Origin of the sequence: Polaribacter porphyrae, assembly GCF_002954685.1 — a bacterium.
Lineage (GTDB): Bacteria > Bacteroidota > Bacteroidia > Flavobacteriales > Flavobacteriaceae > Polaribacter > Polaribacter porphyrae.
Genome location: NZ_MSCN01000001.1, coordinates 1,869,772 through 1,927,442, shown reverse-complemented (window position 1 = coordinate 1,927,442; position 57,671 = coordinate 1,869,772). Strand labels below are relative to the sequence as shown.

Here is a 57,671-nt window from a genome sequence, read left to right as displayed (position 1 = left end):
GTAGAAAAAGTGGTACAGAAGGTATAGAAAAGGCTGCAAAGTATATTGAAAATGAATTTAAAAGAATAGGTTTAACCACTTTTGAAGGTTTAGATTCTTACAGACAAACCTTTAATTTTACACCAAGAAGAAGTAAAGAAGAAATTACTAGTGCCAATATTATTGGTGTTTTAGAGGGTAAAAGTAAGAAAGAGGAGTATGTAATTATTTCTGCACATTATGATCATTTAGGAATGAAAAAGAGTGGGAGTGGAGACCTAATTTATAATGGTGCAAATGATGATGCTTCTGGAGTAACTGGTGTGTTAGCATTAGCAGAATACTTTAAAAAAGTAGGAAATGAAAGAACCATTGTTTTTGTTGCTTTTACTGCTGAAGAAATGGGTTTGATAGGCTCAACTCATTTTGGAAAAGGTATAGACGCTAATAAATTTGTAGCTGGTATAAATTTAGAAATGATTGGTAAAATTCCAAGTTTTGGACCAAATACAGCTTGGTTAACTGGTTTTGAACGTTCAGATTTTGGTAAGATTGTTCAACAAAATTTAAAAGGTTCTGGGTATCAGTTGTTTCCTGATCCATATAAAAATTTTAATTTATTTTTTAGATCTGATAATGCATCTTTGGCACGTTTAGGAGTGCCTTCTCATACATTTTCTACAACTGCAATAGATGTAGATAAAGACTATCATAAAGTTTCTGATGAGGCTGAAACTTTAAACATGACGATTATTACACAAACTATTCAAGCAGTTGCTAAAGGAACAAAAAGTATTATTGATGGTATAGATACACCTACTAGAGTGGTAATTAAAGAACGTAAAAAGTAAAAATATTGAAGTTTAGTAAATACATATTCTTATTGATTTTAATAGGTTGTGGAACCTCTAAAGTGATGACAGATTACGATTCTAAAATCAATTTTTCTGATTTTAAAACGTATCTTTTTTATGAAGATGTTGGAGAAGGATTAAACGATTAAGATAAAAAAAGAGTTACAAAAGCCATCGATTTTGAGTTACAACAACTAGGTTTTGCTACTGCTGAAAATCCTGATTTTTACGTTAATATGATTTCTAAAATATCTGAAAATCTAAACAACAATACTATTGGAATAGGAATTGGTTCTGGAGGAAATAATGGAGGTTTTGGCATTTCTGGAGGAATACCAATTGGAGGCAAAAAGCTAAATGAAGAGTTAATTATTGAGTTTGTAAATTCTAAAACCGATAAAGTTATTTGGGAAGGAATTTTAAATTCAAAAATAAAAGAGAAAAGAAAACCCGAAGAAAAAGAATTGCATTTTCAAGAAGTTATCAAAAAGATTTTAGAGAAATATCCGCCTAAAAAATAAACCTAAAATGCCTTATAGTCAATATTTAGCAGATAGAGTTTCACAATTTTTAAATGAAAAAAATGTGCAGTTTATCGCAAAAAAAATGATGGGTGGTTTATTATTTATGGTAGATGATAAAATGTACGTGGGTGTAAATAAAGATGAAATCATGGCACGTATCAACCCAAATATTTATGAAATGTCTCTTTTGAAAGAAGGTTGTAAAGAAATGAATTTTACAGGAAAACCTATGAAAGGCTTTGTGTTTTTAACAGATGAAGCTATCGATTTAGATGTGGATTTGTATTATTGGTTGCAATTGGCATTAGACTTTAATCCACTTGCAAAATCTAGTAAAAAAAGAAAATCCTCTAAAAAATAATTTAGAGGATTTTGTATTTGTAAAAGTTTTTTTAAAACTGATATCTAACAGATAAAGCAACATCAGAATTTAAACCATCTAAACCACCTGCAATACCAATTTCTGGTCTATAATCTATAGAAATTAAAACTGGTGCATTAAAATTATACTCAATACCAATAACACCTGCTCCATATATGCCTGTTCCGTTTGCGGAAACAATTCCACCACCAAAACCTGTATACCAATTAAATTTTTCTTCTAAATTCCAAACCCATTGATACAAACCTGTAGCTTTAAAGTTGGTAAATTCATTGGCTAAACCCAAATCAATTTCTAAACGATTGTTGCTTCCTAATGCTTTTTGGTAAGAAATTTCACCACCAACTCCATTTCCACCTCCAAAACGTAAACCAATGGCATTATCAGAAATGTCTTGAGCGTTCGCTGAAAGTAATGTTGTAAGTGATAAACCAATTGTAAAAAGAATTTTTTTCATAATGAATATTTTTAGTTTTTAATTAACGCTCCAAAATTAAAATTATTCTTTTGCTTTTTTTAACTCATATGAATAAGATTTTGTTAAAATAGATTTTTTAAATTAATTTATTTTTTTGAGAACGTTGAACAATTGTTTTATTACCAAATTCATCTTTTCTAAATCTAGAGTATCTAATTTATCATTAGAAGTGTGGTAGTTTTTATTGCGATAAAATGCAGTGTTAGTAATCATTACAGCGTCAAAATTATGTTTCCAATAATTTAAATGATCTGAAAAATCTACACCTGGAAGTCTTGAACTTCCTTTAAATGATTTGGTATTTATAAGTTGTTCAGATTTCATTAAATAATCAATTTGATTACTAAAAATCTCATTTTTATCATTTTGAACAACAGTAATAAAACTCCCAATATTACCGTAAATTTTTTCCATTCCCATAATTGGGAATCTTTGTGAACCTTTTTTATCACTAAAAAAACCAATAGTTTCAAGAGAAATCATTCCTTTTACAAGAATTTTTTTATCAACTAAATACTTTGCGTGAATATAACTACCCATTTGTTTGGTTCTAAAAAATGGTGGTTCTTCTAAACTATACCCAACAAAATCGATACGATATTTTAGATTTTCTTTTGACAATAAACGTGCTAATTCTAACAAACCAACTACACCACTTGCGTTATCATCTGCGCCTTCAGAATCTCCACAAACATCATAATGTGCTCCAATAATAATCCTTTCTTTGTTTTCAGTTCCTAAAGAGCCTATTGCATTTTTATAAATAGTGTTATCAACATTAAAATTTTGATAAGCTACAGAATCACAAACTTTGGTCAATTCTTTTTTAATATAGTTTGCAACAAAATTGAGTGTTTTTACATTTTTGTAATTTCTAGCTTTTTCTGTTTTTGTGATTGCAATAAAGTGCTTTTTGATTCTTTGTAAATCATTCTCATTTGTTTTTTGAGCGTTACAAGTGATACAAAAAATAAAGTATGCTATAGATGTGAAAAAAATCTTCATATTTAATCAACTTTAATTCTTACACCTTCAGAATGACTGCTAAACTCTGGTGCATACATAGATTGAATTGTTGAAATTCCGTTACTAAAATTACCAGCATTGTTGACTCTTACATCATATTCAAAAACATAAACCCCTTTTGGTAATCTGTCAAAAAAGAAATTGGTTGCAGCATCTTTTGTGCTTTCATAATAGCCTAAATTGTCTTGCCATTTGTATTTAGAAAGTACATTAATTGGCTCAACTCCAGAAGCTCTCATATCTTTTAGGTGGATGAATTCCATATCTCTATCTGAATGGATTTCTATTCTTACAGTTATTAAATCACCAATTTTTAAATCGGTTTCCTTTGTGATTTTTTGGAGTTCTTTTCCTGTATCAGAATTTATTTTTTTGAATAATTTTTTATTCAATTTTAAGGGAGTTTCTGCGGATGAAATTTTATCTAAATCCTCAAAATATTGCCAATATAAACCACCCCAAGCAATTCCTTTATCTTTTTTGGTGATGGTAACTTTTGCCATTTCTGATGTTATTTCACTGGTATTCCAAGACGTTTTAAAATAGCCTGTGCCAGCTTCTACTTTTATTTCTGGTATTTCTGATGGATTTATATTTTGATTCCCAACTTTAATATCTACCATTTCTGTTGATGAAATCCAATCACTTCCATTTAATAATAATGCATACACTGCTTCTGACGTGGCTTTTGTAGTTTTCCAACTATTGGTCTGTTTGTTTTTTAACAACCAGATTTTAAGGTTATCGATTGTGGAAACATCATTTTCAATTTCAGAAAAAACTTCTATCATTAATGCTTGGGTTTCTACAGGAGCTTGATAGTAATAATACCCAGCTGTATTGCTTTTCCAATACATTCCTAATTCATCTGAAGTAATGGAGTTTTCTTTTAATGATTTTAAAATATTATTCGTAGCTTGTTTTTTATCATTTCTAAAAAGCGACAACGCAATTTGTCCTTTAGCATACAAATTATAATCATTCCAATATTTTATAGATTGATTTTGATAATAATCAACAGCAGTTTTTAATTTATCGGCTTTAGCAATATCAATATAAAAACTACGCATGTATAAATACTGAATGGTAAAATAACCTAAATTATTTTTTGATAAATATTCTTTATATTTCTTATCTGCTTCTTTCTTCGTTTTTGAATTTTGCTTGATTTTTTCTGCTCTATCTAATAATTTTTCATATTGTTCTAACAATTCATCATCTAAAAATTTGACAGCTTTTTCAATCATTTTTTGGGTTGATTTGTCAAAATCGGGAACACCTAATTTTTGCAAATGCCCAAAACCAGTAGCAATATGTTGTGTGATAAAATTACTTGCATATCTACCACCTTTAAACCAAGAAAATCCTCCTGAATTCAGTTGCATATCTTTTAGCTTGTTGATGGCTTTTTGCTGCTGATTTTTCATCTTATTCAAATCGAACAATAAAGCAATACGTTTCTTTTGTTCAGTTTCAGATTTTGCATCTCTTAACCAAGGTGTTTCTTGAATAATCATCGATTTCAACTCTTGGTTTTTCTCTAAATTAGACAACAAAGCATCAGAATTTCTCCAACTATTAAAAACTTCTTGAATTTTAAGATTTGAATTCGCCACAAAACTCGCAAGCGTGTTTGCATAATATTTAGAAAACGTTTGCTCTGCGCATTCATAAGGATATTCCATTAAATAAGGCAAAGCTTGAATAGCATACCAAGCAGGATTTGATGTCATTTCTAAAGTCAACTTATGATTTTGTAAAGTTGATGAAGTATTATTCTGTAACTTATTTAAGGTAAATGTTTTGGTTCGATTAGAACCAACCCACATAGGTAGCGTTTCTGTAACCAACATTCTATTGCTTAAAACAGGCAATACATTTTGTTCTCCATCAGAAAAATCGCCAGCTTTTGCTACAATTTTATATTGAACAGCTTGGATGTTTTTAGAGATGGATAAATTCCAAGAAACATTTGTATTTCCATCTTTATCAACTGTAAAGTTTTTATTTGAGTTGCTATTTTGCAATTCTTGATTAATTTCTTTCCCAGAAATAGCATCTGTTAAAATCAATTTTGCAAAACCAGAAAGTGGGTTGTTGGTTAAATTGGTAATTTTTGCAGATAAGGTTATGGTATCTTTTTCTCTTAAAAAACGAGGTGCATTTGGCACAATCATCAATTCTTTTTGAGTTACAGTTTGCAAAGTTTTTGAAGCGGATTTTAAATCTTTTGTATGTGCTAACAATTGCAATTTCCATCTGGTTAAAGCTTCAGGCATTGTAAACGTAAAACTCACTTTTCCGTTTTTATCGGTTTTTAATTGTGGATAAAAGAAAGCAGTTTCTTTAAAGTTTTTACGTGCTTTTACTTTAGATAATTCTTTGTCTAATTTTTCTTGACCTGATTTTGTGGTGATAATCACAACTCCATTTGATCCTCTTGAACCATAGATTGCATTTGCTGAAGCGTCTTTAAGAATCGAAATGTCAACAATATTGCTTCTATTTTCATCAAACGAATCCACAATTACACCATCAACAATATATAAAGGTTTGTTATTTTCTTTAATAGAATTTACTCCTCTTAACCTAATTAAAGAATTTGCACCTGATTGACCAGAACTATTCACTATTGAAACTCCAGCAACTTGCCCATTCAAAATACTACTAAAATCTGCATTATACTCGGCTTGTGAAATTGTAGAAACTGCACTAGTAGCAAATTTAAATTTTTTAGTACCATAACCAGTTATTACAACTTCTTCCAAAAGATTAGGGTCTTCTTGTAATACAACATCAATATTTGTTTGATTATCAGTTAAAAATTCTTTTGTTTTAAAACCTAAATATCTAAAAACTAAAACATCTCCTTTTTTAATTTTTATAGAATAGTTGCCATCAAAATTGGTTTCTGTTCCAAAATTTGTTCCTTTAATTAGAATGGAAACTCCAGGTAAAACTCCAGATGAATCTCTAATGGTTCCAGTTATTATACCATCAAAATCTTTTCGAGTATTATTAATTTTCAGCCTAACATTTCTAACGTATTGTTGATTTTTCCATTTACTATTGTTCAAACTAAACCCAAACCAATTGTAAGCATCGTTCTGAATTTTTGGAAAACCAAAATAGTTTCTTCGCAGATTAAAAGTTCTAAAATTGATATTTCCAAAACTATTGTTAGCATTACTGGTTTTATAAGAATTGTAAACCCTTCTTGTTGTTATAGGATTAAAACTCCAAGAATGCGATTTAAATTCATCTAAAGACGCATCATACATAGACGCTAAAAGTTCTGAAGCCACAGCGTCATTTTTATCATCTTTAATAGTAAAACTCCAAGTTTCTTTTGCACCAGGTTGTAATTTATCTCTAAAAATATTTGTGGTGATATTGATGTCGTTTTTAGGTTGATGAGGAACATCAATAATTAAATTCCCACTTTTAAAGTAATTGTAGTTTACAAAATGATATTTAATAGCAAAACCACCCAAATCTTTTTTAGTTACAGGAATCTGAATCGTTTTTGTGTTGTTACTTAATCTAATGATTTTTGTATCAACTATTTTATGGTTCTTTTCAATTTGAACAACCACAGAAATGTCTTTGGAAGCAGAACCAATTTGTAGTTTTATGGTATCATCAATTTGATAAAATGTTTTATCGGTATTTATAGTAAACAATTTGCTATCTGCAATTTTAGTTTCTTTAGATGAAAATAATGTAACTCTTTTTTCATCTTTTACGGCTTGATTAAATTTGTCTTTGCTTTCTAAAATGATAACATATTTGCCTGAAATCCAGTTTTTTGTTTTTAGTAATTTAATTTCTTTGGATGTTTCTGTATCAAAGTTTTTACTAAAAACTAATTCGCCTTTTTTCCAGTTTTTTTCATCACTTTCATCATTTGTATAAGGATCATTTGGAAATAGTTTTCTGAACGTGTTTTCAGAAATATCTTGATAATCAGGAGCAGACCAAGGTCTTTTTCTTAACGGATTTTTTGGCGATTGTAACTTGTATATTTTAAGGTTTCCTTTTGCAGCAACAAATTCATCATTTAAGTTTTTGGTGTCAATAGAAATGATGGTTTCTTTATTGCTTTTGTCAATTTTATCTGGAACAGAAATAGAAGCAATTAAAGAATGATAACCCACTTTTACAATTGTTGTTGCACTTCTTGTCTCTCCATTAACGTCAGTTACATCAGCAGTAATTTCGTAATTAAAAACGGGTAAACTAGCTTTATCAACGCTTTCATCAGGAATGGCCTTAAACGTAATTTTGAATTCGCCTTTCTCATTAGTAGTAATTTCTCCTTGCGTAATCTCTTGTGAAGATGAGTTTGCATTTGGTATTCTCCAATAATACCAACTTGGGTATTGTACTTTTCTGTGGACTCTGTACACCACTTTTGCATCAGTAATATTTGCACCAGAAAAAGCTTTTGCAAAACCATTTACAGTAACAGAATCATTGATTTTATAGCTTTCTATAATCGGTTTGAATTCTGTTTCAAATTTTGATCTTTTGTATTCTTCAACTTGAATTCTGGTGGAACTATTATAATCAAAATCGAAATCTGCATCATCATAAAATTTACTATCATATTCGACACTTTCGTCAATTTTGATTTCAAATTCGCCAGTTAATCCATTATTTGGAATGATAAATTCGCCAGCAACAGAACCAAATTCATTTAATTTTAAATCAAGTTCTTTAACCTCTTGATTATTTACATCTGTAAGTGTAACAGAAACATATTCATTTGTAAACGCTTCAGATTTATCACCTTGTTTTTTTATGACAATCGCTTTAAAATACACAGTTTGTCCAGGTCTGTATATGCTTCTATCTGTGAAAATGAAGGGTTTAATTGTAATTTCTTCATCTTGATTATCTGTGTAACGTGTTCTACTGTATTCATAAAAATAATGATTTCCAAAAATTGCAAAATCATTTTTTATTTTTACAGCAATATCTACATTAGTGTACCTTTCATCACTTTTAAAAGATGCGAAACCATTTTTGTTTGTTACTAATTTTTTATTAATGTGATTCAGATTCTTAAAAACTTTATTTTTTAAATGAATTTTTGCTTTATGTATTGGCTTTCCAGTGTTTCTATCTACAACCTGATAATTATATTTATCATTGAACGTGTTTTCTACCAAAGTTAAATTGGTTGCTTGAAAAGTAGTTGTACCATAAATAGTATTTTCTTGTAAATCTTGAGTTTCTGAAGCTACAATTAAATACATTCCGTTTTCAAATTTAGGTACAATTACTTCTGTAGCATGTTGTAGATAATCGCCCTCATTTCTCAATTGATGTTTCCAAGTTTTAGAAATTTCTAATGCATTTATAAAATTTTTTTTATCTTCAAAATTATAACGTTCGTTAAATTGCTCAAACTCTTTTTGAGTGATATTATAAGCAGTAAAAAACAGTTTTTCTATATTTTTATAGGTTACTAAAACTCTTGAGTTTTTATTTATTGGGGTAAATTCTTCAGCTCTAATTGCTAATGTTTTGTGTTTAATTTGTGCTTTTAGAATTTTGCAGTTTTGAGCACCAAAACTATTCGGAAATTGTTTGATTATTGAGTTACAGATATCAAGCGCGTCCTTATTTTTAGATTCATTTTTATAAATTTTGGCAATTTCAAAAGCATACAATCCATTGGCACTTTGGTTGATGAATTTTTGTTCTGATTTTTTGAGAGTATTTAAAAAAATGGCATTCTTATCATCAAAAATAGCATTGTTTTTTACAAAAGTTAGTCGTTCAATATCAATGTGCACTAAAGCATCTGTATTATCTTTTGTAAGATGATGACAAATCAATTTCTGATAAATTTTTAACGCATTTAATTGTAATGAAATACTATCTTTTGAGGTGATTTTTAAATCAGAATACGCATTAAAATCCTTTAAATATTTTGAATCGTCAATATTAAATTTATACGATGGTCTTGTAATTGAAGTTTCAGACGATTTATAGAATTGCAAAGCGTTATTTGCTAAAAAATCGAATAAAGTAGGTCTGTACGTTTTGGTTTCTTTTTGAAGTAGTAAAATATCAGAGAATGCTTCAATATCAATATTTTTTAATGTTTCCTCATTTTCTAAAGAAGCATTAAAATACAAGTGAATTTCTTTGAATAATGTATTTAAATCCCAAGTTCTAAAGTCATTAGCATCAACTTTTTCGCTAGTTTTGGTTCTATTGTAAAATTTATATCTATTTTGATTAAAATATTGCCAATATAAATTGGCTAATACGTTTTGTAATACATTTTTAGTTGGTGATTTTTGAATATCAATGTGTTTTTTAAAATTATTAATTACTTTTAATTGTGCATTTTCTTCCAATATCAAACTAAATTTACTTTGATAAAAAAGTGATTTTATAATTTGTGATGAATTATTACTTTTATCTGCTTTTTCATAAATCTCATCAACAATTTTCAATGCAGATTTAGGTAAATTTTGAACTTCTAGTTTTTCAACTTTTGTCCAAAGCATCTCAAAATCATTTTGGGCATTTAGAGTTAAAGAGAATAGGATAATCATTAATGTTGTTGTAGTAATTTTTTTCATAATCAATAGATTTAGGTCTATAAAGTACTTGTAAATCGAGTTGTAAAACAAACTAAAATTAGTAAACATACCTTTTGAGTTCGTTAACCTTATTTTTAGTTGAGTTTTGTTTAAATATAATCAATATTGTAAGAAGCTTTTGTATTTTTACTTTTTAAATTTTTGTTAATGAACATACATTTTATAGCCATTGGAGGAAGTGCTATGCACAATTTGGCAATAGCTTTACACCAAAAAGGATACCAAGTTTTTGGAAGTGATGACACCATTCACAATCCATCAAAATCACGATTAGCAAAATATGGTTTGTTGCCAGAATCATTTGGTTGGTTTCCCGAAAAAATTTCTTCAGATTTAGATGTCATCATCCTAGGAATGCACGCAAAAAAGAACAATCCTGAACTGCTAAAAGCACAAGAATTAGGTTTAAAAATATATTCGTATCCAGAATTTTTATACGAACAATGTAAAAACAAAACACGAGTAGTTATTGGTGGTTCTCATGGTAAAACTACTATTACTTCTATGATTTTACACGTGTTGAATTATCACGAAAGGGAAGTAGATTATATGGTTGGTGCACAATTGGAAGGTTTTGAAACGATGGTGCATCTTACTGAAGAAAATGATTTTATGGTTTTAGAAGGTGATGAATATTTGAGTTCGCCTATTGATATGCGCCCTAAATTTCATTTATACAAACCAAATATCGCATTGTTAAGTGGTATTGCTTGGGATCATATTAATGTTTTTCCAACTTTTGAGAATTACAAAGAACAGTTTCAAATTTTTACTGATTCTATGATAAATGGAGGAAGTATGGTGTATAATATTGAAGATGAAAATGTAAAGGAGGTAGTAGAATCTTCAGAAAATCATATTAAAAAGTATCCTTATGAAACACCAACTTATTTTATTGATAATGGAACTACGTATTTAGAAACCCAAGAAGGTGATTTACCTTTGGAAATTTTTGGAAAGCACAATTTGCAAAACTTGGCAGGAGCAAAGTGGATTTGCCAACATATGGGTATTGACGAAGATGATTTTTATGAAGCCATAGCCAGTTTTTCTGGAGCAAGTAAACGTTTAGAGAAAATAGCTGAAAATTCATCAACTGTCATCTTTAAAGATTTTGCTCATTCGCCATCTAAAGTGGCTGCAACTACAAAAGCTGTAAAGGAACAATATTCTGAAAGGACAGTATTGGCTTGTTTAGAATTGCACACGTATTCTAGTTTAAATGCCGAATTTTTATCAGAATACAGAGGTGCTTTAGATTTTGCAGATAAAGCTGTAGTTTTTTATTCACCTTATGCAGTTAAAATTAAACAATTAGAAGAAGTTACACATCAGCAAATAGCAAATGCTTTTGAAAGAGATGATTTGATTATTTATACCAATCCACAAGATTTTAAAGATTTTCTATTTAATGAAAACTTGAATAATTCAGCAACTGTTTTAATGAGCTCTGGAAATTATGGAGGTTTAGATTTTGACGAGGTTAAAGGTTTGGTTTAAAACCTAATTTATTTTTTATCCAAATTAGATTAAAAATTTTACTAAATAATAGATTTCTTGATTCTTGATTGTAAAAACTCTTATAAAGTAAATTAGTTCTACTTTGCCAATTTTTAATAAACTTTAAAAATCTGTTTTTCTTTCCTATTCTATTCAACCCAATTTTAATATAAGAATTAACATGTTTATTTTTCTTATATCTAATTTGTTTTGTATTGAATACAATAGAACACAACCCCATGTATGAATTAAAATATTTATATAAAGTAAATTCTTGAGAAATTAATTCTTTATTCTTTATAGAAATTAAAAAAATATCGTAACCCTGTTTTAAATTAATGTTTTTATAATAATATCCAAAATCATTTATTTGGTAAGATAGTACAACTAATTTTAATTTATCTTTATTAGATAAAAAACGTGCACCTTTTTTATTTTTTATTGAGTGATAAACTGAATTAAAATTAAAATGATTGCTATATTTTTTTTTAATAATCTCTTTATGAATTTCAACAGCACCTATTCTATTTCTTTTTATTAACCTTGGTAAATGTCTATGCCCTTTATTTTTCTTACTTGTAGTATAGTAGCCTGCATTTAAGAGTGTCTTATTTGCTTTATATAAATTTTCTTCAGAAACTAAAAAATCAATATCACCAACCATACGTTCTGTAATATCATCATATAAATCTTCAAGTAAATTTCCTGTACCCTTTAAGAAAATTGGAGTGATATGGTTTTCTAACAATAAATCGTTAATTTCTTTTGCCTGTTCAATTATTTGTTGATTCCGTTCACGATTTAAATCTGTTATACGTTTCATATATTCAACTAAATCATCTGGCAAATAATGTAAAAAATCAGCTTTTTTTAAATTACAATACAAAGCAGGAAAAACATAGTGACTCGTACTTACTTTAACAACAGCATCCCAATCAATTTTATTTGATTTAAGTTCTTCTTCAACTAAAACTCTGTTATGATTTTCATGATTTATTGTTAAACTTTTACCAATAAAGAAAAGTATTTCTTTGTAAGTCATCATTAAAAAAGCTTTTGAACTGTATCTATCATTTCTTCATTTTTAGAGTATTGAAGTTGATAACAATTTAATTGAGAAAACCAATCTAAAAATGTTTGTGCATTTTCTTTGATAGGAGATAACCAAGAATCTGGAACTAACTGTTGAAAAGCATCAATTTTAGAAATTTGTTTAAAGATTAACTCACTATCTTTTTCATATTTAATAAAAACTAAATCATTACAAGGTAAATGACTAAAAAATTCAGTATTATTGGGTTCTAAATATCGAACAATTTTATTTAATCTCTTAAAATGATATTCAGCAGAAGTTTCTAATTCTGGATAAATAGGGAGTAAAGCCTCTAAACTATTTTTTTTGATTGAAATTGCAGCAGGGAAACTATAAACTTCTTGATTTTCTGAATCAATAGGAACAAAATCGTCTGCCAAACAGATTAACCCACTTGATTGTAGCAAAGCTAAAGAAGTACTTTTTCCATTTCCTGAATCACCCAAAAAAAGAATAGATTTTTTTTGATTGCTCACAGCTGAAGCATGAAAAATTCCCATCCATTTCTCTTCTTCTTTTTGATGGATTTTTTGAATAAGCATCATAGAGAATTTTCCTTGAAAGTAATGCATATTTTGGCTACTCCAAGAGTCAATTAAAGTATTATTTACATAAAGAAAAATATAATTATGATCTATAAAAACTTCTAATTCATTGTCAAAGTGTTTAACATTTTTAATACTTAAATGAGCAAATTTTGGATGCACTAATGAAAGTTCTTTCTCACTTAAAAAGCAAGCTTTAAATACAATGTCATTAACTTTATAAAACTTTATGAATTCATACTTATTTGGCCTCTTAATATCTCTATAATCATTTATTATATCGATAGGTTTTGATGTTTTCGGTTTCAGGATGTCTTTCTCAAGATTCAATATAAAATCGATTGATTTCCCTTCAGGAATATTTAGTTTTTTTGATAAAGATTTAGCTATTTCTTTTACGCAAACTCCTTTGTTTAATCTCTTAATAATATCAGCAGTAGTATTTTCTAAAACTAAATATTTATTTGTATCCTCAAACCATGTTATAGTTTTATTTTCTATGACTTTATAAAGAGTTGTCATTTTATCCATACAATAAATGTAGTTAAATTAAAATACTTTACATAAAAAAACGCTTCAAAAATGAGGCGTTTATAGTTTATTTAATATGAGTTATTTAGAATCCAGTCCCTGGACTTTCAGGGCTTGCTGCTTGAGTTTTCTGTGGGTTTAAAATCATATAAGTACCCAATGCTGTTAAAGCTGCATATTTACTGTAATTACCTATTTTTTTTATAGCCTCTTTACGATTTATATTTTCTCTATTGCTTGTATTTTTCATAATAAGTTAAGTTGGTAGATTTTGTAGGTTTTATTCTAAAGATATTTTTTTGTTAATAGAACCATGTTCAGTTTCTAGTTGAACAATATAAATACCAGCAGTTAAACTTGGCAATGTAATATCGCTTACACCATTTATTGTAAATGATTTGTTCAATACTTTTTTGCCTAAAACACTGTATAATTTTAGACTTACTTCTCCATTTAAACCAGCTATTCTTAAGTTAGATGCGTTTGTTTTATAAATGCTTATAGAATTTAAATCGATAGATTTTGTGTTTAAAACACTAGATTTAGTATGTAAATAGAAGCGACCAATTCCATCTAATCTTTCTGTTAAATTAACTTTATATTCACTATTTGGTTCGTCTAATCTAGTATACTTATTCGTTAATCTATCTTCTAAAAATACTTTAAGACCAGAAGGTATATTTAGTGTTTCTGCAGAAAAAATAACTTCTTTATCAGCATCAGCAATTACTCCAATAGAGATAGCCATGTTTTCATGATTTGAATTCGGTAATGATTGTAATTGATACTTTTTGCCATTACTCTCAACTAAATCAGAATAAATTGCAAATGAATGAGATACTCCTCCAAATAATTTACCATCGTAACCAGCATCATAACCTTTTGTTGTACCATCTATATAATATACCCTAGCATATCTGGTACTACTATTTTGTGTAAGATTTAACTTAATTTCTGGTATTACACTGGTTGTTTTTTCAAATGTATCTGTGCCTTGATGTGTTAAGTCTGAAGTTTCGAAATTAACACTCCCTGCACTAGTAGACTCAACGAAAAAACCTTGGCCAGGTGCAATTTCAAAGTTTTGATTGTCTGCGTTAGCTATATTTGAGACCCTTGAAACATAAGCTGAACCATCCCAAAAATAAAAGGTTGTTCCAATAACCCCAGAATTGGTACCATGAAAAGTACCTAAAGTTATAAATGCTGTAAAAGGATTACCTACTAAATTAAAATTATTAACTCCTCCATGAGATAAAGTAAATGATTGATTTGAAGAGTAAATTCCAGAACCCGTAAAAGAAATATTGCCTGCACCAGAACGAATAATTCCATAACCTTTACCAGTCATAAAAGTACCACTTCCTCCACCTTGCATATAACGCCAATGACCTGCAGAACCAGCAACATTAGGGTTTGTAAAACTTGAATTGTCATAAGTACTGATACCTCTATTGGTTGTAAAATCTGTACCAGAAGGAATACTATTGGCAGTAACCCAAGCATCATTATAAACTTCTCCATTAACAGGTGAAGACATGAAATACCATTGACTACCAGTTCCTAAATTTCTAGTATAAGTTGCATCTCCAGTAAAAGTATTTGTAGCTATCAGAGTTGCTCCAGATGCAATATTTATAGAATTAACAGTTACTGGAGTAGATATTGTTGGATAATTGGTTAATCCACTTGGTATTATGGGATTAGAAAATTTATCTGGAACTATCTCTGACCAATTGGAGTCATTATTCCAATCATTATCTATTGCTCCTGACCATGTGTTTGTTATTGAAGGTAAAGTACCCACAATATATTCTCCTAAATCATTTGCTGGCGAAGTTTCTTGATCATCAACGTATGTAACTACAAAATTATCAGCAGTTAATGAGGTAACCCAAGTATCATCTCCTTCAAGATTTGAAAGAAATATGTCTTCTGTATTATAAGAAATATTTGCTAATGTACCTGTGCCAGAAACCTTACCTAATCTAATTTTAGAATTGTCACCATTAGCTCCATTATAAACAAAAACAAATTCTTTGTTACCTATAAAATCTATGGACATATCTCGAGCATCTTGTGTTCCTTCAAACTGATAGGATGAAGTACTGAAAGTAATAGTGTTACCTGAAACTGTACCTACTTTTGCGTAACCATAATCATTAGCATCATCAATAATATAGATAACAACAAATTGTGTTTCACTGATTGCAGTAACTGCTGTATAAGATATAGGGGTTGTATTGAATTCATATTCTGCTCCGAAAGTTACTATATTACCAGAAATATCTCCTATTACTGCAGTACCTTTATCAGAATCACCATCATCTTCAAAAGTCATAACAATTTTAGTACTTGATAAAGCACTAATGTACAAATTCTGAACATCACCTGTAGTGTAGGTTTGTGCAGCACCATAAGTAATTGTTGTTCCACTAACTGTTCCAATTTTAATTACACCATTATCTGCACTATCAGCATAATGTATAGCAAATGTTGTATCAGTAAGTTTAACCATTTGTATAGGATTAAATGAAAAAGCGGCATCAACATCTCCAGAAGAGAAATCTACAGCAGCACCAACATTTGTAATAGTATTTGTGTCTGTATCAAAAGTTATTACTCTAGAATATCCAGTATCAAAAGAGGTGCCACTTGGATGATCATACTCATAACTAATAATAGCTTGAGTTGATGATATTACTTCTATGGAATTATATCTGTTAGTATCAGCTTCTACTGTTACTGTTGCTCCATAAGTAATTGTTGTACCACTTACATTTCCTATCATTACTTTTATATCTGAAGATGTGGCTAAAGAACCATCTCTAAAAGTTGTTATTACATGGGTGTCGTCAATTCTTTCTGTCTTTCCCATTTGTGTAATACTAGGGTTATATGTAGTATTGGTTCCTAAAGTAATTTCTCTTTGAGCAAAAGAATTAACTGATACATTTAATAATAAGAAAATTAAAATTTTAAATAAGTATTGTTGTTTCATAGTAAATTTTTTATGCGAATTAGAATTTGCTTAAAATTAACTATTTCTTTTTAATAATTATAATAATGATTAAGTAAAAGTGTAAGAATTAATAATTTCTTAAAAAAGTAAATAATTAATTAATAAAAATTTAAAGTATACACTTAATTCTTCCTCCAAAAGAAAGGAGTAAATAAAATTAAAACAGTAAATAATTCTAACCTTCCGATTAACATTAAAAAAGAACAAAACCATTTTGCTGGTGCAGATAAGTGAGCAAAATTATCAACAGGACTAACAGAACCTATTGCTGGACCAATGTTACCTAAAGAAGATGAAGCTGCACCAAGAGCAGAAATAAAATCTAAACCAAGTAAGGTTAAGGTTACTGACGACATAATAAAAATCAACATATAAATAATGAAGAAAGAAATAATATTAAAAACGATGTTTTGATGCACAGATTTACCATCATATCTCACAGGAATGATTGCATTTGGATGCAACGCTTTTTTAAATTCTAAAAAGCTGTTTTTTAACATAACTATATGTCTTACTACCTTAACTCCACCACTTGTAGATCCTGCAGAACCTCCTGTAAAAAATAATGCGAAAAAGATACCTGTAGCAAAGAAATTCCACATCGTAAAGTCCGCAGTTACAAAACCAGTGGTTGTTACTACTGAAGTTACCATAAACAAGGCATGCCTAATTGCACTTTCTGCTTCACCAAAAACTTTTGGATGTGCAATAGTTGTTTGTAAATTAGGGTCTTGAAAAAAGTAAATAATAAAAATAATAATAGAAGAAATACCTACAATGCCAAATAAATAATACTTAAATTCTTCACTCTGAAAAACTTTCTGAATTTTGCCTTTTAGGGCAAAATAAGTTAATACAAAATTTGTACCTGCTACCAACATAAAAAAGATGATAATGTATTGTACAAAAGGTAAGTGATTGTAATGAGCAATGCTTGCGTTTTTGGTAGAGAAACCACCTGTACTTACAGTAGCCATTGCATGATTTATAGCATCAAACCATGTCATACCTGCAACTTTAAGTAAAAAGAATTCAGCTAAAGTTAATAGCACATATATTAGATACAAACGTTTTGCAGTATCTGTAATTCTTGGATGTAATTTATCAGCAGAGGGCCCAGGAGCTTCTGCCATAAAAAGTTGCATACCTCCAATACCTAATAAAGGTAGAATGGCAATAGTTAATACAATAATTCCCATTCCTCCAATCCAATGTGTGGCACTTCTCCAAAACAGAATTCCCTTTGGCATTGATTCTATATCTGTTAGAATTGATGAACCAGTAGTAGAATACCCAGAAATAGTTTCGAAAAAAGCATCTGAAACTGAAGGTATTGCACCAGACAACAAGTAGGGTAGCATCCCTGTAACAGATAATGTTAACCACCCAAGGGTTACAATTAAGTACCCTTCTTTCTTTTGAATATTAGTGTGAGCAGGTTTATTAAAAAAGAAAAGTAATAAACCAACAAATACTGTAATAATTCCAGCATTCAAAATTCCCCAAGCAGCAATTTCATCGTTAAAAAAACTAAAAGGAAAGGCTATAAACATAAAAAAACCATTCAGAATGGCTGTAATACCTAAAAAACGATAAATAATTTTTAAGTTTAAAGAAGAGCCCATAAAAGTTAATTGAATAATTTTTCTACGGTACTAATTGCTTCTGGTAAACAAAAAACAATTACTTTATCTCCGTTTTTTATTTGCATATTACCAAAAGACATTAAAGCTTTACCATTTCTAATAATTCCACCAAAAACAGCTTCTCTTGGAAAACGTAAATCACGAATAGGTTTTTCGGTAACTTTTGCATTAGGCTGCACTTCAAATTCAAAAACTTCTGCATCTATATTGTGTAGGTTTGCAAGTTCTAGAATTTCTCCTTTTCTAATATGTTTAAAAATATTACTAGCAGCAATTAATTTTTTATTGATGAGTGATTGAATACCAATAGTTTGAGAAATATCAATATAATCCATATTCTCAACCAAAGCTATTGTTTTTTTAACTCCTTTAGATTTTGCTACCAAGCAAGACATGATATTCGTTTCAGAATTTCCTGTAACTGCAATAAAAGCATCAGTCTCTCTAATGTTTTCTTCTTCTAATAATTCTAAATCTCTACCATCTCCATTAATTACTAAAGTATTATTAAGACCTTCAGCTAAAGTTTCTGCTTTTTCTCTATTTTTTTCGATTAACTTTACCTTAAAATTATTTTCACAAAGATTTCTAGCAGTTTTTTCTCCAATACTACTTCCTCCTAAAATCATTACGTTTTTGATATTATACTGCTTTCTACCAATGATAGGGTACAAATCTTTCATGCTATAATTTGGTACAGAAAAATATACTTGATCGTTTAATTGATAAGTAGTATCCCCTCTTGGGATAATAGTTTGTGCAACATTTTCTCTTTTAATGGCAATTGTAATAAAATCAATATTAGAAAACTTTTGTTTTGCCTCTTTTACTGTTAAATCTACCAAAGGTGATTTGAAAGTTAATGCAGTACCCATTACGTTAAACAAACCATTTTCAAACTCAACAGTATCGTTAAATGAGGATTGGTTAAGCAACATTTTTATTTCATTTGCAGCCAACTCTTGAGGAGAAATCATAAAATCTAAACCAAATTTTGTAAAATCAACTTCACATTCATTTAAAAATTCAGGATTATCAATCCTTGCAATTGTTTTTTTCGCTCCTAATGATTTCCCTATCACAGAAATTGTAAAATTGGTGTTTTGACTATCTGTAACAGCAATTAATAAATCAGCAGAATCAATACCTATTTCTTTTAGAAGTTTTATAGATGTAGCATCTCCCTTTTGTGTAATTACATCTAAATGGTTATTTATGTAGTTTAACTTATCACCATCAAAATCTATGATGTAAGTATCTTGAGATTCGTAAGAAAGTAGTTTAGCCAAGTGAAAACCAACATCTCCTGCACCAGCTATTATAATCTTCATAAATTTAAAATATGAAATAGAATGCAAAGATATGAAGACTTAAGGAGTAAAAATAAAAAAAACTGATTTTTAAGAGGCTTTAACTCTTTTTTGTACTTTTATAAAAATTGTTTTCTATGGAAAAACTTACCATTAAATCTTGGGCATTAGATGATAGACCTCGAGAAAAACTCCTTGCTAAAGGAAAATCTGTTTTGTCTGATGCAGAGTTGATTGCAATTTTAATTGGTTCTGGTAATAAAAACGAAAGTGCAGTTGCATTGAGTAAAAGAATTTTACAATCAGTAAATGGAAACATTAATGAATTGGCAAAACTCTCTGTTGAGAAGTTAACAGAATTTAATGGAATAGGAGAGGCTAAAGCTATTTCAATAATTACTGCATTAGAATTAGGAAAAAGGCGTCAATTAGAAACCGCTTTAGAAAAGCCAAAAATAACGTGTAGTAAAGATGTTTTTTATATAATGCAACATGTTATTGGTGATTTAGCACATGAAGAGTTTTGGATACTTTTTTTAAATAACTCTAATAAAGTTCTAGCAAAAACTCAAATAAGTAAAGGGGGTTTAACTGCTACTATTGTTGATGTAAGATTACTATTTAAAAAAGCATTAGAATATGCATCTGTAGGTATTATAGTTTGCCATAATCATCCTTCAGGAAAATTGAAACCTAGTAATGCAGATAAACAGTTAACCGAAAAAATAAAAGAAGCAGGTGCTACATTAGATATTAAGTTACTAGATCATTTGATAATTACTGAAAAATCGTACTTTAGCTTTGCTGATGAAGGGGTTTTGTAAGTAATTAAATGCAGAAAAATTTATTTATCAAGCATATTTTAGAAATTAAATATTTTACTATCTTAATTAATTTTAGCCTATACTAAAGAAGAATTTATGAGGTTTGATATTAGTTTTACTTATTGCCTTACTTTAACATAAATAGCTATTTTGGTACCTTTTGTTACACTCAAATTACCATTTTCATCAGAAATAGTTCCAATATTTTTAATTCCAATATTGACATAGGCTAATTTTTCATCATTGATACCTTCTACAAAGCCCTTTAAAATTATATGTTGACCTAAATAAATATTGGGTAGTAATATAAACACAAGGATAATTTTTAGTACTGATTTATGTTGAAGCATTTTATTTTTGTAATAAAAAATTAGATATTTTTCTTGCTATTGAGTAGACATATTCTTCTTGTGTATTACTTAATACGATTATAGTAATTCCTTTATTTGGATACATCCACATATCTGTTGCAAATAAATCACTTGCACCACCATGAAGAACCAACTTATTTTCTGAATCATTATTTTCAATTCCCCATCCATAACCATAATTACTATATAAACTTTCTGTTTTTAAATGTGGGTGTAGATATTTAGAAGTTGTTGATGCATCAAGAACTGTATTATTTCTTATTGCCTTGCTCCATAGAAACATATCATTAGCATTTGATAAAATACCACCATTAGCTTTGAGATTTAGATATGGACCATTGCTACTCCAATTTTCTTCATTTGGTTTTTTAGCTGCTGCACCGTCTAAAAATCCATTAGCAACTTCGTTATTTTTCCAATTAGGAATTACATAACCAGTATGATACATTTTAGAAGGTTTAAAAATAGTTTCGTTTAAAAAAGTTTCATATTCTTTTCCACTAACTTTTTCAATGATTAAACCTAATAAACTATATCCAATATTGGAATAGTTAAATTTTTTACCTACTTGACTTATTAGTTTACTACTAAATACTTTTTTTAGAAATTCTTCCTCTGTTATAGTATCGTAATCATCTCCTATTCCATCCACTAAACCAGAAGAATGTGTGAGCAATTGATGAATGGTTATATATTTTTTATCGTTTGGAACATCGTTAAAGTATTTTGATATTTTATCATTAACTAAAACTTTGTTTTGCATTGATAATTTTAGTATCCCTGCAGCTGTAAATTGTTTGGTAATAGAACAGATGTCAAAAACAGTTTTTATGTCGTTCATTCCATTTTTTTGACTATTTTTTCTACCATAGGCTTTATTAAATATGATACTATCATTTTTAGCGACTAAAATTACTCCTGAAAAACCTTTCTGAATCAATTTTTTGTCTATTGTAGCTAAATCATCAATTTTTACTATTGCTTTTTCTTTACGAACTGCTTTTACGTTTCCTTGTGGTTGTATTAGAATTAATTCATTAAAAACACCATTTTCTAGGTTTTTGAATTCTACTTTAAACTCTTTTTCAGTTTTAAAGGAAAATTTATGTTCTCCTATCTTTATTAATTCACTTTCTTTATCTCCAGTCACAAACAAATAAAGTTTTGAATTATTTTCTTTTTCTTTAGTGTAAATATTTATCGGAATTCCTGCAGCCTCATAAATGTATTCGCCAACATATTTTTTTAAATTATTTTGTGTTTGATTATTTAAAAGATGAGGTTTATTTGTAGAATTACAACTAAAACTATTTATACAAAACAGGCTCACTATAAGTACGATGATTGAGTTTGTTATCTTCATTTAACGTTATATTTATTTTGTTTGCTATTATTTTAAAAAAATGAAAAAACTATCCCTTTTTTAGTATTATTGGACGAAGCTTCTTTTTTAATTCATCAAATTCCTTTTTTGTCATCATCTCTATTTCCATTAATTCTTTTGCTTCTTTCAATTTTAAAATAGCTTCATATCTGGTAATCTTTCTGTTTTTTAATAAAAGTTCTCCTGTTTCAATTGCTAGTTCAGCATCCATAACACTTAAATATTTATTTAGTCCAAACGCTCTGCCATTAATTTCGCCTAAAACAACAACTATATACAAAGGTTTCCTTTTACTACCTCTATGAAAAGCTCTTATTTCTTTTACAACGGTTTTTGTGTTTTTTAAATCAATACTAGCTTTTATTTGAGCTTCTCCTGCTAAAGAAGTCATAATATTTCCAAAACCAGCTGGTCTTCCCATTTGAATAAATTCATAAGCTTTTTTGCTTGTAGTTCTAGAATCTGATAAGCCACCTCTTATTTTTTTTCCATAACCTAAAGAATATGTTCTAGTATTTAATTCTTCTGATGTAGGTTTGCCTAACACAACAGTATCTCCGATTTTAATTATATTATCGTTAATGGTGCTGTATTTTTTTACTAGTGTTCTATTCTTAACTTTTTTGAAGAATGAATAGTCTTGTGTGTCTTTGTAGGTTAAAGATTCTATTTCTTTTTGTGCGTTTGTAGTTGTTATTGATAATAACACGATTGTCAATAATATTATTTGTTTTTTCATTGTCTTTGATTAAATTTTATAAGGGTAACTTTTTTAATATTTTTAATTTATTTACATAACCATATCATTTATTCTTCTTCTGTAACTGAAATATGGCTCTTTAGATTTTCCTACTCTTACTACCATTTGTATTTTTTCATTCTCTTTTACTTGCATTGATTTTTTGAATTTTTTTCTTAAAGTTTTCATTTCTTCAAATTCTTGTAATACTTGGCTTAATGGATGTGTAAAAAAATCATTAGCCAAACAAGCTAGTTGCAAACGAGTATAATCTTGTCCTGCTTTTACCCAATCTAACATTGTGTTGGTTTTGGATTTAATGGTAATAATATTAGTAGAAGATGTTACTTTCTTATCATGACTTTTTAATGTATAGTTTATTGTTTTTTTATTATTCCATTCTTTGGATTCTAAACCTTTTAGTTTTTTTTCTGCAAACCACTTTTTAATCCCAAAAATCCCATTTCCAGGTAAATTAATCCCATCTCTTTTGCTTTCAATTCTATCGTCATTTTCTCTAAACCATTTTCGAGATTCTTCGTTAGTTCTGTAGCAATAACTTTCTATTTTCATACCTTCAGAAAGAATTGGTTTAATCTTGCTTAAAAATTGAACGTCAGTAAATAATTGAATTTCGTTATGTTTATAGCCAATTAATTCGAGTATATTTTTCCATGTTGAATTACTAATAACATCATCAGAAAATTGTAAACGAGAAGTTTTTCTATGTAAAAGAACTGTGTTTAAATTAGAACTAATAACATTGATGTTTTTCTTTAATATTAATTTTGCTATAGGTAAGGTGCCTAGTTCTTTTTTTTCATAATCACCTTCAGGGAAATAATATATTTTTGACGCAAAACCTTCTTGTGTCATGCCTATTGAAGCAGTTTCTAAAAAACAACCACAACCAATGTGAATTTGTCTCGTGGTTGGATCTGTTTCTGGTAAAATTCTTGTTGCATCAATAAATAACAATAGTTCAAGTTCATTTACTATTTTAAATTTCCAAGCTTGTGTATTATGAGGGTTAGAAGCACTTACACCATAAGCAATAGCTTTGAGTATTGGTTCTTTGAAGTTGTTAGGATTAGGTCTTTTTATCTTTTCCCTTTTTAGGTCTTTGCCTAATTCAATGTAACTGTATGATGATAAACTCACCATTGTAACAAAAGCTCCAGAGCCGATTATAAATTTTCTTCTATTCATAATTATTTACTTCAGCACAACAATTGATAAATTATACGCTTAATATTGAATTTATAAATTCTACTATTCTAAAATGAATAGGAAATATTTTAACAAAGTTTAGTTGATTAGATTGTTTCTATACCAAAGGCATCTTTAAGTGCCTGAAGTATCAAAAGATTATAAGTATCAGTATGATTAAAAGGACCAGAAATTATGCTAGCGTTTTTAGATTCTAAAAAAGTAACTTCTTCATTTGTAAGACTACCAACTGCTTCATCAATTGTTCCATAAACATATGTTAGATTGGATAAATCATTAATAGGGTTTAAAAGTTGGGTATATCTATTTTTTCCAAAACCTGCTTGTAATCTTAACGTATTTCTTTCTACTACATTAGCATGAGGCATATTATCAATTTGTGTAGTAGTTCCATTTATAAATCCACCTTCTTTTCCTTCTGATAATCCTTGCCAAATATCATCATTCATGTCTAATCTGCCAGATACAATTAGATATTTATCAGCTGCAGTTATTCCTTTTTTTACAATAAGATCTTGAGTAATAAACGCACCATAAGAAACTCCTAAAACATAAACTGTTCTTCCTTGATCTTTAAAATATTTAATAACTTTATAAAGTATTTCCACACTTTCTGTATTAAAATCGATAGCTTTATTTAAAGAAATATCATTACCCTCTAGAATACTAGGATTTAACATTTGTGTTTGTTTTACGTTTGCCATTAAAATGCCAGTTGTTTTAAATGCCCCTCCAAAAAAGGTATCTACTTCGTTTGTACTTAAAGTAAAACTAGGACCACCTTGTACATTTAAAAAAACTATTGGAGCATCTTCTTCTCCTTTAAAATAAATTAGGTCTTTAATTTCTTGTGATATTTTATTTTGACAAAGATTCGTTTCTGAACATATATCATCAGATTTAGAACATGATATTGTAGTAATTGTAAATAGTATTATGACAATTAAGTTTACCATTGAATAATTTTGATTTTTCATTTTTGAAAATATTGTTTTATTTACTTCTTATTTTGGATTACAAAAGTATATTTACCCTAAAATGAATAAGTTTTTTTTAGACTGTAGAAGTCCTGATAAAGTAGAATTATACGAATTAGGACTTTTAGCAAAGACACTAAATTGTTATTTCAAGTTAGAGAAAAGATTATACTTTTGGTTAAAGGTTTCGTTTGAATTGTTAAAACCCAAGTGAGTTAAACTTGGGTTTTGTTTTGTAGATTATAGGTTTTAGAAAAAGAAATAACCAATACTAACTTGAAAAACTTGATTTCTATTGTCCATATTAGAAAACTCGCTAGCAGTGCTTGTTTTATTAACTTTAGTTAATCCTAAATTATACCTTACACCAAAATTAAGTCCATTATTTAGCTTGTAACCCAAACCAAAATTAGCACCAAAGTCAAATTTATTAAATGAACTTTTTACATTTCTGCCTCCAGTTTTTGCAGAAAGTAAATATCCAATTTGTGGACCTGCTTCTAAACTTAAACTTTCTGTTACATAATATTTTCCCATAACAGGAAGATTCAAATAACTTAAATTAATAGAGGAACCACCTTGACCAGAAAACAACAGTTCAGGCTGAATGGAAAACTTTTCAGAAAGAGATATTTCTGCCATAAAACCAGCGTTAAAATCCGTTGTTCGAAATTTATTTTTGGAATTTACCCAATTAATTTCAGAAAGGTTTAATCCTCCTTTAATTCCAAATTTTACTTCTTGGGCATTTGTGCTTAATAACCCACAAACTGCAAAAGCAGTCAATACTAATTTTTTCATTTTGTTTATTTTTATTTGGGCAAAAGTATGTTCCAAATAAAAATAAAAACGCGGTTTTGGGGTTTAAGAAGTCCTGAAATGAGGTGTTTAAACGAATTAGGAAGTTTTTTGAAGTTTTCTATAAGCACCAGGAGACATCTCTACATTATTATTGAACGAACTGTAAAAAGCACTTTTAGATTTAAAACCAGCTTCCATACCAATTGCTTCTATAGAATATTTATTAAAAACAGCATCTTGTAATAGCCTTTTAGCAGCTTCAATTCTATATTCATTTACAAATTGAATAATACTTTTATTAATTTCTTGATTCACAATTTTAGATAAATAACCCTCATTTGTGTCTAGTTTTTTCGCTAAATCTAATCTACTCAAAAGGGGGTCTTTGTAAATTTCTTCTTCTTCCATTAGTTTATAAAGCTGACTTACAATTTTAGAGCTAGTAGTGTTACTTATTTTCTTTTTTTCTATAGTTTTTAATGTCTTTTTTGAGTTTAAATATTCATGAATTTCTTCTTTCTGAACAATTACCTGCAATCTAAATATTCCATTATACAAAAACCACCAAAAAAAGAATCCAATTAGAAGCCATAAAATGATAAAAATATATGATGAATTGAAAATATACTCCTCTACAAAAGCCAACATAAAACTTAAAAAAACACAAATAATAAAAAAGTTGAATTTTAATAACCAACGTCTTTTACTTTCAGTAATATTTTTAGAATTCAATATTAATTTTCTTCCATAAAAAATTAAAAATAAATTAAAGGCTATTGATGATAAATCCTTAACATTCATTATTAACTCAAAAAATGATTTATGTAAGTTTAGTAAATAATCTGAAAAATAAATAGAAATTTCAAGCAATATTGAAATAATAAATGGTCCATATAACCATTTGTAAATATTTCTTTTGAGCAATGGATGATTAATATGAACTAGAAAATATGAGAATATTATGGGGGCTAATAAGAGATCTAACACTATATTATCTACAAAAGTGAAAACAATATAGTTTTTATCTAATAACCCTATAAATATTAAACTAGCTATTAAGAACAGTGATAATGACAGATAATTATTGGCTTTACTTTTATAAAAAGGCGTAATTATCAAAGCTACACTTATAAAATAGCCCATAAAAATACTTGCAATAATTGCTAAACCTAATATTGTATCACTCATTATTTAACATATCAAAAAAAATAGACTAAAATTAGTATTAGTCTATTTTGCTATAAATGTAAATTAATTCATTTTCAATTTTATTAAATATCTCATAATTATTTACTAAAAATAAAGACAAGACAGGTTTTAAAAATTATTAGATTTTAATTTAACAAAAATTACATAACTTAATTTAAATTGGTTAGCAGTATTATTCTGTAATCATATCTTTTATTTCTCGTCTATAAGTTAAAAAAGGCTTTTTTGATTTTCCACATCTTAAAACCATCTGTATTTTCTCGTTTTCTTTTACATTCATTTCAGTTTCAAATCTAGATTTTAAAGATTTCATTTCTTCAAATTCTTGTAAAACTTGACTTAATGGTTGCATAAAAAAACCTTTTAGTAAACATGATAATTGAAGGCGAGTATAGTCTTGTCCAGCTTTTACCCAGTCTATCATGGTATTTGTTGTTGATATAATAATAATGATATTTGAAGAAGAATTGACTTTTTTACTATGATTTTTTAAGGTGAAATCTAATGTTTTTTTGTCATTCCATGCTTTAGAAGATAGTCCTTTTAATTCTCTTTCTGCAAACCATTTTTTAATACCTTTAATCCCATTTCCTTCTAGATTAATCCCATCTCTCTTGCTTGCTATTCTTTCATCATTTTCTCTAAACCATTTTCGAGATTCCTCATTAGTTCTGTAAGTATAACTTTCTACTTTCATTCCTTCAGATAGAATAGGTCTAATAACATTTAAGGCTTCTAAATCTGTAATTAATTGTATACTATTGTGCTTTTTACCTATTAATTTACTGATAGTATTCCAAGTAGAAATATCGATAACTTCATCAGAAAATTTTAATCGAGAAGTTCTTCGATTAAGAAGTACTTTGTTTAAAGGAGAATTTATAGTTTTAATATCTTTTTTTAAAGATAGTTTTGCAACTGGTAGTTCTCCTATTTCTAAAATATTATATTCTCCACTAGGAAAATAATCTATTTTGGAAGAGTAACCTTTTTTTGTCATACCAATTAAGGCAGTTTCTAAAAAGCAACCACAACCAATATGAATTTGTCTAGTTGAAGGATCGGTTTCAGGTAAAATTCTTGTTGAATCTACAAACAGAAGCATTTCTTTATCATTAAGAATTTTAAATTTCCAAGCTTGAGTATTGTGCGGATTTGATGCACTAACTCCATATGCAATAGCTTTAAAAATAGGCTCTTTAAAATTATTAGGGCTAGGTCGTTTTATTTTATCTTTTGTTATTTTCTTTGAGTTATTGTAACCATAGCAAGACAATGTAGTCATTGTAACTAACGCAGCCGATCCAACTATAAATTTCCTTCTATCCATTTTTCTAATTTTGAGAGTTAAATAATTACCTTACAAAATTGATGTATTGGTTGTTGTATAAAAAGGACAAATGTCTATTTAATTTCTTTTTTTAAAATTTTTTTACGAATTCTTGAAAGGTGTCTAGGCTCTATACCTAACATTGATGCGATGTGTTTTTGAGGAACTTGAGATACAAATTGTGGGTATGTTTTTTGAAAATTCAAATAGCGTTTTTCAGCATTAGTTGTTAGAAGTTGGTATACACGATTTTCATAACCAATTACATTAAGTTCTAGTATTTTTCTCCAAGCTAACTGAATCTCTCTAAATTTCATTAAGATATTCATAAAATAATCTCTATTATATATAATCATTTCCACATTTTTAATACATAAGAGATTTTCTAAACTCGGTGTTTTTTCTACAAAACTTACAAATCCAGTCACAAAATTTCCATGTAATGAAACCCATCTTGTAACTTGTTTTCCTTCAATATTATAATAATGAATGATAGACCCACTTATTATAAAACCTATTTTGGTAGATAAATGACTTTCTTTTAGGAAATATTCGCCTTTTTTTAGATGTAAAATTGAATATTTTGAAAGTGCTTTTTTACAATCAATGCTTAATTCAACTCCTGTTTTTTCTATAAAATCTTGAAGAATTATCATATGTGTTTTTTCAAAATTAGTTATTTTAATCTACAACAACATCATATTCTAAATATCATTAGTGCTAAAGATTCAGAATTTGATTGAATCATTTTAGAATTTGTAATTCTAGATATTTTAATTTAAGTATGCAAATTTAGACTCTTCAAAAAAATAAAAGATTATTTTTCAAGTCATAGAAGTTCTAAAATAATAGAATCACACAAATCAGTATCTTTTTTTAAAAATAGAGATACCTGTTAAGAAACTTACTCTCTTAATGTAATCTGAAAAATAGGTGTTATATTAGATATTAAACTACTAGATCACTTGATAATTACTGAAAAATCGTACTTTAGCTTTGCTGATAAAGAGGTTTTGTAATAGTTCAAAATTGGAATCTCTTAAATTGTAATTCATTTTAATGATATTAATTTACACCCATAAAATAACACCAAGAATTCGTTATATATTCAAGCATATTCTAACTAGAATTTTATTAATACCAGTAGGTTTTACTAGTAAAGTTGAAGAGTTTGTTGCTCATAATGGCCCTAAAATATCCTATACTAAAACTGCATTGGGTAACGAATTTTTTATTAAAAGCCATGAATTGTTATTCGAGCAAGGTGTAAATGATTTAGAGATTAATATACAAAAGTGGGATAATGTTCCATGTTTTTTTGCTACTAATATAAAATCTGCTATTCCTTTTGATATTTTTGCGGCTAGTTTCTATTTAATTACACGTTATGAAGAATATTTACCTCACGTAAAAGATATTCATGGACGATACACAGCTGAACAAAGCTTGTCATATAAAAAAGGCTTTTTAGAAAAGCCTGTTGTAGATATTTGGGCATATAAGTTTTTAGAAATACTAAAAAAGAGATTTCCAAATTATGAGTATAAAAATAGAAACTATGAATTTATTTCGACAATTGATATTGATAATGCTTTTGCTTATAAATATAAAAGCTTAATAAGAAGTATTGGTGGTTTTTTTAATGATTTATTCAAGTTTAGAGTTTTTGATATTTGGAATAGAATAGCAGTAATTACAAATTTAAAAGGCGATCCTTTTGATACTTTTCAAAAATTGTTAAGATTTAAAAAAGAGTATAATGTTAAAACTATTTTCTTTTTTTTAATTGGTGATTATACTACGTTTGACACCAATGTTTCTGCATCTAAAGAGAAATACAGGTTGCTGATAAAAGAAATGGTTGATTATGCTAGAGTAGGTTTACATCCTTCTTATTTTTCAATGCAAGATCCATCAATGTTGAAAAAAGAGAAAGATCGTTTAGAAGGTATTACGAATATGCCAGTTTCTTATTCTAGACAGCATTATTTGCGTTTTAGTTTACCAGAAACCTACCAACATTTAATCGATTTAGAAATAGAAGAAGATTATTCAATGGGTTATGCAAGTAATGTAGGTTTTAGAGCAAGCACCTGCACACCTTTTTATTTTTATAATATTGATTATGAGATACAAACACCTTTAAAAGTTTATCCTTTTGCATTAATGGATACTACATTAAATGATTATATGGGGCTAACTCCAAAACAATCTTTAGGTAAGATTAGAGATTTAAAAAATGAAGTAAAAGCAGTAAACGGAACTTTTATAACCCTTTTTCATAACGAAAGTTTAAGCGATTATTTACGTTGGAAAGGCTGGAAACGTTTGTACGAATCTATGCTAAAAATTGCCACTTCTTAAATGATAAAATATATAAAAAGAAAAGATATTGATCTTAAAAAATACGATGCTTGTATAGAAAATTCCATACAAAGTAGAATATATGCATTTTCTTGGTATTTAGATATTGTTGCAGATAATTGGGATGTTTTTGTTTTGGATGATTATGATGCAGTAATGCCAATGCCATTTCGTAAAAAAGCAAGGATTAAATACATTTATCCTCCTTTTTGGACATTAGAATTAGGTGTTTTTTCTTTGGATAATAATATTGATTATTTTATTTTTTTTGATAAACTTAAAAACCATTTTAAATATGCTGAATCTCGATTAAATACAGCAAATTTTATAGAGAAATCAAACGCTTTTTTATTAGAGAAACAAATGCAAATATTATCTATAAATGATAATTACGAAACCATTTATAAAGCCTATAGAAAGGATAGAAGAAAGGATTTAAAAAAGGCTCCAAGATCTTATTTAATTGAAAAATGGAATGATAAATCTACAAATTTAATTCATCTTTTTAAAGAGAATGTAGGTAAAAGAACGCCCAATATTATTGAAAAAGATTATCAAAATTTAGAAAAAATAATTAAAGTTTGTATTGATAAAAGAGTAGGTGAAATACTTTCTATTTATGATAAAAATAATCATTTAGTTGCTTCTGGTTTTTTCTTAAAACACAAAAAAGAAGTTACTATTTTGGTTTCCTCAACAGATTTTAAAAATCGAAATAATGGTGCAAGTACTTTTTTGATTGATAGAGCTATTTACAAATATCAAACAAATAATACTATTTTTCATTTTGGAGGTTCATCAATGAAAAATATTGCCAATTATTTCTTGAGTTTTGGAGCAGAAACTAAAAAATATTATCAACTTAAATATAACAACTTACCACTATTTTTAAAGTTTTTTAAAAAGTAATTTTTTGTAGAGAAAATAGAAAATCACAGCTGATAGAATTCCTGTTATCCACATTAAAATAGCAGACGTAAAAGCAGCCCCAATAATTCCATATTTTGGAATTAAATAATAATTACTAGCAATATTTAAAAGTACTCCGAAAGTAGCAATATAGTAGTTGATGTGAGCTTTTCCAATAGAGGATAATAGGTTTCCAAATAAACCTCTAAAAATATAAATTCCAGTAATTCCTATCATCAAAATTAAAAATGTATCTGAAAATTGTATAAAATTTTTATCTAAAATTGACAATATTTCATCAGTAAAAAACCAAGAAATTAAAAGTGCAATAACACTCACAAAAAAGAAAAAAGTCATATAACTTTTAATGTATTTTATGATGTGGTTTTTATCATAAATTTTCTCTGTAAAACTCACAAAATCAGTAGCAATAAAAACTCTTGGAAGAAATAATAAACTAAAAGGAATTAAAGAAATGTATCTATAATTGGTAATCATTTCTGTATTAGAAAGCAAGTAGCCAATCAATAGAATATCAATAACAAAGAGCAGTTGTGTAACTACGTTAGATAAACTTGCAAAAAAACCATATTTCCAAAATCCAAAATTTGTAACTTCTAATTTTATTTTAGATGAAAAGTCAATATTTAGTTTTTTGATAAATAAAATAGAAGAGATAAAAGGTGTAATTAATAATGCAATTGCATACCCAATTTCTTGAAAGAAATAGCTTGATAAAAAAACACTTACTAATAAAATAATGCTATGTATAAATTCTGTAAAAGCAAATAATTTGTTTTTATGTTGTAATCTAAATTGGGCTCTTATGATTTCAAAAAAGAAGGAGGGTAAAATGATAAAAGAAAGAATTACAATGTAAAGAAATGTATTTTCAAATTGAAAATTGATAAAAAAACTAATCCCAATGATTAAGAAAATTAAAATAAGGGAAGCTACTGATCCTTTTTTTAAAACGTATAAAAATATACTATTTTTATCCTTATTTTCTTTGGCTAAAGCTCCATATCTTATCAAACTTTGATGCAAGCCAAAACCACTAATGGGAATCAAAAATAGTATAATATTGTATGCAAAAAGTACAACACCCAAATCATCATTTGAAATCAGTTTTAAAGCAGTCCAAGAAGCTATAAAAGACAATATTCGCCCAATAACTGTGGCAAAAAAGACATAACTACCAGATCTGCTAAAAAAATCTTTCAAATAATTTATAATCAGGTTCATAGTGGTTTATCTATAAAATTTTGTAGCCAAATTTCAGTAGAAACCAACTGCCATATTTTTGATTCATTTTTAGATGTTATAATATTTCTAATAGCTTTTTTATTAAAGATAGTTCTATTTTCAAGACTTTGTAAGTTATCAGAAATAAAATCTTTTAAAGAGGTTTCTACCCAATTTTTTAATGGAATGCTTAGCCCCTTTTTAGGCATTTGTATTACATTTTTAGAAAGGTGTTTTTTAGCAATTTCTTTTAAAATATATTTTTGAGTAGTTTCTTTTAGTTTAAATTTAGTTGGAATTCTAAATGCATTTTCAATTAAATTATGATCTAATAAAGGAAACCTACCTTCAACAGAAAAAGCCATTGTTGTACTATCTAAAGCTCTCATTTGATGATTGCCAATATAAGATTTTAAGTTGTAAAAACTCATAGCTTCAAAGGTATCTGTAAATTGTTTTTTAGAAGCATATAAATTTTCTAAAGTATAAGTTGTATCAATACTCTTCTCTATAAATAGATTATTAATTTCTTTATCTTGAAAATTTGTATAATAATGACTATAATATTCCCCAAGCGTTTTACAATTTGCTATTGCTTTTCCTTTTTTTATCTTCTGATGAATTTCTGGTAAAAAATCAATAAAATTTTTATTTTTTTTAAGCTTTTCCCATAAAGGAATTTTTCTATAGACATCATAACCTCCAAAAAGCTCATCTCCACCTAAACCACTTAAAACTACTGTACAGTTGTTTGTTGCAGCCATTTCAGATAATAAATAATTTGCAGAAATGGTGTGATAAGGTTCTTCATAACAAATTATAGAATCCTCAATATTTCTATAAAATTTATTTACATCAGCATTTAAAACAATTTGATTGAGTTGATGCAAATTTGCAGTTTCTTTGGCTTGATTTACCTCATTAAATTCTTTAAAGTTGTTAAAAGCTAACGTCAATATTTTTAAGTCAGGTTTTTGTTTTGCTGCTAGGACAGAAATTAAAGAAGAGTCAATTCCACCACTCATAAAAGATCCAATTTCTACATCAGAAATTAATCTATAATTGATAGATTTGTGTAAGCTTTCTTCTAAAAGTTGTGTTGCTTTTTCTTCTGATAAACTAAAATCTTGAATTTGTGTAGGAATTTCCCAATATTGATTTTTGCTTACAGAATTGTCATTTAAATTGATTAATAAATGATGCCCAGGTTCTAATGCTAAAATGTCTTGAAAAACGGTATGAGGTCTTTGTGCAGTTGTAAATCTAAAATTTTGCCACAAACCTTCCCAATTAATTTCTGGTTGATACAACTTCGATTTTATAATAGCTTTTACACTACTTCCAAAAATAAAAAACCTTTCATTTTGATAAAAATACAGAGGTTTTATACCAATTCTATCTCTTGCTATAAAAACAGTTTTATCAACTGTATTTAAAATTGCAAAAGCAAACATTCCATTGAACCTTTGTAACGCATTCGTTCCCCATTCTTTATAAGCATTGATAACTACTTCTGTGTCAGAATTAGAAAAAAAATGATGCCCTAAACCTTTTAATTCTGTTTTTATTTCTTTGTAATTGTACAATTCACCATTGAAAATAACCCAATATTTTTGAGAATTATCAGCCATAGGCTGATGACTTTTTGAGGAAAGATCTATAATTTTTAGCTGTCTAAATCCAAAACTAACTTTAGCACCTTTACCCAAAGCTGTATTAATGTGTTTTGAATCTTTTTCTATGGAATCATCTCCAAAATAGTGCTGAATTCCCTCATCAGAATACAAGATATAACCTTCGTCATTTGGTCCACGATGTTTCAAACTTTGAGTCATCTGTATGATTCCATCAACATTTCTGGCTTGATTTTGAAAACTGATAATTCCTGCTATTCCACACATACACTAGGTTTCTAGAGTTTTTACATACAAGTTATGAAATTTATCAGCAATAGCATTTTCACTAAAATGTTCGTTTATGTAAGTATGCATTTTTTCTTTTGATGCTAAACCCTTTTTTTTATGATAAAATTTTAGGATTTCTATTTCTAATTTTTGTTCATCTTTTGGCGGAATTAAGACACCGAAATCATTAGGAAAATATTCATTAATACCACCAACATTTGTTGAGATAACTGGTGTTCCACAAGCAAAAGCTTCTAAAATTACACAAGGTAAATTTTCAAAGTTACTAAAAAGTACAAAGAGATTTGCTTGCTGTAAATGAGCAATTATTTCTCTATGAGGCACATGATTTATAAATTCTATAATTTCAGGATTTATGTTTAAATCATTTGCTAGTGCAACGTATTTCATAGCATTTTCTCCAATTATTTTTACTAAAATAGTACTTGTCTTTTCTTGAATTTTTTGAACAACATTTAAAATGCCAGATACATTTTTATGAGCATCATTCATATTAGAAATATGAATTATTGTAAACTTTCCAGCATCTTTTTTTATGGGAAAGAATACTTCTGTATCAACTACATTTTCTACAATTTTATAAGTGCCTTTCAAACCAAAAATTTGCATCGAATTTTTTAAATCTGATGTTACAGGACATATAAAGCTTGCATTTTTAGCAATAATTTTAGAGATAGATTTTTGAATTTTTGAAATTTTATTAGATAATGGAAATTTATAATCTGTCCAATGTTCAGAGATGATAAAGGGTTTTTTTGAAAGCCATTTAGAATATAGAGCTAAAACACCAAAAGGGAAAAGCTCATTCAAATGAATCATATCAAAAAAGCCTACTTTTTTTAATAGTATTTTATATGCTTTTAAAAATTGATTTCCTTTTTGTAAAGGATTTCTTGTTTTTTTTAAATATGCAATATGAGTGTGTACCCCATCAATTTTATCAGAAACTATTTCTATATTTTTCATGTTGTTTTCATCAGAAATAATATGAATTATAGAAACTTTATGTTTTAATGAAACTGCTTTTGCGTGTCTGTGAATAAAATCTCCATTGTTGGGAAATACCCTTGATGGATACCAGCCACATAAAAAAAGTATATGAAGTTTTCTGTTCAAAAAAATATCAATTAACATCACAAATATAGCAACTAATAAATAGTTAACTCAACAATAATCTTTACTTTTAGAAAATGAAAATAGAACACATTTTTTTTGATTTAGATCATACTCTTTGGGATTTTGAGAAAAATTCTGATTTAACTTTTCAGAAAATATTTCTTAACAATAATATAGAAATAAAAATTGAAGGTTTTCTTGAAGTTTATAAACCTATAAATAGAAAATATTGGAAGTTGTATAGAGAAGAAAAAGTTACCAAAAAAGAATTGAGATATCAACGTTTAAAAAAAGCTTTTGATGCTATAAATTATACAATTTCTGATGATTTAATAGACAAGTTAGCTATTGAATATATAGATTGTTTACCTCATTTTAAAAACTTATTTGATGGTACTTTTGAAATCTTAGAGTACTTAAAAGAGAAATACAAACTCCACATCATCACAAATGGATTTGAAGAAATACAAACAATAAAAATGAAATCTTCTAATATTTTACATTATTTTGATGAAATTATTACTTCAGAATCTGTGGGTGTAAAAAAGCCAAACCCAAAAGTATTTAATTATGCTTTGCAATCTGCAAACGCAACTCCGCAAAATTCTATTATGATTGGTGATAGTATAGAAGCTGATATTGAAGGAGCATTAAATGTCGGTTTAACTGCAATTCATTGTAATTTTGAGAATGAAGATATAAAGAGAAACGATTTTACGTCAATTACATCACTCAAAGAAATAAAACAATATCTTTAATATTAAAAACGTTTTATAAAAAACTAAAACATGAAATCCCTCAAAAAAATAAGCTTTCTATTAAGCTTTTTTATGATAGTATCTTGTTCTGATAAGTTAGATTTTAATCAGATAAATAATTATATTCATAAGCCAGTACTCACATCTGCGTTAACTTATTTTAAAGTAGTTCCTTTTCAATTTTTCGATTCGAATGGTGTTCAACAATTTGAAATTAGAGATGTAACACGTTTTGAAGGTTTTGAAAATACTTATATCAGAGAAAATGTAGTTAAGATTAATTTTAATGCAGAAATTAAAAACGAATTCAATAGAGATGTAACCATACAAGCAGAGTTTTTAAGTGAAAATGATGGTTTATTGTATTCTTTCACTCCAATACAAGTTCAAGAGAATGATTTAAACTTTACTTATTTAGAAGAGATAGATGTTACCACAAATCAATCTGTTTTAAATACAGCCAAGGTAAGAATTATAGCTTCTATCGAAAATACTGGAACTCCAATGAATCCTAATGATACCAGCGAGTTTGAGTTTAAATCATCAATAACTTTTTTTATAGAATCAGAGCTTTAGAATGAGAAAAATTATATTCATTTTAATAGTGCTATTTTTTTATAAATCAATAGCACAAAACAAACAAGTTTTGTTTGGTTTTGCAGAACTTCCTCAAACATTGTTGTTAAATCCTGCTTCAGAAACCAATTATAAATTTCATGTAGGGGTTCCATTGTTATCAGGTTTTTCTACAGAAATTGGTTCTTCAAGTGCTGTTTTATCTGATTTGTTTGGTGTTGATAATAGAACAGTTAATCAGAAAGTTACTTCATTATTAAACTCTTTATCACCTAGAGATTTTTTAAAGCTCAATACACAAATTGAGATTTTGAGCGGTGGTTTTCGATACGATTCTAAAAATTATTTTAGTTTCGGATTTTATAATGAAATTGATGCCATTGGTTATTATCCCAAAGATTTTTTAACACTATTTAATGAAGGTAATGATGCTTATTTAAATAGAAGTTTTAGTGCTTCTCAAATTATTTATAAACTAGATGTTATTGGAGTATTACATGCAGGAATTACAAGAAAAATAAATGATAAATTAACAGTAGGAGGTAGGTTTAAAATATACTCATCTGCATTAAATATTGAAACAAATAATAACTCTGGAACTTTTACAACCACCCAAGGAACTAACAATCTTTACACTCATTATTTTAATGATGTTGATATTAATTTAAAAACATCTGGATTAGTAGACTCAAACACAGAACAATATATAGAAAATGCAGGTACTTTTATTGGAAACACTTTTTTAGGTGGTAATTTAGGAATCGGTTTAGATGTAGGATTAACTTATAAAATTACTGATCAGCTAGAATTTTCGGGTAGTATTATCGATTTCGGATTTATTAATCATAAAAAGAACGTTAAGAATACAAAAACTAAAGGTAATTTTATTTTTGAAGGTGTTGATTTTACTTTCGATCCCAATAATAATGGTAACTATTGGGAACAAATAGATGAACGATTTAAACAAGAATTACCAACTACAGAAGATAATGAATCCTATATTTCTTGGAGACCTACAAAAATTAATGCAGCATTAAAGTACAGTTTTGGTGAGAAACGTAGTAAATATTGCTATGACAATACATATAAAGATTTTTACACAGATGCTATTGGTGTTCAGTTATTTAATGTTTTTAGACCTTTAAGTCCGCAATTAGCATTAACAACTTTTTATCAAAAATCAATTTCAAAAAAAATTCATGCTAAATTCACATATACAATAGATGATTTCTCTTACTCAAATATAGGTGCAGGTTTATCTATGCAGTTTGGTAAAATAAATTTATATGGTATGTTCGATAATATTTTGGCTTACAGAAATCTGGCTACTGCAAATTCTGTATCTTTACAATTAGGTGTTAATTTAATTTTTAATTAGTATGATAAAAAAAGTAGTATTCTTATTCTTTTTTTTAATTTCTATTTCAACTACTGCTCAAGGAATTAATTTAGATAAATATAAGTATGTCATTGTTGCAGATAAGTTTGATTTTTTAAAATCTTCAGATCAATACAAAACAAGTTCTTTAACAAAGTTTTTATTTAAGAAGAAAGCTTTTAAAGTATTCTTAAGTAATGAAGATTTACCTAAAGAGCTTAATGATAACAGATGTTTAGCCTTATTTGCTTCTGTAAAAAATGAATCTTCTATGTTTAGAATTAAAAATTCAATTATAATCAAAGATTGTTATGGCAAAGTAATTTATACTTCTAAAATAGGAATAAGCAAGATAAAAGATTATGAAAGAGGATATCAGGAAGCAATTAGAAATGCTTATAATTCTATGGAAGAAGATTTTATTTATAGCTATAAAGAACCCTCTTTAAACACTGTAAATACTACAAATGTTGTTAAAAAGGCTATTGTTAAAAAAGATGCAGTAAAAGTAAATCTACCAGTAGTAGAAGAAAAAGTTATTGTTAAAAATGATATAAACTCAACAATAGAAACTTTATACGCTCAACCTAAAGAAAATGGTTTTCAATTGATAAACCTTACCCCAGAAGTTGTTTTTATTTTATTAAAAACCAATACTAAAGATGTTTTTATCATAAAAGGTAAAAATGGAACATTAACTAAAAAAGGTGAGAATTGGATTGCAGAATTCTATGAAAATAATAAGTTGGTTATTAAAACTTATAATATTAAATTTTAGTAATCGTATTTATTTTTCCATCTGTTTTTTAAAATTTCTTTAAACTTATTTTCTCTTTGATTTATTCCTGGTTCATAAAATTTAGTTCCAGAAATTTCATATGGTAAAAATTCTTGTTCTACAAAATTATTATCATAATCATGTGCATATTTGTAGTTTTTGCCATAATCTAAATCTTTCATCAATTTAGTTGGTGCATTTCTTAAGTGAAGAGGTATAGATAAATCTCCTGTTTTTTGAACCAAACTTTGTGCATCTTTAATAGCTATATAAGAGGCATTACTTTTTGGTGAGTTTGCTAAATAAACTGCACATTGACTTAATATAATTCTCGATTCAGGATTACCAATTACAGAAACTGCCTGAAAAGTATTATTAGCTAAAATTAAAGCAGTTGGGTTTGCGTTACCAATATCTTCAGAGGCAGAAATTAACAATCTTCTAGCAATAAATTTCACATCCTCACCACCTTCTATCATTCTTGCTAGCCAATACACAGCAGCATTAGGATCACTTCCTCTTATAGATTTTATAAAAGCTGAAATAATGTCATAATGTTGCTCTCCAGTTTTATCATATCTAACTGTGTTTTTCTGTATTTTTTCTAAAACTAATTTATTGGTAATTTCAATTTCATCTTCAGTAGATACTAGTAAATCAAAAATATTCAACAATTTTCTAGCATCTCCGCTAGAAACTTGTAATAAAGCATCAGTTTCTTTTAAAGTAATTTTTTTGGTAGATAAGATAACATCTTTTTTCACAGCTCTATGCAAAAGTGCAATCAAATCTTCTTTGTCAAATGAATTTAAAATATAAACTTGACAGCGAGAAAGTAGGGCAGGTATCACTTCAAAACTTGGGTTTTCTGTTGTTGCACCAATTAGAGTTACCCAACCTTTTTCTACAGCACCTAATAAAGAATCTTGTTGAGATTTACTAAACCTATGAATTTCATCAATAAATAAAATAGGGTTTTTTGCAGTGAACAATCCTCCACCTTTTTTAGCCTTTTCAATAACATCTCTCACGTCTTTTACTCCAGAACTAATGGCACTTAATGTGTAAAAAGGGCGGTTAGATTCTGCTGCAATAATATTGGCAAGGGTTGTTTTTCCAATTCCTGGAGGTCCCCATAAAATTAAAGACGGAATAATCCCTTTTTTTATTAAATTAGTCAAAACTCCATTTTTACCAACTAAATGTTGCTGACTAATGTAGTCATCCAGTGTTTTTGGTCTAATTCTTTCTGCCAAAGGTTCATTCATTAAGTAAAAATAGTAAAGATTTCTGACAGAAATCGTAAAAAATGATTTTGGAAAGAAATTTGTTATTTTTTATTAGAGATGGATGAAGAACAGCATTTAAAATTAAAACAGTCTATATTTATAGTACCAGCACTTTTTGTTGTTGCTATTTGGTTAATTTATTGGATTGAAATCAAATTTGGGTTTAATTTTAATAAATTTGGAGTATACCCACGAACTTTAAAAGGTTTTAGAGGTGTTTTCTGCACTCATTTTATCCATAGTAATACAAGTCATATTTTTAACAATTCAATTCCTCTATTTGTACTCTTAAGCACCCTTTTTTATTTTTATAAAGATGTTGCTTATAAAGTTTTATTATTTGGTGGTTTTTTTACTGGGTTTCTTACTTGGTTAATTGCAAGAGAATCATATCATATTGGAGCTAGTGGAATTGTGTACCTGCTTTTTAGTTTTGTTTTTTTTAGTGGGATAGTTAGAAAGCATTTTAGATTAGTTGCATTATCACTTATCATTATTTTTCTATATGGCAGTATGATTTGGTATGTATTACCGATTAAAGAAGGTATGTCTTGGGAAGGTCATTTATCTGGTTTTCTTGTTGGTTTGATTTTGGCAATTATCCATAGAAAAAAAGGAATTGTAAAAAAAGAATATCAGTTTACAAAAACTGAATTTGATTTGTTATTTGATGAAAATGGAAATTATATACCACCAAAAGTAGAGAATGAGCAAGAATTAGAATAGTTAATTTTTAACTACTTGCAATCTTTGCCTAACAGTTTCATATAGAAAAGCACCACAAGCTACAGATACATTTAAAGATTCAATTTCACCTAATAGAGGTAGTTTTACTTTATAATCAACCATTTTTAATACAGAAGGATTAACACCTCTATGTTCAGAACCCATAACAATTGCAATAGGTTGATTAAAATTAACATCAAAAATAGAATCTTTGGTTTTCTCTGTTGCAGCAACAGTTTTGATTTCTGATGCTTCTAATAAAAATAACGCATCTTTTATGTGATCTACCTTACAAATAGGGACTTTAAAAGCAGCACCAGCTGAAGTTTTAATTGTCTCTGCATTTACTGGAGCACTACCATTTTTTTGAATTATAATACCGTTAACACCTGTACATTCAGCTGTTCTAATGATTGCACCAAAATTTCGTACATCAGAAAGTTGATCTAAAATCAGAAATAAAGGTATTTTTTCAGATTCAATTGTTTTTTCTATTAATTTTTCTAAATCATAAAACTCAATAGGTGAGATTTGAGCTACAGCACCTTGATGATTATTATTTTTTGATAATCTATTTAGTTTTTCAATAGGTACTGTACTTGTTGCAATTTTTTTATCCTTTACTAATTTATCCAATTCATAAAATAAATTACCTCTCAATCCTTTTTGTAGGTATACTTTATTTATAGTAGAACCACTTTCTATGGCTTCAATTAATGCTCTTATTCCAAAAATAATTGTTGGGTTAGGTGTCATAATTATAAGTACATTACTTTTGCATATTTAACGAAAGTTATATTTTACATCAAAAAATAATACAAAAATTAACTAAAAAAAACTACCCCAATAGATTGAGGTAGCTTTTTTAATTAAAATATAGCTAAATGCTAGTTAATGTTAATATTATTCTGAATTTCACTTTGTGGAATATCAAAAGTTAGTTCATCAGCATTATACATAAAAGATTGACCAGTTAAGAATAAATGATTAGAACCACGTGTAACAGTAGCTTTGTTACGTTTCATTGCAAAATAACTTTTACCTTCTCCCCATAGTTCAATTCTTGTCTGTAAATAAACTTCGTCTTCTAAAGATTGACCAGTTAAATTATCAACATATGCATAATCTGCAGCATTAGAATATCTTAATGCAAGAAGTTGCTTTAACCTGTTTCTAGCATCAGATGTCAGACCTTCTTTAGCTGACATTTCAGCCGATAACAAATACATCTCATCAGCTCTCATATATATGTAATCTTCATTTGTATATAAACCAGTACCTCTTGGAGTTCTAGCTGGGTGATAAAATTTATTGTAGGGAGCTAAATACCATCCACTATTTGGATTGTTTAAAAATTGACCTTTTCTAACATCATTCGCATCGATTAAATCATACAATCCTTTATCGATTGATTTAGTATCTCCAAAATAAGCATAGCTATAAGAAAATAAATCCATCTGACCCCACCAAGAATGTAAATGTTTACCTGTATTAGCATCAATATCAACACCCCATATCCAACTTGGAGTTGTAACATCATTAAAACCACCTAAAGCTTGAGCTTGTGTAGTTAATGGATATCCAGCAGCAATAACTTCTTCAGCTAAAGCTTTTGCTTTTAAGTTAGCATCACTAGTACCCATAGAGGCATATACATATGCTAATAAACCTTTTGCAACATCCTTGTTCATCTCATATTTTTGAGTTCTAGTAAAGTTATTTAATAACGAGATTGCTTGTGTTAAATCAGAAATCATTAAATCATATACATCTTTAGTTGTACTTTGAGGTTGATTTTCAGGGTTTTCTGAATCTATATATATTGGAAGTATTGTTGACGTTTCAGAATATTCCGGGATATATATTTGAGATAAATAAAAGTAAGCATATGCTCTCATTGCTTTAGCTTGCCCCATTGTGAATCTATTAGCATTTGTTATTGGAGCATCATTACCTCCAACAGAAGAAATGACTAGATTACAAGATCTAATCATCCTGTAATAATATCTCCAGTGCATATAATTACCTGTATTGTAGGTGAAATCTACTGTAGGTATTAATTGTGCTATTAATCTAAATCTACTGTAAGTGTTTTTTGATAAAGCCATGTCAGCAGAAAGTAAATCTGTATGAATATCAGTAGCTTTTTGCCCAAAATCATTATGACCTCCTAAACCTCCTGTACCTAAATCATACATCATTGTATAAACACCTCTTAATGTAGATTCTAGTATTTCTGGACTTATTTCAGCTGTTTCTTGAAGATCAGTAACAGCAATTTCATCTGTAGGTGTAGTTTCAAGGAAATCTTCACCACAGGCATTTAATGATATTATTACTACTAGTAATAACAAATATTTTACATATGTTTTTTTCATAATTTTACTATTTTTAATTATTAAAATTTAACTCTTATTCCTAGAGTCATAGTACTCAAAAGTGAATAATTATATACACTATTGTTACCTGTTTGAGAAATTCTAGGATCAAAACCTTGTCTTGTTGATAACAAGAATAAATTATCTCCTGATAGCCATAGATTCATACTTGATAAACCTACTTTTCCAAGAAATTTTTGTGGCACTGTATAACCAACTCTAAAGTTATTTAAAGCCAAGTGATCAGTAGAAGTTACAAAACGAGATGAAGCACTATTAACTTGTGGATTTAAACCATTTTGTAATTTTGGGACATCAGTAATATCACCAGGATTTTGCCAACTATTTCTAATATCTACACTGTAGTTTGCATTACCTACTTGAGAGTTAGACATTAAACCTGCATATCTATTATCATAAGAATATCCTCCAAGACTGTAAACAAATTGTGTGCTAATATCAAAATCATATATTTTAGCAGCCAATTTAAAAGCTCCATTAACAGTTGGAATTGCTGATTTATCAATAAACTTTTCTGTTGCATCAGAATAAGTTTCAGTTGTGGTTTGACTAATAGCGTTATTTGGATTCGTATTTAAATATTCGGTCAAACTTGCAATTTCTTCACCAGTATCTAAATTTCCATTACTATTAGCATCATGATAATATAAGTTCCACATAGCATTACCATTGGTAGGGTTAACACCAGCCCATTCTCTTAAATAAAAGTCAAAAATGCTTCGACCTCCGGCTCTACCATAATTACCATTTTGATCTAAAATCTTTGGTAAACCTGTGGCAGGTTCAATAGGCATTGTAATTAATTCATTGTCTAAAAATGCACCATTAATAGAAAAATCAAAACTAAAGTTTTCTTTCTTGATTAGATGCGCAGTAATATCAAATTCTAAACCTGAATTTCTCAATACACCATCATTTGTTCTAATCAAAGCATCTCCAATAGAAGGTCCAATCCTTCTGTCAAATATTAAATCTTCAGTATCTTTTATATAATAATCAATAGCTCCGTCTATTGTATTATTAAATAAAGTAAATTCAGTACCAAATTGTAATATTTTAGAAGTTTCCCAAGTTAAGTTAGGATCTTGTATTGCATTAACACCTAGAGCAATTTCACCTCCTAAATTATTTATGGAATAGGTGTTTTGTCCTGAAAATAAATCGACACCAGCTTGATCACCAATTAAACCATAACTTGCTTTAACTTTTAAGAAATTTACAAAATCTGCTTTTTCCATGAAACTTTCTTTACTTACAACCCATGAAGCACCTACTGAACCAAAAGTTCCCCATTTGTTATTTGCAAATCTCGAAGACCCATCTCTTCTTAAAGATGCTGTAAAATAATATTTGTTGTCATAACCATAATTTGCTTGACCAAAATAACTTTCTAAAGATCTTTTTGTAGTAAAACCAGAAGGTGGATTAGGTCCTATTATGTAGTTGTCTAGAGAAGTTAAACCATTAGCTAAATTAACTACTTTTTCTTTGCTAACAGTTGATGTTTCATAGTCACTCTGATTTGTTTCATGAGCCAAAATCAAGTTTATATTATGATTTCCAAAATCTTTTGTATAATTAAATAAATTTAATAAGTTTTGAGTGAGTCTAGAATCTTTTACCTGATTTATTCTACCTTGTGCTGTAGATAAAGCACCATAGAATGGATTATTGACATTATTATCTATTCTACTAAAATGCATAACTCCATATTTAGACTCAAAAGTAAGACCTTCAAATAATTTAAGTTTTACTGAAAAGTTACCATTAAAAGTATATCTTTTATTTTGATCTAAATTATAAATAGCATCAGCTATAGCATTAGTACCCAAACCAAAACCTCTACTGTAAGTATCACCATAATCATAAACGTTACCACCATATCTAGGCTCATCAATGAAATCTCCATTTGTGTCTCTTAAAAAAAGAGGGTATATGGACGGTATACTATTAACAAACCAAAAAACACTATTTGAACTTGAGCCTTGTCCATTTTGAGTTGTTTCACCATATGTATATGCAATATTTGAATTAGCAGTAATCCAATCAACAGGTTTATGAGTTACATTTAACCTTGTAGAGATACGCTCAAAACTAGAATTCGAAATAAATCCAACATCATCCAAATATCCAAATGATGAAAAATATCTGGTTTTATCATTACCTCCAGACATTTTAACGTTAGCTTCGGTTCTAATCGAAGATTGGAAAGCAAAATCTCTCCAGTTTTCAGGAGTATATCTTCGAGTTGCACCACTTCTAACTCTTCCTGTAGTAGGATCAATTATTTGTGAAACATCGTTTGTTGTATAATAATTGTAATTTGGATCTATAGATGCACCACCAAAAAGATTTGCATTTGCATATTCTGCATCTGTTAAAGTTGAGTTTGTAGGTTTGGAATTTTTCAAAGCTAACCATGATAATTCCAAATATTCGTCAGGATCTGTGATTACATCATAATCCCCAATATTCTGAAAATTTACACCAGTTTTAAAATCAACTTCAATATTGCTAACACCAGATTTTCCTGACTTCGTAGTTATTAAAATAACACCATTTGCTCCACGAGAACCATAAATTGCAGTTGCAGTAGCGTCTTTTAATACTGTAGTACTTTCAATATCTGAAGGATTTACTGCATTTATTGTTCCAGACAAAGGTACACCATCTACAACATATAGTGGAGCTCTGTTACCATTAACAGAACCAAAACCTCTAATACGCACTGTAGCTACTGTTCCTGGCTGACCTGAAGTATTTATAACGTTTACACCTGCTATTTCTCCAGTTAAGGCTTGAGTTACGTTAGCAAAGTTCTTCTTTTCTAATTCTTGGGCTTTCACAACTTTAACAGTACCAGTAAAAGACCTTTTGGTTGTACTACCATATCCTGTCACTACAATTTCATCCAAAACATTAGCATCTTCTTTTAAAATTATGCTAATCGAATTTGAATTTCCTACAGTCCTTTCCACTGTTTTATACCCTAAATATCTAAAAACTAGAATATCCCCAGAAGAGGCCTTTATAGAATATTTTCCGTCAAAATCTGTTTCTGTACCAACTGTACCTCCTTTGATTACTACACTTACACCTGGTAAACTACCTGAACTATCAGAAACAGTACCAGAAATAGTCTTTTGTTGTGCAAATGATATTTGCACTACAAACGCTATAAATAGCGTTAAAATTCCATTAAACTTTGTTTTCATTGTATAATTATTTGAATTAATTAAGTCAAAAGTCTTAAATAAAACTTAAAAAAACAATTTTTTAACACTATTTTGTTAAGAAAGTTTTTTAATCAACATTAATTTTTTTGAGAATAACACTATTTTATTGATGTATTTATCATAATATTATATTTTTTTTTATGTATAGTTAAATTTTATTTGAATTTTTTGTTAAAAATTTAGTTAGTTGTTCTATTAATTTATCTAAAGAATTGTTGTTTTAATAAACATTCTTTTTTTTATTTATAAATCAATTTAAAGATTGAAAAAAATAATTCAACATGTATATAAAGATAAAAACTCCCAAAAAGCCATTCGTAATCGGACGATTTTTCTCCCGACTTTTTTATTTTAGATTGAGTAATAATTTTAGATAACTACATACAAGTTTAAACCAAATAAAAAATTAGCCCAAGCAATCTAATTTCGGGTTTTTTAAATATTTTAGTTACCTAATATTTAGGTAGATAATCTAAAGCTACTGTGTCACGCTCCTTAAAGTATTTATGTGCATTTTCTGGGACCCATTTATTAGAGACAAATTTACTGAATACAGCTAAAGCTTCTATTAGATATATTCTTGCTTCTACATCTTGTCTATTATCTGAAAAAGAATGGTCATAAATATTTATGAGTTCCATTAAATTCAGAATCAGTTTTCTTTAAGTAGTTAGAAAACATTCTACCAACTGAAATATCAGGTATTATTTGCTTTCCGTTTTCTGCTTTATCTGGCATTTCTTAACCTAAAGTGAGTTCGATATAAAAAAGTTATAAAATGCTAAAAAAGATTTAGGATGGAACTTATAAATTTAGCTATTTCAGTGATTCTTCTTGATAGTAAAGGAAATTTACACCATTTTGAGACTTAAAAAGAAATGGTCGGAAGAAATTCCGACCATGACTGCTTAAAAGGCAGTTTACCTTCAGTGTGTAAATTGAATTTAGAAAATTAAAAATCTGGTCCAGCAGCATCAATTTCTCTGATAGGAATTTGATAAATCATTTTACTATCCATTGCAGGTATTACTAAATCTGCACCTGGCATAACACGATTGATTCTACCGTCTTTTCTATTAAGTCCAACTCCTAATCTTGCCATATCAAAAGATGCAACACCATCACCCCATAGTTCAACTCGTCTGTAATACAAGATTTCATCAATTAAAGCCTGTCCAGTGTTAGTTGATTTGGTGTAGTTAGGGTTTCTAACAGAATTTAAAGAATACAAAACTTCTTGAGCATCTCCATCTTTACCTTGTCTTGCTAAAGCTTCAGCTTTGGTTAGAATGAATTCTGTATTTTTTAAATAGATATAATCTCCAATAAATTGACCTGGTCCTGGCTGTGCAATAAATTTTAAACTAGTATATTTTGGGGTAATATTATAATGCGTCCATGTATCTGGTACTAATAAAACATTAGGTCCATAGTCTTGATCTGCAAACCAAGAATGCCTTAAGTCTGATGCTGGTAGTGCGTCCACTAAATTGGAATTTGCTGTTTTAAAGTGGTTCCATCCGCTATAACCATCATTGATTTGACTTACATGTGAGAAAAAAGATGCATAGATTTCAGAAGTTGAAGGTGTTACTATTGATCCCCAGATTGCTTCAGATAAAGATAATTCGTCAAAACCGTGGGAAACATCACTACTTATAATCCCAGCATTCATTGCAATATCTGCATATTTTTCAGCTTCTTGCCAATTTTCATAAGTCAAGTAATATCTTGCTAGATATGCAGCTACAACATTTGCATCGATTTCTTGTTTAGATGTTCTAGAATAAGATTCTAGACCTTTGTAAGCTGTTGTTAAATCATCAATTATTTGTTTCTTAACTTCACCTACAGTTGATCTGTTTTGACCTTCAAAAGTTCCAAAATCAATTGGTATTGCTTTTGTTGAATCATCTGCTTTTGTATGTTGGTAAATTCTCACAAGATAAAAGTAAGCAATTGCTCTGTAAGCATAAGCTTTATTTTTAAAAACAAGTACTTCTTGAGGAGAGTCATCTGGGATTGAATTTATAATTTTATTAGAATTACTGATTATTCTGTAAAAGAATTCCCATATAAAATCATTATCATTTGATGTTAATATTACATTATCATAATTGTTGTAAGCACCAAACCAAGTATTTCTACTCATGTCCATATCATTACTTCTCAAATCCATTCCTAGATCAACAGCTTTTAAGCCAAACTCATCAGTACTACCAGCACCATTTTCTCCATCTCTAAAATAAGCTAGAATTGCTCCATCAATAGCTTTTAGACCTTGAGTATTTCCAGCAAGAGCATTTTCTTCAGCATGATTTTCAGAAAAGTATCTTTCTTCATCAAGTCTAGTATCAAAATCACCACAAGAAATATAAAGTATTGTGGTTAAAAACAAGATAAAATATTTACTTGTTTTGTTACTAAAAATTATTTTTTGTTTCATATTTTTTTAATTAAGATTTATATTTAAGCCAAAAGCAATTGTTCTGTTGGCTCCATATTCAGCTGAAGAAGAACCTACTGAATTTAGACGTGGATCATATCCTTGTCTAGCACTATATAAGAGGAAGGCATTATTTACCGTGCCATAAAATCTAATACTATCTATGTGGTGTTTCTTGATTGCCTCATTCTGTAACATATATCCAAAATTAATATTATTTAAACTTAAATAACTTAAGTCAACTAAATATAAATCAGATAATCGATATTGATCTGGAGCCAGTGGATCTACCCTTGGTAAACTTGCTGTCTGGTTATCAAAGGTCCAAGTATCTTCGTACCCAGCAAAGTTTGTGACATTTTGCGTAGCCCCAAGCATTGCAAAATACTCATTATCAACACCATAACCTCCAATTTGATAAGCAAATTGAAGACCTAAAGAGAAGTTTCCAATATCAATATTTGTACCAAAACCACCAGTAATAGTCGGTATTGCTTGTTTATCTAAAAACTGTCTTCCATTAGTAACTGCATCTGCATAGTCTTCTGTGATAACTTCATTTCCAGTTGCTTGGTCAATAGTATAATATTGAGCATTACCATTAGTAGCATTAACACCAGCAGATTTTACCATAAAATAATCAAATATACTTTTTCCTTTTACTCTTCTGAAATTACCAACTTGTATAGAATCTTTTGGTAATTCTGTAATCTCATTTTTAAGAGTAGATATATTTGCATTAAAATTAATGTTAATTTTTTCTTTCTGAACTGCATTCCAAGCAATTTCTGCTTCAAAACCACTATTAACCATAGAACCAAAATTTTCTGGTCTTGATGCAGCTCCAGTAGATAATTGTAATGGATTATTAAATAGTAAATCTTTTGTTTCTTTTCTGTAGTAACCTAAAGAAAGATTTAATCTATTAAATAAGCTCATTTCATAGGCTATATCTAAACTACCAGATTTTTCCCAAGTTATATCAGAACCTCCTAAAGATTGGAAATCTTGAGTTAACGAACCTTCATTTTCCCCAATAATATCTTGATTTTGATAAGCTAAAAAATTTCTAACAGATGTTCCTTGATAAAATATTCTATCATTACCAGTAGTACCATAATTAACGGCTAATTTAGCAAAGTTAATTATATTAGAATCTTTTAAAAAGTCTTCATTACTTAAAATCCAAGATGCTCCTGCAGACCAAAATGCTCCCCAACGAGTAGACGGAGCAAATACAGAAGAGGCATCATATCTAGCGGTTAAATTCAAATAATAAGTATTATCTAATCCATAGATAAATCTAGAAAAATAACCTTCAGATAAATATCTCGTGTTGTAGTTTGAAGCACTAATATAAACAGATGTGTTATCAAGAATTGGGCTAAAATCAGAAATTAGGTTATATTTAGTAAGGGATAAAGTTGTAAATTTCTCTTCATAAGTTTCATGACCTAACAAAACATCGAAGCTGTGAATTCCAAAATCTTTTTTCCAAGTCAATAATTGTTGGTTGGTAAAAGCTGAAAAATTATCTCTATTATTAGTCAATAACCCATTTTGTGCTTCAGCAAAAGCACCAGCCCCTGGTCTTGAGAAATCTGTCCCCTTATCAGCTTCAGTTAAGTAGTTCATCACATACTCAAATTTAATATCAAAAGGTAAATCAATTTTTGCTCTAAAGGAAGCATTAAAGTTGTCTCTTTCGTTAGTTTCGGTTGTGTTTTCTATTACAGCTAGAGGATGTTCTCCAGGAGCATAATTTCTTGGACCTCTTGTTGAACCGTTAGGGAATACTTGAGGAAAACCAAAGTCATAAGCAATACCACTAGGGTTATTAGGATTAGGAATTGGATTCCAGTTTTCATCATATTGAAAGACTGGAAAAATTGGTGCAATTCTTCTTGTCCACGAGAAAGCGTTAGAGAAAAAACCTGTTGGAACACCAGAAGCATTTAAGGTTGAAGGTACTGCACTACTAAAAGATTTAGCATAAGCTACATCTCCACTTAAAGATAAGATATTAGCTATTTTAGATGAATTAACTTTTAAACGAGCTGTTTGTCTTTCAAACTTACTTCCTGTAGTGTATCCATTGTTTGTTTCTGTACCTAAAGAAAAATAATATGTAATATTTTCTGATCCACCAGAAATATTTAAGTTAGTTGAATTAAACGCAGCGTTTTCAGTGAATAAATAATCATCCCATTTTTCATTTATTAATAAATTTGCAGAACTATTTAATTTTCCTGTTGAAGGGTCTACTAAAACATTGTCGGCAACATCATAAAGATTGTATCCTAAACTTGATATTAAGTTATTAGATGCTACTTGCCTTGCTTGCTGAATCGTTATTGGTGTACCAGCCGCGTTTTGTCTGTAAAATTCAGAATTAGCTAATACACTATGATATTTTTCATAAAAATTACCTGGAGTATTAATTACATCATATTCTTTAGCAGCTCTTTGCGTAACACCTATTCTTGTATCAATGCTTATTTGTGTTTTAGTTTTAGATCCCTTTTTTGTAGTGATTAATAAAACACCATTAGAGGCTTTGTTACCATACAAAGAGGTGGATGAGGCGTCTTTTAAAACTGTCGTAGATTCAATATCTTGTGGATTAATACTACTTAAAGTTCCACTGTAAGGAATTCCATCTAAAACTATTAAAGGAGCACTATCAGCATTTATTGAACCAAACCCTCTTATTCTGATGATAGGGTCAGATCCCGGGTTTCCATCAGCTTGTATAATTCTTAACCCAGATACTAAACCTTCTAAACTTTTTGCAGGATTGGAGAAAGTTGCATTTTCAATTTGTTTTGAATCAATTACACTCACAGAACCAGTTAGTGAAGCTCTTGATTGAGATCCGTAGGCAACGACAATTACCTCATCTAAAGTACTAGAATCTTCTTCTAAAGTTAAACTCATTATATTTGGAATTCCAACTTTTTTCTCTATTGTTTTATACCCTAAATAGCTAAAAACCAAAACATCTCCAATTCTAGCTTTTATAGTGTATTTACCATCAAAATCTGTTTCAGTACCATTTGTAGTGCCTTTAATTGAAATACTTACCCCTGGAATGGGTCCTGAATTATCGGATATTGTTCCAGAAATAGTTTTTGATTGTGCAAAGGCGACCTGCACAGTAAACGCTATTAAAAGCGTTAAAATTCCTTTAAACTTTGTTTTCATTATTTATTTAATTTGAATTAATTGCTCAAATATTAAAAAATTATGTTAATTCTACAACTATATTTGTTAAAATAAGTTAAAACGTAACAGATTATGGAAATATTTTACAATGCAAGACCTTAAATATTTTTTCTTAAAACATTGTAACCAAACTTATTATTAGTTTTGTATCTTGTATATTTACGTTTGTTCTGTTTTTTTTTGCTAAACTAATATTTATATTAATAATGCTTTTATTTTTTATAAATAGATAACCTAAGCCTAGTGTTAAAAAGTTTTGTTGACTTTTAACTGTATTTAATCCTCCAAAATCAGTAATAGAATACAAAAATGATTCAGTAGATGTTAAATAACGATATTCTAAATTAAAATAACTGTAGTTGTTCGTGAATAAACTCTGTTCATTAAAACCTCTTATTGAATTAGCACCACCAATTCTAAAAAGTTCATTATCAAAGTAATTATTAGAATTTAAGTAGCCAGTTTCATTTTTGATGTAAATACTACTTCTTTTTGATAAGTCGAAAATATAAGATGCATTTGCTGTAAGTTTAAGTTGATTAGATTTAATTGATTGCGTTTTTCTTTGCCCAAAAGATGGGTTTATATTAATGTAGAGTTTGTTATTAAAGAAAACATCATTTTTAGGAACTCTATATTGAAAATTAATACCAAAGAAATAGTTGTCAAAAGTCTCAATATTGTTATTAATATTTGTGTCAGTGTTTTCCGATGATTCAGTATTATAAGTCAATGCTAGTTTTGCTTTAGAATTGATATTATAAAATACTTTTGACTCAAATTTAGTATTTAAAAAAGTAGAATCTTGCTTGTAAATAGAGAATATTACTTTTGGTGAAAATTTGGAGTTAAAAATGAATGGTATTTCAGATGAAATTTTAAATTCTTGTCGCTCATTACCAATACTATTCCAAAATAAATTGAATTTTTCACCAGTATTTAATACGTTACTTAATTTTAAGTCAATATTTCCATTAAAAAGAATCCCTCCATTTTCTTTTGAAGCAAAATTTACAATACCATCAAAACTATTATTTTGTCTCTTTTTTAAATACAGATATAAAGAAGTAGAGTCTTTTGTAAATAAAACTTCAGGTGACTTTATTTCTTTAACAAATTCTAAACTTTTAGTTAATAAGGATATGTTTTTAATTTTTTCTTTGTTAAATACTGTATTATCCTTTATGTTGAAATAATTTTTCAGGAATGATTTCGGGAAGTTTATATATCCTTTTACAATAACTTTATTAAACTTTCTTTTTTTTGATTGATAAATTTTTAATTCAGCAAATAAAATATTGTTATTAATTTTTATGTTTTCTAATTTCACTTTCGAGAACGACCTACCTTCTAAATCTAATTTTTTTGATATTTCTTCTAATTTAACCTGAAGTTCTTTAATAGGTATTTCAACTGAATTTTTTTTTATTTTTTTCTCATCAAAAAAAACTTTATCCCCCTCACTAATTGAAATTAGAGCCTTATTTACTTTTTTGTTTAATGAAAAATAAGCTATAAAAATTTTGTGATTTTTGATAGTGATACTATCAATGGTATTGGTAAAAAAACCTTTTTTTTTGAGGTAAGATGATATTTTTGATATTTCTATATAAACTGAAACTGAATCGTTGTGTTTTTTTTTAAAATCAATTTTTTTTAAAATCAATTTTTCATTTTCTTTTTTAGAATTGATTATTAAACTTAATTCTTGTGAAAACAATCCATTAAAATTTATTAATAAAAAAAGGTATAATATATAAGGTATAAATTTACTCTTCAATTTTTTAAAACTCTTTAACGTCAAAAGTAATTTAAAATCAGGTAAAGTGATGTAAAAAAACATGTAACTAAAAAATAACTTACTGATATTTGAATAATTAGAAATTAGTTGTACATTTGCAAACCCTTAAAAATAGGGTAATGTTTAATATAAACGAAAAACAATAATTATTTAGTATGCCAACTATTCAACAATTAGTTCGTAAAGGAAGAACCAAAATAACTAAGAAGAGTAAATCGGCTGCGTTACAAGGAAGTCCACAAAGACGTGGGGTTTGTACACGTGTTTATACTACTACACCAAAGAAACCTAATTCTGCTATGCGTAAAGTTGCCAGAGTTAGATTGACAAATGGTAATGAGATAAACGCATACATCCCAGGTGAAGGACACAACTTGCAAGAGCACTCGATAGTATTAGTTAGAGGTGGAAGGGTAAAAGACTTACCAGGTGTAAAATATCACGTAGTACGTGGTGCTTTAGATACTGCTGGAGTTGAAGGAAGAACGCAACGTAGATCAAAATACGGAGCAAAACGCCCAAAGAAGTAAAATTATTAACTTTTTTAATGTAAAGACATGAGAAAAAGAAGAGCGAAAAAAAGAGAGCTTTTACCAGATCCAAAATTTAATGATCAGTTGGTAACACGTTTTGTGAATAACTTGATGTGGAGTGGTAAAAAATCTGTAGCGTTCAAAGTATTTTATGATGCAATGGATATCATAGAGCAAAAGAAAGGTGAAGCTGAAGAAAAAACAGCTTTAGAGATTTGGAAAGATGGTTTATCTAATGTAATGCCTCACGTAGAAGTAAGATCTCGAAGAGTAGGTGGTGCAACATTCCAAATTCCAATGCAAATTAGACCAGATCGTAAAGTATCTATGGCTATCAAATGGATGATTTTGTATACTCGTAAGAGAAACGAAAAAACTATGGCTCAACGTTTAGCTGCTGAAATTTTAGCTGCGGCTAAAGAAGAAGGAGCAGCTGTTAAAAAGCGTACAGATACTCATAAAATGGCAGAAGCAAATAAAGCATTCTCACACTTCAGATTTTAAGAAATGGCAAGAGATTTAAAATATACAAGAAATATTGGTATTGCAGCACATATTGATGCTGGTAAAACTACAACTACAGAACGTGTATTGTATTACACAGGGGTTTCTCATAAAATTGGAGAGGTTCATGATGGTGCAGCTACAATGGACTGGATGGAACAAGAGCAAGAAAGAGGTATAACAATTACTTCTGCAGCTACAACTTGTGAGTGGAAATTTCCACAAGAGAACGCAAAAGATACTCCAGATACAAAAGGATATCACTTCAATATTATTGATACTCCAGGCCACGTTGATTTTACAGTTGAAGTAAACCGTTCATTAAGAGTTCTTGACGGATTAGTTTTCTTATTCAGTGCAGTTGATGGTGTTGAGCCACAATCTGAAACTAACTGGAGACTAGCTGATAACTACAAAGTGCCAAGAATTGGTTTCGTAAATAAAATGGATCGTCAAGGGTCTGATTTCCTGAACGTAAACACTCAAGTGAAAGAAATGTTGGGTTCTAATGCAGTACCTATCGTTTTACCAATTGGTGAAGAAGGAGATTTTAAAGGAATAGTAGATTTAGTTAAAAATAGAGCTATTGTGTGGCATGATGAAACACAAGGAGCAACATTTGATGTTATTGAAATCCCAGAAGAGTTAAAGGAAGAAGCAAAAGAATATAGAGCTTTATTAATTGAAGAAGTAGCAAGTTACGATGAGAACTTATTAGAGAAATTCATGGAAGATGAAGATTCTATTACAGAAGATGAAGTGCATGCTGCTTTAAGAGCTGCAGTTATGGATATGGCTATCATACCTATGATTTGTGGTTCGGCATTTAAAAACAAAGGTGTTCAGTTTTTGTTAGATGCTGTATGTCGTTATTTGCCTTCACCTTTAGATAAAGATGCTATTATTGGAACTGATCCTGATACAGGTGAAGAGATTTCAAGAAAGCCAGATGCAAAAGAACCATTTGCTGCATTAGCATTCAAAATTGCTACAGATCCTTTTGTTGGTCGTTTAGCATTCTTTAGATCTTATTCAGGTAGACTAGATGCTGGTTCATATGTACTAAACAATCGTTCAGGAAAAAAAGAACGTATTTCTAGAATTTATCAAATGCATGCTAATAAGCAAAATGCTATCGATTATATTGAAGCAGGAGATATTGGTGCAGCTGTTGGATTTAAATCTATCAAGACTGGTGATACTTTATCTGATGAAAAGAATCCAATTATATTAGAATCAATGGATTTTCCAGATCCAGTAATTGGTATCGCTGTTGAACCTAAAACGAAAGCAGATGTTGATAAACTAGGGATGTCTTTGGCAAAACTAGCTGAAGAAGATCCAACATTTACAGTAAGAACTGACGAAGCTTCTGGTCAAACAATTATATCAGGAATGGGTGAATTACACCTAGATATCATTGTGGATCGTTTAAAGCGTGAGTTTAAAGTAGATGTAAATCAAGGTCAACCTCAAGTTGAATATAAGGAGGCTATTACTGCTGCTGCAGATCATAGAGAAGTTTACAAGAAACAATCTGGTGGACGTGGTAAGTTTGCAGATATCGTATTTACTATGGAGCCTGCAGATGAGGGTACTCAAGGTTTACAATTCGAATCTGTAATTAAAGGTGGGAATGTACCTAAAGAATTTGTTCCTTCTGTAGAGAAAGGATTCAAAGAAGCAATGAAAAATGGTCCATTAGCAGGTTATGAAATGGATTCAATGAAAGTTACTCTTCGTGATGGATCTTTCCACCCTGTGGATTCTGATCAGTTATCTTTTGAATTAGCTGCAAAATTAGGTTATAAAGCTGCTGCAAAAGCTGCAAGAGCTAAAATTATGGAACCTATTATGAAGTTAGAGGTATTAACTCCAGAAGAAAATATGGGTGATATCGTAGGAGATTTAAATAGAAGAAGAGGTCAGGTTTCAGATATGTCAGATAGAGCTGGTTCTAAAGTTGTAAAAGCAACAGTTCCATTATCAGAAATGTTTGGTTATGTTACTGCTTTAAGAACAATGTCTTCTGGTAGAGCAACTTCTACTATGGAATTTTCACACTATGCAGAAACTCCATCAAAC

At 28.6% G+C, this 57,671-nt stretch carries 44 protein-coding genes and 2 pseudogenes (2 of these 46 only partly in view); 17 read left to right on the top strand and 29 right to left on the bottom strand.

The window, feature by feature from the left end; translation table 11 throughout:
- The 4 genes and pseudogenes from BTO18_RS08685 to BTO18_RS08675 form a co-directional block, all read left to right on the top strand.
- Positions 1–830 carry the 3' portion of a M28 family peptidase gene (locus tag BTO18_RS08685; protein ID WP_105015842.1) on the top strand. Its footprint begins 208 nt before the window's first position, so only the last 830 of its 1,038 coding nucleotides appear in the window; the start codon falls outside the window, past its left edge; it ends in the stop codon at positions 828–830.
- A gap of 5 nt (positions 831–835) precedes the next feature.
- Positions 836–982 carry a DUF4136 domain-containing protein gene (locus BTO18_RS17490; RefSeq protein WP_146106901.1) on the top strand — a complete coding sequence of 49 codons (147 nt, stop codon included), beginning with the start codon at positions 836–838 and terminating at the stop codon, positions 980–982.
- 12 nt (positions 983–994) lie between these two features.
- Positions 995–1,354 (top strand): annotated as a pseudogene (locus BTO18_RS08680) (DUF4136 domain-containing protein); the annotation flags it as partial.
- Between the two features lie 7 nt (positions 1,355–1,361).
- The gene (locus tag BTO18_RS08675) at positions 1,362–1,718 is read left to right on the top strand and encodes a TfoX/Sxy family protein (protein ID WP_105015840.1); all 357 of its coding nucleotides are present in this window, start codon (positions 1,362–1,364) and stop codon (positions 1,716–1,718) included.
- Between the two features lie 31 nt (positions 1,719–1,749).
- Here BTO18_RS08675 and BTO18_RS08670 read toward each other — a convergent pair whose 3' ends face one another.
- The 3 genes from BTO18_RS08670 to BTO18_RS08660 form a co-directional block, all read right to left on the bottom strand.
- The gene (locus tag BTO18_RS08670; protein ID WP_105015839.1) at positions 1,750–2,196 is read right to left on the bottom strand and encodes a hypothetical protein; all 447 of its coding nucleotides are present in this window, start codon (positions 2,194–2,196) and stop codon (positions 1,750–1,752) included.
- 102 nt (positions 2,197–2,298) lie between these two features.
- Positions 2,299–3,222, bottom strand: coding sequence for a M28 family peptidase (locus tag BTO18_RS08665; RefSeq protein WP_105015838.1), 924 nt, complete (start codon positions 3,220–3,222; stop codon positions 2,299–2,301).
- A gap of 2 nt (positions 3,223–3,224) precedes the next feature.
- The gene (locus BTO18_RS08660) at positions 3,225–9,845 is read right to left on the bottom strand and encodes an alpha-2-macroglobulin family protein (RefSeq protein ID WP_105015837.1); all 6,621 of its coding nucleotides are present in this window, start codon (positions 9,843–9,845) and stop codon (positions 3,225–3,227) included.
- 168 nt (positions 9,846–10,013) lie between these two features.
- On the opposite strand from BTO18_RS08660, the gene BTO18_RS08655 reads away from it, so the two are divergent.
- Positions 10,014–11,366 carry a UDP-N-acetylmuramate--L-alanine ligase gene (locus tag BTO18_RS08655; RefSeq protein ID WP_105015836.1) on the top strand — a complete coding sequence of 451 codons (1,353 nt, stop codon included), beginning with the start codon at positions 10,014–10,016 and terminating at the stop codon, positions 11,364–11,366.
- On the opposite strand, the gene BTO18_RS08650 is transcribed toward BTO18_RS08655, so the two are convergent.
- From BTO18_RS08650 to trkA, 6 genes are all read right to left on the bottom strand, one after another.
- The gene (locus tag BTO18_RS08650) at positions 11,350–12,411 is read right to left on the bottom strand and encodes a nucleotidyltransferase domain-containing protein (RefSeq protein ID WP_105015835.1); all 1,062 of its coding nucleotides are present in this window, start codon (positions 12,409–12,411) and stop codon (positions 11,350–11,352) included. The two genes, BTO18_RS08655 and BTO18_RS08650, sit on opposite strands and share 17 nt — an antisense overlap.
- On the bottom strand, positions 12,411–13,535 hold the full coding sequence (locus BTO18_RS08645; protein ID WP_105015834.1) for a phosphoenolpyruvate carboxykinase (ATP): 1,125 nt from the start codon (positions 13,533–13,535) through the stop codon (positions 12,411–12,413). Before BTO18_RS08645 ends, BTO18_RS08650 begins: the two co-directional genes overlap by 1 nt.
- A gap of 85 nt (positions 13,536–13,620) precedes the next feature.
- Positions 13,621–13,785 (bottom strand): hypothetical protein, encoded by a 165-nt coding sequence (locus tag BTO18_RS17645; protein ID WP_170063253.1) that lies wholly within the window; start codon positions 13,783–13,785, stop codon positions 13,621–13,623.
- A 30-nt stretch (positions 13,786–13,815) separates the two neighbouring features.
- Positions 13,816–16,536 (bottom strand): T9SS type A sorting domain-containing protein, encoded by a 2,721-nt coding sequence (locus BTO18_RS08640; RefSeq protein WP_105015833.1) that lies wholly within the window; start codon positions 16,534–16,536, stop codon positions 13,816–13,818.
- Positions 16,537–16,679: 143 nt separating this feature from the next.
- Positions 16,680–18,182, bottom strand: a complete 1,503-nt coding sequence (locus tag BTO18_RS08635; RefSeq protein WP_105015832.1) for a TrkH family potassium uptake protein — start codon at positions 18,180–18,182, stop codon at positions 16,680–16,682.
- Positions 18,183–18,187: 5 nt separating this feature from the next.
- Positions 18,188–19,534: a Trk system potassium transporter TrkA gene (trkA, locus tag BTO18_RS08630; protein ID WP_105015831.1), complete on the bottom strand. Its 1,347-nt coding sequence runs from the start codon at positions 19,532–19,534 to the stop codon at positions 18,188–18,190.
- 116 nt (positions 19,535–19,650) lie between these two features.
- Between trkA and radC the strand changes: the two genes are divergently transcribed.
- Complete coding sequence (gene radC, locus BTO18_RS08625; protein ID WP_105015830.1) at positions 19,651–20,337, top strand: RadC family protein; 687 nt, start codon at positions 19,651–19,653, stop codon at positions 20,335–20,337.
- Between the two features lie 119 nt (positions 20,338–20,456).
- Here radC and BTO18_RS08620 read toward each other — a convergent pair whose 3' ends face one another.
- The 9 genes from BTO18_RS08620 to BTO18_RS08580 all read right to left on the bottom strand — a co-directional run bounded on the left by BTO18_RS08620 (position 20,457) and on the right by BTO18_RS08580 (position 29,034).
- A complete protein-coding gene (locus tag BTO18_RS08620) occupies positions 20,457–20,651 on the bottom strand; it encodes a hypothetical protein (protein ID WP_146106900.1) in 195 nt (64 codons plus the stop codon).
- Positions 20,652–20,688: 37 nt separating this feature from the next.
- Complete coding sequence (locus BTO18_RS08615) at positions 20,689–22,071, bottom strand: serine hydrolase domain-containing protein (RefSeq protein WP_105015828.1); 1,383 nt, start codon at positions 22,069–22,071, stop codon at positions 20,689–20,691.
- 49 nt (positions 22,072–22,120) lie between these two features.
- The gene (locus tag BTO18_RS08610) at positions 22,121–22,831 is read right to left on the bottom strand and encodes a hypothetical protein (RefSeq protein ID WP_105015827.1); all 711 of its coding nucleotides are present in this window, start codon (positions 22,829–22,831) and stop codon (positions 22,121–22,123) included.
- 51 nt (positions 22,832–22,882) lie between these two features.
- The gene (locus BTO18_RS08605) at positions 22,883–24,040 is read right to left on the bottom strand and encodes an Acg family FMN-binding oxidoreductase (protein WP_105015826.1); all 1,158 of its coding nucleotides are present in this window, start codon (positions 24,038–24,040) and stop codon (positions 22,883–22,885) included.
- Between the two features lie 107 nt (positions 24,041–24,147).
- On the bottom strand, positions 24,148–25,038 hold the full coding sequence (locus BTO18_RS08600) for a hypothetical protein (protein ID WP_105015825.1): 891 nt from the start codon (positions 25,036–25,038) through the stop codon (positions 24,148–24,150).
- 249 nt (positions 25,039–25,287) lie between these two features.
- On the bottom strand, positions 25,288–25,839 hold the full coding sequence (locus BTO18_RS08595) for a porin family protein (protein WP_105015824.1): 552 nt from the start codon (positions 25,837–25,839) through the stop codon (positions 25,288–25,290).
- Between the two features lie 96 nt (positions 25,840–25,935).
- Positions 25,936–27,027: a helix-turn-helix domain-containing protein gene (locus BTO18_RS08590; protein ID WP_105015823.1), complete on the bottom strand. Its 1,092-nt coding sequence runs from the start codon at positions 27,025–27,027 to the stop codon at positions 25,936–25,938.
- A gap of 193 nt (positions 27,028–27,220) precedes the next feature.
- Positions 27,221–28,378 carry an Acg family FMN-binding oxidoreductase gene (locus tag BTO18_RS08585; RefSeq protein ID WP_105015822.1) on the bottom strand — a complete coding sequence of 386 codons (1,158 nt, stop codon included), beginning with the start codon at positions 28,376–28,378 and terminating at the stop codon, positions 27,221–27,223.
- Between the two features lie 74 nt (positions 28,379–28,452).
- Complete coding sequence (locus BTO18_RS08580) at positions 28,453–29,034, bottom strand: Crp/Fnr family transcriptional regulator (RefSeq protein WP_105015821.1); 582 nt, start codon at positions 29,032–29,034, stop codon at positions 28,453–28,455.
- A gap of 276 nt (positions 29,035–29,310) precedes the next feature.
- Between BTO18_RS08580 and BTO18_RS08575 the strand changes: the two are divergent.
- From BTO18_RS08575 to BTO18_RS08565, 3 genes and pseudogenes are all read left to right on the top strand, one after another.
- Positions 29,311–29,397 (top strand): annotated as a pseudogene (locus tag BTO18_RS08575) (JAB domain-containing protein); the annotation flags it as partial.
- A 40-nt stretch (positions 29,398–29,437) separates the two neighbouring features.
- A complete protein-coding gene (locus tag BTO18_RS08570; protein WP_105015820.1) occupies positions 29,438–30,742 on the top strand; it encodes a polysaccharide deacetylase family protein in 1,305 nt (434 codons plus the stop codon).
- Positions 30,743–31,651: a hypothetical protein gene (locus BTO18_RS08565; protein WP_105015819.1), complete on the top strand. Its 909-nt coding sequence runs from the start codon at positions 30,743–30,745 to the stop codon at positions 31,649–31,651.
- On the opposite strand, the gene BTO18_RS08560 is transcribed toward BTO18_RS08565, so the two are convergent.
- From BTO18_RS08560 to BTO18_RS08550, 3 genes are read right to left on the bottom strand one after another with little or no spacing between them, the layout of a single operon-like run.
- Positions 31,631–32,896 (bottom strand): oligosaccharide flippase family protein, encoded by a 1,266-nt coding sequence (locus BTO18_RS08560; RefSeq protein WP_105015818.1) that lies wholly within the window; start codon positions 32,894–32,896, stop codon positions 31,631–31,633. The genes BTO18_RS08565 and BTO18_RS08560 overlap by 21 nt on opposite strands.
- Positions 32,893–34,797 carry an asparagine synthase (glutamine-hydrolyzing) gene (gene asnB / locus BTO18_RS08555; protein ID WP_105015817.1) on the bottom strand — a complete coding sequence of 635 codons (1,905 nt, stop codon included), beginning with the start codon at positions 34,795–34,797 and terminating at the stop codon, positions 32,893–32,895. The genes BTO18_RS08560 and asnB overlap by 4 nt, the downstream gene beginning before the upstream one ends.
- Positions 34,798–34,800: 3 nt before the next feature.
- Entirely contained in the window at positions 34,801–35,937 is a 1,137-nt protein-coding gene (locus BTO18_RS08550; RefSeq protein ID WP_170063252.1) for a glycosyltransferase family 4 protein, read from the bottom strand.
- 74 nt (positions 35,938–36,011) lie between these two features.
- Here BTO18_RS08550 and BTO18_RS08545 point away from each other — a divergent pair, with 74 nt between their 5' ends.
- The 4 genes from BTO18_RS08545 to BTO18_RS08530 all read left to right on the top strand — a co-directional run bounded on the left by BTO18_RS08545 (position 36,012) and on the right by BTO18_RS08530 (position 39,427).
- The gene (locus tag BTO18_RS08545) at positions 36,012–36,695 is read left to right on the top strand and encodes a YjjG family noncanonical pyrimidine nucleotidase (protein WP_105015815.1); all 684 of its coding nucleotides are present in this window, start codon (positions 36,012–36,014) and stop codon (positions 36,693–36,695) included.
- 72 nt (positions 36,696–36,767) lie between these two features.
- Positions 36,768–37,271, top strand: coding sequence for a hypothetical protein (locus BTO18_RS08540; protein ID WP_105015814.1), 504 nt, complete (start codon positions 36,768–36,770; stop codon positions 37,269–37,271).
- 1 nt (position 37,272) lies between these two features.
- Entirely contained in the window at positions 37,273–38,649 is a 1,377-nt protein-coding gene (locus BTO18_RS08535) for a DUF5723 family protein (RefSeq protein WP_105015813.1), read from the top strand.
- Between the two features lies 1 nt (position 38,650).
- A complete protein-coding gene (locus tag BTO18_RS08530) occupies positions 38,651–39,427 on the top strand; it encodes a hypothetical protein (protein WP_105015812.1) in 777 nt (258 codons plus the stop codon).
- Here the strand turns inward: BTO18_RS08530 and BTO18_RS08525 are convergent.
- Positions 39,424–40,695, bottom strand: a complete 1,272-nt coding sequence (locus tag BTO18_RS08525; protein ID WP_105015811.1) for a replication-associated recombination protein A — start codon at positions 40,693–40,695, stop codon at positions 39,424–39,426. The genes BTO18_RS08530 and BTO18_RS08525 overlap by 4 nt on opposite strands.
- A gap of 78 nt (positions 40,696–40,773) precedes the next feature.
- Between BTO18_RS08525 and BTO18_RS08520 the strand changes: the two genes are divergently transcribed.
- Positions 40,774–41,442, top strand: coding sequence for a rhomboid family intramembrane serine protease (locus BTO18_RS08520; protein ID WP_105015810.1), 669 nt, complete (start codon positions 40,774–40,776; stop codon positions 41,440–41,442).
- Here BTO18_RS08520 and rlmB read toward each other — a convergent pair whose 3' ends face one another.
- The 7 genes from rlmB to BTO18_RS08485 all read right to left on the bottom strand — a co-directional run bounded on the left by rlmB (position 41,443) and on the right by BTO18_RS08485 (position 54,468).
- The gene (rlmB, locus tag BTO18_RS08515) at positions 41,443–42,198 is read right to left on the bottom strand and encodes a 23S rRNA (guanosine(2251)-2'-O)-methyltransferase RlmB (protein ID WP_105015809.1); all 756 of its coding nucleotides are present in this window, start codon (positions 42,196–42,198) and stop codon (positions 41,443–41,445) included.
- 131 nt (positions 42,199–42,329) lie between these two features.
- A complete protein-coding gene (locus tag BTO18_RS08510) occupies positions 42,330–43,820 on the bottom strand; it encodes a RagB/SusD family nutrient uptake outer membrane protein (RefSeq protein WP_105015808.1) in 1,491 nt (496 codons plus the stop codon).
- A 20-nt stretch (positions 43,821–43,840) separates the two neighbouring features.
- Positions 43,841–47,056: a SusC/RagA family TonB-linked outer membrane protein gene (locus tag BTO18_RS08505; RefSeq protein ID WP_105015807.1), complete on the bottom strand. Its 3,216-nt coding sequence runs from the start codon at positions 47,054–47,056 to the stop codon at positions 43,841–43,843.
- A 473-nt stretch (positions 47,057–47,529) separates the two neighbouring features.
- Positions 47,530–47,718 (bottom strand): BstA C-terminal domain-containing protein, encoded by a 189-nt coding sequence (locus tag BTO18_RS08500; protein WP_105015806.1) that lies wholly within the window; start codon positions 47,716–47,718, stop codon positions 47,530–47,532.
- Positions 47,719–48,029: 311 nt separating this feature from the next.
- Complete coding sequence (locus BTO18_RS08495; protein WP_105015805.1) at positions 48,030–49,523, bottom strand: RagB/SusD family nutrient uptake outer membrane protein; 1,494 nt, start codon at positions 49,521–49,523, stop codon at positions 48,030–48,032.
- Positions 49,524–49,529: 6 nt separating this feature from the next.
- Entirely contained in the window at positions 49,530–52,727 is a 3,198-nt protein-coding gene (locus tag BTO18_RS08490) for a SusC/RagA family TonB-linked outer membrane protein (protein WP_105015804.1), read from the bottom strand.
- Between the two features lie 133 nt (positions 52,728–52,860).
- Entirely contained in the window at positions 52,861–54,468 is a 1,608-nt protein-coding gene (locus tag BTO18_RS08485; protein ID WP_146106899.1) for a ShlB/FhaC/HecB family hemolysin secretion/activation protein, read from the bottom strand.
- 236 nt (positions 54,469–54,704) lie between these two features.
- On the opposite strand from BTO18_RS08485, the gene rpsL reads away from it, so the two are divergent.
- The 3 genes in view from rpsL to fusA are tightly spaced (at most 27 nt apart) and all read left to right on the top strand, a layout consistent with a single transcriptional unit that may run on beyond the window.
- On the top strand, positions 54,705–55,079 hold the full coding sequence (gene rpsL / locus BTO18_RS08480; RefSeq protein WP_015482216.1) for a 30S ribosomal protein S12: 375 nt from the start codon (positions 54,705–54,707) through the stop codon (positions 55,077–55,079).
- A 27-nt stretch (positions 55,080–55,106) separates the two neighbouring features.
- Positions 55,107–55,586: a 30S ribosomal protein S7 gene (gene rpsG, locus BTO18_RS08475; RefSeq protein ID WP_105015802.1), complete on the top strand. Its 480-nt coding sequence runs from the start codon at positions 55,107–55,109 to the stop codon at positions 55,584–55,586.
- Positions 55,587–55,589: 3 nt separating this feature from the next.
- Positions 55,590–57,671: the 5' portion of an elongation factor G gene (gene fusA, locus BTO18_RS08470; protein WP_105015801.1), read on the top strand. It continues 36 nt past the right edge of the window; 2,082 of the gene's 2,118 nt are visible here — the first part of the coding sequence; its start codon is at positions 55,590–55,592; its stop codon lies beyond the right edge, outside the window.

Excerpts from the sequence above, each read along its gene's own strand:
- BTO18_RS08640 (WP_105015833.1), bottom strand. The coding sequence starts at position 16,536 with ATGAAACAACAATACTTATTTAAAATTTTAATTTTCTTATTATTAAAT.
- BTO18_RS17645 (WP_170063253.1), bottom strand. The coding sequence starts at position 13,785 with ATGAAAAATACAAGCAATAGAGAAAATATAAATCGTAAAGAGGCTATA.
- BTO18_RS08605 (WP_105015826.1), bottom strand. The coding sequence starts at position 24,040 with ATGAATAGAAGAAAATTTATAATCGGCTCTGGAGCTTTTGTTACAATG.
- BTO18_RS08585 (WP_105015822.1), bottom strand. The coding sequence starts at position 28,378 with ATGGATAGAAGGAAATTTATAGTTGGATCGGCTGCGTTAGTTACAATG.
- BTO18_RS08610 (WP_105015827.1), bottom strand. The coding sequence starts at position 22,831 with ATGAAAAAACAAATAATATTATTGACAATCGTGTTATTATCAATAACA.
- BTO18_RS08635 (WP_105015832.1), bottom strand. The coding sequence starts at position 18,182 with ATGGGCTCTTCTTTAAACTTAAAAATTATTTATCGTTTTTTAGGTATT.
- BTO18_RS08670 (WP_105015839.1), bottom strand. The coding sequence starts at position 2,196 with ATGAAAAAAATTCTTTTTACAATTGGTTTATCACTTACAACATTACTT.
- BTO18_RS08615 (WP_105015828.1), bottom strand. The coding sequence starts at position 22,071 with ATGAAGATAACAAACTCAATCATCGTACTTATAGTGAGCCTGTTTTGT.
- BTO18_RS08645 (WP_105015834.1), bottom strand. The coding sequence starts at position 13,535 with ATGGATAAAATGACAACTCTTTATAAAGTCATAGAAAATAAAACTATA.
- BTO18_RS08510 (WP_105015808.1), bottom strand. The coding sequence starts at position 43,820 with ATGAAAAAAACATATGTAAAATATTTGTTATTACTAGTAGTAATAATA.
- BTO18_RS08490 (WP_105015804.1), bottom strand. The coding sequence starts at position 52,727 with ATGAAAACAAAGTTTAAAGGAATTTTAACGCTTTTAATAGCGTTTACT.
- BTO18_RS08545 (WP_105015815.1), top strand. The coding sequence starts at position 36,012 with ATGAAAATAGAACACATTTTTTTTGATTTAGATCATACTCTTTGGGAT.
- BTO18_RS08665 (WP_105015838.1), bottom strand. The coding sequence starts at position 3,222 with ATGAAGATTTTTTTCACATCTATAGCATACTTTATTTTTTGTATCACT.
- BTO18_RS08595 (WP_105015824.1), bottom strand. The coding sequence starts at position 25,839 with ATGAAAAAATTAGTATTGACTGCTTTTGCAGTTTGTGGGTTATTAAGC.
- rpsL (WP_015482216.1), top strand. The coding sequence starts at position 54,705 with ATGCCAACTATTCAACAATTAGTTCGTAAAGGAAGAACCAAAATAACT.
- trkA (WP_105015831.1), bottom strand. The coding sequence starts at position 19,534 with ATGAAGATTATAATAGCTGGTGCAGGAGATGTTGGTTTTCACTTGGCT.
- BTO18_RS08540 (WP_105015814.1), top strand. The coding sequence starts at position 36,768 with ATGATAGTATCTTGTTCTGATAAGTTAGATTTTAATCAGATAAATAAT.
- BTO18_RS08600 (WP_105015825.1), bottom strand. The coding sequence starts at position 25,038 with ATGAAAAATCAAAATTATTCAATGGTAAACTTAATTGTCATAATACTA.
- BTO18_RS08500 (WP_105015806.1), bottom strand. The coding sequence starts at position 47,718 with ATGGAACTCATAAATATTTATGACCATTCTTTTTCAGATAATAGACAA.
- BTO18_RS08570 (WP_105015820.1), top strand. The coding sequence starts at position 29,438 with ATGATATTAATTTACACCCATAAAATAACACCAAGAATTCGTTATATA.
- BTO18_RS08650 (WP_105015835.1), bottom strand. The coding sequence starts at position 12,411 with ATGATGACTTACAAAGAAATACTTTTCTTTATTGGTAAAAGTTTAACA.
- BTO18_RS08505 (WP_105015807.1), bottom strand. The coding sequence starts at position 47,056 with ATGAAAACAAAGTTTAATGGAATTTTAACGCTATTTATAGCGTTTGTA.
- BTO18_RS08535 (WP_105015813.1), top strand. The coding sequence starts at position 37,273 with ATGAGAAAAATTATATTCATTTTAATAGTGCTATTTTTTTATAAATCA.
- BTO18_RS08655 (WP_105015836.1), top strand. The coding sequence starts at position 10,014 with ATGAACATACATTTTATAGCCATTGGAGGAAGTGCTATGCACAATTTG.
- BTO18_RS08525 (WP_105015811.1), bottom strand. The coding sequence starts at position 40,695 with ATGAATGAACCTTTGGCAGAAAGAATTAGACCAAAAACACTGGATGAC.
- BTO18_RS08530 (WP_105015812.1), top strand. The coding sequence starts at position 38,651 with ATGATAAAAAAAGTAGTATTCTTATTCTTTTTTTTAATTTCTATTTCA.
- BTO18_RS08660 (WP_105015837.1), bottom strand. The coding sequence starts at position 9,845 with ATGAAAAAAATTACTACAACAACATTAATGATTATCCTATTCTCTTTA.
- radC (WP_105015830.1), top strand. The coding sequence starts at position 19,651 with ATGGAAAAACTTACCATTAAATCTTGGGCATTAGATGATAGACCTCGA.
- BTO18_RS08565 (WP_105015819.1), top strand. The coding sequence starts at position 30,743 with ATGATAAAATATATAAAAAGAAAAGATATTGATCTTAAAAAATACGAT.
- rlmB (WP_105015809.1), bottom strand. The coding sequence starts at position 42,198 with ATGACACCTAACCCAACAATTATTTTTGGAATAAGAGCATTAATTGAA.
- asnB (WP_105015817.1), bottom strand. The coding sequence starts at position 34,797 with ATGTGTGGAATAGCAGGAATTATCAGTTTTCAAAATCAAGCCAGAAAT.
- BTO18_RS08560 (WP_105015818.1), bottom strand. The coding sequence starts at position 32,896 with ATGAACCTGATTATAAATTATTTGAAAGATTTTTTTAGCAGATCTGGT.
- rpsG (WP_105015802.1), top strand. The coding sequence starts at position 55,107 with ATGAGAAAAAGAAGAGCGAAAAAAAGAGAGCTTTTACCAGATCCAAAA.
- BTO18_RS08495 (WP_105015805.1), bottom strand. The coding sequence starts at position 49,523 with ATGAAACAAAAAATAATTTTTAGTAACAAAACAAGTAAATATTTTATC.
- BTO18_RS08580 (WP_105015821.1), bottom strand. The coding sequence starts at position 29,034 with ATGATAATTCTTCAAGATTTTATAGAAAAAACAGGAGTTGAATTAAGC.
- BTO18_RS08520 (WP_105015810.1), top strand. The coding sequence starts at position 40,774 with ATGGATGAAGAACAGCATTTAAAATTAAAACAGTCTATATTTATAGTA.
- BTO18_RS08675 (WP_105015840.1), top strand. The coding sequence starts at position 1,362 with ATGCCTTATAGTCAATATTTAGCAGATAGAGTTTCACAATTTTTAAAT.
- BTO18_RS08590 (WP_105015823.1), bottom strand. The coding sequence starts at position 27,027 with ATGAGTGATACAATATTAGGTTTAGCAATTATTGCAAGTATTTTTATG.